52 protein-coding genes and 1 pseudogene (2 of these 53 only partly in view) are annotated in these 56,154 nt (G+C 73.0%); 31 read left to right on the top strand and 22 right to left on the bottom strand.

Features of this window, described 5'->3' with window-relative positions; genetic code table 11:
- The 3 genes from ACGFYP_RS06500 to ACGFYP_RS06490 all read left to right on the top strand — a co-directional run.
- A protein-coding gene (locus ACGFYP_RS06500) for an SDR family NAD(P)-dependent oxidoreductase (RefSeq protein WP_393487069.1) crosses the window boundary here: on the top strand, positions 1-636 show its 3' portion. It extends 123 nt beyond the left edge of the window; the window shows 636 of its 759 coding nt (coding positions 124-759); the start codon falls outside the window, past its left edge; the stop codon is at positions 634-636.
- Between the two features lie 20 nt (positions 637-656).
- Positions 657-1,736, top strand: coding sequence for a threonine aldolase family protein (locus tag ACGFYP_RS06495; protein WP_393487514.1), 1,080 nt, complete (start codon positions 657-659; stop codon positions 1,734-1,736).
- A 184-nt stretch (positions 1,737-1,920) separates the two neighbouring features.
- Entirely contained in the window at positions 1,921-2,613 is a 693-nt protein-coding gene (locus ACGFYP_RS06490) for a B3/4 domain-containing protein (RefSeq protein ID WP_393487067.1), read from the top strand.
- A gap of 182 nt (positions 2,614-2,795) precedes the next feature.
- Here ACGFYP_RS06490 and ACGFYP_RS06485 read toward each other — a convergent pair whose 3' ends face one another.
- Positions 2,796-3,518, bottom strand: coding sequence for a lysophospholipid acyltransferase family protein (locus tag ACGFYP_RS06485; protein ID WP_393487064.1), 723 nt, complete (start codon positions 3,516-3,518; stop codon positions 2,796-2,798).
- Positions 3,519-3,755: 237 nt separating this feature from the next.
- Here ACGFYP_RS06485 and ACGFYP_RS06480 point away from each other — a divergent pair, with 237 nt between their 5' ends.
- From ACGFYP_RS06480 to ACGFYP_RS06455, 6 genes are all read left to right on the top strand, one after another.
- Complete coding sequence (locus tag ACGFYP_RS06480; RefSeq protein ID WP_393487061.1) at positions 3,756-4,088, top strand: TlpA family protein disulfide reductase; 333 nt, start codon at positions 3,756-3,758, stop codon at positions 4,086-4,088.
- Positions 4,089-4,285: 197 nt separating this feature from the next.
- The gene (locus tag ACGFYP_RS06475) at positions 4,286-4,861 is read left to right on the top strand and encodes a flavin reductase family protein (protein WP_393487059.1); all 576 of its coding nucleotides are present in this window, start codon (positions 4,286-4,288) and stop codon (positions 4,859-4,861) included.
- A gap of 188 nt (positions 4,862-5,049) precedes the next feature.
- Positions 5,050-5,835: an electron transfer flavoprotein subunit beta/FixA family protein gene (locus ACGFYP_RS06470; protein ID WP_393487057.1), complete on the top strand. Its 786-nt coding sequence runs from the start codon at positions 5,050-5,052 to the stop codon at positions 5,833-5,835.
- 59 nt (positions 5,836-5,894) lie between these two features.
- The gene (locus ACGFYP_RS06465) at positions 5,895-6,857 is read left to right on the top strand and encodes an electron transfer flavoprotein subunit alpha/FixB family protein (RefSeq protein WP_393487055.1); all 963 of its coding nucleotides are present in this window, start codon (positions 5,895-5,897) and stop codon (positions 6,855-6,857) included.
- Positions 6,858-7,009: 152 nt separating this feature from the next.
- Complete coding sequence (locus ACGFYP_RS06460; RefSeq protein ID WP_393487053.1) at positions 7,010-8,299, top strand: DUF6986 family protein; 1,290 nt, start codon at positions 7,010-7,012, stop codon at positions 8,297-8,299.
- Between the two features lie 92 nt (positions 8,300-8,391).
- Entirely contained in the window at positions 8,392-10,170 is a 1,779-nt protein-coding gene (locus ACGFYP_RS06455; RefSeq protein WP_393487051.1) for a protein kinase, read from the top strand.
- Positions 10,171-10,241: 71 nt separating this feature from the next.
- Here ACGFYP_RS06455 and ACGFYP_RS06450 read toward each other — a convergent pair whose 3' ends face one another.
- Entirely contained in the window at positions 10,242-11,228 is a 987-nt protein-coding gene (locus ACGFYP_RS06450; RefSeq protein ID WP_393487511.1) for a LacI family DNA-binding transcriptional regulator, read from the bottom strand.
- A gap of 180 nt (positions 11,229-11,408) precedes the next feature.
- Between ACGFYP_RS06450 and ACGFYP_RS06445 the strand changes: the two genes are divergently transcribed.
- Positions 11,409-12,338, top strand: a complete 930-nt coding sequence (locus tag ACGFYP_RS06445; protein WP_393487049.1) for an ROK family protein — start codon at positions 11,409-11,411, stop codon at positions 12,336-12,338.
- Positions 12,339-12,563: 225 nt separating this feature from the next.
- On the opposite strand, the gene ACGFYP_RS06440 is transcribed toward ACGFYP_RS06445, so the two are convergent.
- Entirely contained in the window at positions 12,564-12,773 is a 210-nt protein-coding gene (locus ACGFYP_RS06440; protein ID WP_393487047.1) for a hypothetical protein, read from the bottom strand.
- Between the two features lie 169 nt (positions 12,774-12,942).
- Between ACGFYP_RS06440 and ACGFYP_RS06435 the strand changes: the two genes are divergently transcribed.
- Positions 12,943-13,980, top strand: coding sequence for an NUDIX domain-containing protein (locus tag ACGFYP_RS06435; protein ID WP_393487045.1), 1,038 nt, complete (start codon positions 12,943-12,945; stop codon positions 13,978-13,980).
- A 157-nt stretch (positions 13,981-14,137) separates the two neighbouring features.
- On the opposite strand, the gene ACGFYP_RS06430 is transcribed toward ACGFYP_RS06435, so the two are convergent.
- From ACGFYP_RS06430 to ACGFYP_RS06420, 3 genes are all read right to left on the bottom strand, one after another.
- Positions 14,138-14,710 (bottom strand): TetR/AcrR family transcriptional regulator, encoded by a 573-nt coding sequence (locus ACGFYP_RS06430; RefSeq protein ID WP_393487043.1) that lies wholly within the window; start codon positions 14,708-14,710, stop codon positions 14,138-14,140.
- Positions 14,711-14,932: 222 nt separating this feature from the next.
- Entirely contained in the window at positions 14,933-15,613 is a 681-nt protein-coding gene (locus ACGFYP_RS06425; protein ID WP_393487041.1) for an MBL fold metallo-hydrolase, read from the bottom strand.
- A gap of 84 nt (positions 15,614-15,697) precedes the next feature.
- Complete coding sequence (locus ACGFYP_RS06420; protein ID WP_393487039.1) at positions 15,698-17,062, bottom strand: dipeptidase; 1,365 nt, start codon at positions 17,060-17,062, stop codon at positions 15,698-15,700.
- Between the two features lie 157 nt (positions 17,063-17,219).
- Here ACGFYP_RS06420 and ACGFYP_RS06415 point away from each other — a divergent pair.
- A pseudogene (locus tag ACGFYP_RS06415) lies at positions 17,220-18,446 on the top strand (geranylgeranyl reductase family protein); the annotation flags it as partial.
- Positions 18,447-18,780: 334 nt separating this feature from the next.
- On the opposite strand, the gene ACGFYP_RS06410 reads toward ACGFYP_RS06415, so the two are convergent.
- Positions 18,781-19,242, bottom strand: a complete 462-nt coding sequence (locus ACGFYP_RS06410) for a nitroreductase family deazaflavin-dependent oxidoreductase (protein WP_393487036.1) — start codon at positions 19,240-19,242, stop codon at positions 18,781-18,783.
- A 128-nt stretch (positions 19,243-19,370) separates the two neighbouring features.
- Between ACGFYP_RS06410 and ACGFYP_RS06405 the strand changes: the two genes are divergently transcribed.
- The 5 genes from ACGFYP_RS06405 to ACGFYP_RS06385 all read left to right on the top strand — a co-directional run bounded on the left by ACGFYP_RS06405 (position 19,371) and on the right by ACGFYP_RS06385 (position 24,119).
- On the top strand, positions 19,371-20,078 hold the full coding sequence (locus ACGFYP_RS06405) for a TetR/AcrR family transcriptional regulator (protein WP_393487034.1): 708 nt from the start codon (positions 19,371-19,373) through the stop codon (positions 20,076-20,078).
- A gap of 207 nt (positions 20,079-20,285) precedes the next feature.
- Positions 20,286-20,780, top strand: coding sequence for an SAV_915 family protein (locus ACGFYP_RS06400; RefSeq protein WP_393487032.1), 495 nt, complete (start codon positions 20,286-20,288; stop codon positions 20,778-20,780).
- Between the two features lie 9 nt (positions 20,781-20,789).
- Complete coding sequence (gene lysA, locus ACGFYP_RS06395; RefSeq protein WP_393487030.1) at positions 20,790-22,130, top strand: diaminopimelate decarboxylase; 1,341 nt, start codon at positions 20,790-20,792, stop codon at positions 22,128-22,130.
- Positions 22,131-22,218: 88 nt separating this feature from the next.
- Positions 22,219-23,457 (top strand): sensor histidine kinase, encoded by a 1,239-nt coding sequence (locus tag ACGFYP_RS06390; protein WP_393487028.1) that lies wholly within the window; start codon positions 22,219-22,221, stop codon positions 23,455-23,457.
- A complete protein-coding gene (locus ACGFYP_RS06385) occupies positions 23,454-24,119 on the top strand; it encodes a response regulator (protein ID WP_393487026.1) in 666 nt (221 codons plus the stop codon). The genes ACGFYP_RS06390 and ACGFYP_RS06385 overlap by 4 nt, the downstream gene beginning before the upstream one ends.
- 154 nt (positions 24,120-24,273) lie before the next feature.
- Here ACGFYP_RS06385 and ACGFYP_RS06380 read toward each other — a convergent pair whose 3' ends face one another.
- Positions 24,274-25,497, bottom strand: coding sequence for an MFS transporter (locus ACGFYP_RS06380; RefSeq protein ID WP_393487023.1), 1,224 nt, complete (start codon positions 25,495-25,497; stop codon positions 24,274-24,276).
- A gap of 398 nt (positions 25,498-25,895) precedes the next feature.
- On the opposite strand from ACGFYP_RS06380, the gene ACGFYP_RS06375 reads away from it, so the two are divergent.
- Positions 25,896-27,122: an ROK family protein gene (locus tag ACGFYP_RS06375; RefSeq protein ID WP_361963411.1), complete on the top strand. Its 1,227-nt coding sequence runs from the start codon at positions 25,896-25,898 to the stop codon at positions 27,120-27,122.
- Positions 27,123-27,257: 135 nt separating this feature from the next.
- Positions 27,258-28,022 (top strand): methyltransferase, encoded by a 765-nt coding sequence (locus tag ACGFYP_RS06370; protein ID WP_393487019.1) that lies wholly within the window; start codon positions 27,258-27,260, stop codon positions 28,020-28,022.
- Here the strand turns inward: ACGFYP_RS06370 and ACGFYP_RS06365 are convergent.
- Positions 27,995-28,591: a DUF4865 family protein gene (locus ACGFYP_RS06365; protein ID WP_393487017.1), complete on the bottom strand. Its 597-nt coding sequence runs from the start codon at positions 28,589-28,591 to the stop codon at positions 27,995-27,997. The genes ACGFYP_RS06370 and ACGFYP_RS06365 overlap by 28 nt on opposite strands.
- 30 nt (positions 28,592-28,621) lie before the next feature.
- Positions 28,622-29,209 (bottom strand): TetR/AcrR family transcriptional regulator, encoded by a 588-nt coding sequence (locus tag ACGFYP_RS06360; protein ID WP_393487013.1) that lies wholly within the window; start codon positions 29,207-29,209, stop codon positions 28,622-28,624.
- 229 nt (positions 29,210-29,438) lie between these two features.
- Between ACGFYP_RS06360 and ACGFYP_RS06355 the strand changes: the two genes are divergently transcribed.
- The 3 genes from ACGFYP_RS06355 to ACGFYP_RS06345 are packed head-to-tail and all read left to right on the top strand — an operon-like array spanning position 29,439 to position 33,069.
- Entirely contained in the window at positions 29,439-29,720 is a 282-nt protein-coding gene (locus tag ACGFYP_RS06355) for an SHOCT domain-containing protein (protein ID WP_393487010.1), read from the top strand.
- Positions 29,717-30,520 carry an ABC transporter ATP-binding protein gene (locus ACGFYP_RS06350; protein ID WP_393487007.1) on the top strand — a complete coding sequence of 268 codons (804 nt, stop codon included), beginning with the start codon at positions 29,717-29,719 and terminating at the stop codon, positions 30,518-30,520. The genes ACGFYP_RS06355 and ACGFYP_RS06350 overlap by 4 nt, the downstream gene beginning before the upstream one ends.
- A complete protein-coding gene (locus ACGFYP_RS06345; RefSeq protein ID WP_393487004.1) occupies positions 30,517-33,069 on the top strand; it encodes an ABC transporter permease in 2,553 nt (850 codons plus the stop codon). The genes ACGFYP_RS06350 and ACGFYP_RS06345 overlap by 4 nt, the downstream gene beginning before the upstream one ends.
- 121 nt (positions 33,070-33,190) lie before the next feature.
- Here the strand turns inward: ACGFYP_RS06345 and ACGFYP_RS06340 are convergent, their stop codons facing one another.
- The 3 genes from ACGFYP_RS06340 to ACGFYP_RS06330 all read right to left on the bottom strand — a co-directional run bounded on the left by ACGFYP_RS06340 (position 33,191) and on the right by ACGFYP_RS06330 (position 35,423).
- Complete coding sequence (locus tag ACGFYP_RS06340; RefSeq protein ID WP_361963397.1) at positions 33,191-33,730, bottom strand: ATP-binding protein; 540 nt, start codon at positions 33,728-33,730, stop codon at positions 33,191-33,193.
- Positions 33,731-33,901: 171 nt separating this feature from the next.
- Positions 33,902-34,219: a hypothetical protein gene (locus tag ACGFYP_RS06335; protein WP_361963395.1), complete on the bottom strand. Its 318-nt coding sequence runs from the start codon at positions 34,217-34,219 to the stop codon at positions 33,902-33,904.
- A 94-nt stretch (positions 34,220-34,313) separates the two neighbouring features.
- Entirely contained in the window at positions 34,314-35,423 is a 1,110-nt protein-coding gene (locus ACGFYP_RS06330) for a PP2C family protein-serine/threonine phosphatase (protein WP_393487001.1), read from the bottom strand.
- Between the two features lie 192 nt (positions 35,424-35,615).
- Between ACGFYP_RS06330 and ACGFYP_RS06325 the strand changes: the two genes are divergently transcribed.
- Positions 35,616-36,746 (top strand): PLP-dependent cysteine synthase family protein, encoded by a 1,131-nt coding sequence (locus tag ACGFYP_RS06325; RefSeq protein ID WP_393486999.1) that lies wholly within the window; start codon positions 35,616-35,618, stop codon positions 36,744-36,746.
- Here ACGFYP_RS06325 and ACGFYP_RS06320 read toward each other — a convergent pair.
- The 3 genes from ACGFYP_RS06320 to ACGFYP_RS06310 all read right to left on the bottom strand — a co-directional run bounded on the left by ACGFYP_RS06320 (position 36,706) and on the right by ACGFYP_RS06310 (position 38,551).
- Complete coding sequence (locus ACGFYP_RS06320; protein ID WP_393486996.1) at positions 36,706-37,206, bottom strand: SRPBCC family protein; 501 nt, start codon at positions 37,204-37,206, stop codon at positions 36,706-36,708. The genes ACGFYP_RS06325 and ACGFYP_RS06320 overlap by 41 nt on opposite strands.
- A 74-nt stretch (positions 37,207-37,280) precedes the next feature.
- Complete coding sequence (locus tag ACGFYP_RS06315; protein ID WP_393486994.1) at positions 37,281-37,730, bottom strand: SRPBCC family protein; 450 nt, start codon at positions 37,728-37,730, stop codon at positions 37,281-37,283.
- Positions 37,727-38,551 (bottom strand): DeoR/GlpR family DNA-binding transcription regulator, encoded by an 825-nt coding sequence (locus ACGFYP_RS06310; RefSeq protein ID WP_393486991.1) that lies wholly within the window; start codon positions 38,549-38,551, stop codon positions 37,727-37,729. Before ACGFYP_RS06310 ends, ACGFYP_RS06315 begins: the two co-directional genes overlap by 4 nt.
- Positions 38,552-38,700: 149 nt before the next feature.
- On the opposite strand from ACGFYP_RS06310, the gene ACGFYP_RS06305 reads away from it, so the two are divergent.
- Entirely contained in the window at positions 38,701-41,181 is a 2,481-nt protein-coding gene (locus tag ACGFYP_RS06305) for a hypothetical protein (protein WP_393486989.1), read from the top strand.
- Here the strand turns inward: ACGFYP_RS06305 and ACGFYP_RS06300 are convergent.
- The 4 genes from ACGFYP_RS06300 to ACGFYP_RS06285 all read right to left on the bottom strand — a co-directional run bounded on the left by ACGFYP_RS06300 (position 41,151) and on the right by ACGFYP_RS06285 (position 45,688).
- Positions 41,151-43,571 carry a right-handed parallel beta-helix repeat-containing protein gene (locus tag ACGFYP_RS06300; protein ID WP_393486987.1) on the bottom strand — a complete coding sequence of 807 codons (2,421 nt, stop codon included), beginning with the start codon at positions 43,569-43,571 and terminating at the stop codon, positions 41,151-41,153. The genes ACGFYP_RS06305 and ACGFYP_RS06300 overlap by 31 nt on opposite strands.
- An 82-nt stretch (positions 43,572-43,653) precedes the next feature.
- The gene (locus ACGFYP_RS06295) at positions 43,654-44,262 is read right to left on the bottom strand and encodes a hypothetical protein (protein WP_393486985.1); all 609 of its coding nucleotides are present in this window, start codon (positions 44,260-44,262) and stop codon (positions 43,654-43,656) included.
- A 106-nt stretch (positions 44,263-44,368) separates the two neighbouring features.
- Entirely contained in the window at positions 44,369-45,193 is an 825-nt protein-coding gene (locus ACGFYP_RS06290) for an MOSC domain-containing protein (RefSeq protein ID WP_393486983.1), read from the bottom strand.
- A 36-nt stretch (positions 45,194-45,229) separates the two neighbouring features.
- Positions 45,230-45,688 (bottom strand): DUF6643 family protein, encoded by a 459-nt coding sequence (locus ACGFYP_RS06285; RefSeq protein ID WP_393486981.1) that lies wholly within the window; start codon positions 45,686-45,688, stop codon positions 45,230-45,232.
- Positions 45,689-45,952: 264 nt separating this feature from the next.
- Here ACGFYP_RS06285 and ACGFYP_RS06280 point away from each other — a divergent pair, with 264 nt between their 5' ends.
- Positions 45,953-47,242, top strand: coding sequence for a TerD family protein (locus ACGFYP_RS06280; RefSeq protein WP_393487508.1), 1,290 nt, complete (start codon positions 45,953-45,955; stop codon positions 47,240-47,242).
- An 18-nt stretch (positions 47,243-47,260) separates the two neighbouring features.
- On the opposite strand, the gene ACGFYP_RS06275 is transcribed toward ACGFYP_RS06280, so the two are convergent.
- Positions 47,261-48,631, bottom strand: a complete 1,371-nt coding sequence (locus tag ACGFYP_RS06275) for a glycosyltransferase (RefSeq protein ID WP_393486979.1) — start codon at positions 48,629-48,631, stop codon at positions 47,261-47,263.
- A 58-nt stretch (positions 48,632-48,689) separates the two neighbouring features.
- On the opposite strand from ACGFYP_RS06275, the gene ACGFYP_RS06270 reads away from it, so the two are divergent.
- Entirely contained in the window at positions 48,690-49,475 is a 786-nt protein-coding gene (locus tag ACGFYP_RS06270; protein ID WP_361963369.1) for an aspartate/glutamate racemase family protein, read from the top strand.
- Positions 49,476-49,535: 60 nt separating this feature from the next.
- Positions 49,536-50,111: a hypothetical protein gene (locus ACGFYP_RS06265; RefSeq protein WP_393486976.1), complete on the top strand. Its 576-nt coding sequence runs from the start codon at positions 49,536-49,538 to the stop codon at positions 50,109-50,111.
- Positions 50,112-50,253: 142 nt separating this feature from the next.
- Here the strand turns inward: ACGFYP_RS06265 and ACGFYP_RS06260 are convergent, their stop codons facing one another.
- Entirely contained in the window at positions 50,254-51,354 is a 1,101-nt protein-coding gene (locus ACGFYP_RS06260; protein WP_393486974.1) for an O-antigen ligase family protein, read from the bottom strand.
- A 239-nt stretch (positions 51,355-51,593) separates the two neighbouring features.
- Here ACGFYP_RS06260 and lnt point away from each other — a divergent pair, with 239 nt between their 5' ends.
- The 4 genes from lnt to ACGFYP_RS06240 form a co-directional block, all read left to right on the top strand.
- Entirely contained in the window at positions 51,594-53,195 is a 1,602-nt protein-coding gene (gene lnt / locus ACGFYP_RS06255) for an apolipoprotein N-acyltransferase (protein WP_393486972.1), read from the top strand.
- Between the two features lie 65 nt (positions 53,196-53,260).
- Positions 53,261-53,743: an NUDIX domain-containing protein gene (locus ACGFYP_RS06250; protein ID WP_361963361.1), complete on the top strand. Its 483-nt coding sequence runs from the start codon at positions 53,261-53,263 to the stop codon at positions 53,741-53,743.
- Between the two features lie 55 nt (positions 53,744-53,798).
- Entirely contained in the window at positions 53,799-54,761 is a 963-nt protein-coding gene (locus ACGFYP_RS06245; protein ID WP_393486969.1) for a 3-hydroxybutyrate dehydrogenase, read from the top strand.
- Between the two features lie 53 nt (positions 54,762-54,814).
- A protein-coding gene (locus ACGFYP_RS06240) for a helix-turn-helix domain-containing protein (protein ID WP_393486967.1) crosses the window boundary here: on the top strand, positions 54,815-56,154 show its 5' portion. 559 nt of this gene lie beyond the right edge of the window; 1,340 of the gene's 1,899 nt are visible here — the first part of the coding sequence; it begins with the start codon at positions 54,815-54,817; the stop codon falls past the right edge of the window.

The following is a 56,154-nucleotide window of genomic DNA, read 5'->3' as shown; positions in this document are numbered from 1 at the left end:
GCGGACGCCGACCCGGCGCGCCTCGCCGAGGCGGTCGACGCCGCCCGGTACGCCCACGGCGGAGCCACGGTCGTCGGCGACACGGTCGATCTGTTCGACCTCGGCGCCGCACGGGAATGGGCCGACAAGACGGAGAAGGAGTTCGGTCGGATCGACGGCCTCGTCCACCTCGTCGGCGGCTGGCGCGGCAGCGCCTCCTTCGCCGAGACCGACCTCGCCGACTGGACCTTCCTGGAGAAGCTCCTCATCCGTACCGTCCAGTCCACCTCGCTCGCCTTCCACGACCCGCTGCTCCGCAGCGACCGCGGACGCTACGTGCTGATCAGCGCGGCGGGCGCCTCGAAGCCCACGGCCGGCAACGCGGCCTACGCCGCCGCCAAGGCCGCCGCCGAGGCCTGGACGCTCGCCATGGGTGACGACTTCCGCAAGGCGGGGGGCGAGGACGGTCCCAAGACGGCGGCTGCCATCCTGGTGATCAAGGCACTGGTGCACGACGCCATGCGCGCCGAGCGCCCCAATGCGAAGTTCGCGGGCTTCACCGACGTCAAGGATCTGGCCGACGAGATCGCTTCCGTCTGGGAGCGGCCCGCGCAGGAAGTGAATGGACAGCGTCTGTGGCTGACCCCCAAGCCGTGACCCCGGCCCTGGCTCCCACCGTGGCCGGCGCCCTGCCCGCGAAGACCGACGCCCGTCGTCACCACGACCCGTCGGTCCGGGGCTTCGCCAGCGACAACTACGCGGGCGTCCACCCGGAGGTGCTCGCGGCCGTCGCGCTCGCCAACGGCGGTCACCAGATCGCGTACGGCGAGGACGACTACACCGATCACCTCCAGCGGATCATGCACAGCCACTTCGGGCCGAGCGCCGAGGCCTTCCCGGTCTTCAACGGCACCGGGGCGAACGTCACCGCCCTGCAGGCGCTGACCGACCGCTGGGGCGCGGTGATCTGCGCCGAGTCCGCGCACATCAACGTGGACGAGGGCGGTGCCCCGGAGCGGATGGGCGGCCTCAAGCTGCTCACGGTGCCCACCCCGGACGGCAAGCTCACCCCCGAGCTCATCGACCGCCAGGCCTGGGGCTGGGAGGACGAGCACCGCGCGATGCCGCAGGTCGTCTCGATCACCCAGAACACCGAGCTGGGCACGGTCTACACCGTGGACGAGATCCGGGCCATCGTCGAGCACGCCCACGGCAAGGGCATGAAGGTGCACCTCGACGGCGCCCGGATAGCCAACGCCGCCGCCTCCCTGAACGTGCCGATGCGGGCGTTCACCAACGCGGTCGGCGTCGACGTGATCTCGTACGGCGGCACCAAGAACGGCATGATGTTCGGCGAGGCCGTGGTCGTCCTCGACCCGGACGCCGTCAGCCACATGAAGCACCTGCGCAAGCTGTCCATGCAGCTCGCCTCCAAGATGCGGTTCGTGTCGGTGCAGCTGGAGGCGCTGCTCGCCAAGGACCTGTGGCTGCGCAACGCCTCGCACGCCAACGCGATGGCGCAGCGCCTCGCGGCCGGCGTGCGTGAGGTGGACGGGGTGGAGATCCTCTACCCGGTGCAGGCCAACGCCGTCTTCGCGCGGCTTCCGCACGAGGTGAGCACCCGGCTGCAGAAGCGGTTCCGCTTCTACTTCTGGGACGAGGCCGCGGGCGACGTCCGCTGGATGTGCTCCTTCGACACCACGGAGGACGACGTCGACGCCTTCCTCCAGGCGCTGAAGGAGGAGATGGCGCGCTAGCGCCCCTCCCGAGCGATCTCCACAGAGATGCGGCCGGCCGGAAAGTCATCGACTTCCGGCCGGCCGTCTTCGTTGGGCCGTCCTTGTTGGGTTCTCAGCGCCGATCGTGCAGACCGGGAGTTCAGTAGAGTGGACTGTGTAGTGCTGTACGCTGTACTGACCGACCGCTGACGCAAGGACGACCATGCCCCTCACCCTGACCGTCTCCGACGAGGTGCGCGCCCTCGTCCCCGGCTTCACGCATCTCGCCGTCGAGGCCCACGGACTGGTCAACGGACCCAGCGACGAGGCCAGTTCGGCCCTCCTCGACGACGCCACGCGCCGCCTCGCCGGGCGGCTCGCCGGCCAGGCCCCGGACAAGGACCCGCACATCGCGGCCTGGCGCGCCGCGTACACCGCGTTCGGCGCCAAGCCCTCCCGTACCCGCAACTCCGCCGAGGCGCTGGCCAAGCGCGCACTCGCCGACGGCGGGCTGCCCCGGATCAACCGGCTCGTCGACGCCTACAACGCGATCAGCGTCGCGCATCTCGTCCCGGCCGGCGGTGAGGACCTGGACCGCATCAAGGGCGGCATGCGCCTCGTACGGGCCATCGGCGACGAGCCGTTCGTGACCGTGGCGGGCGGCGAGGAGGCCGTCGAGCACCCGGAGCCGGGCGAGATCGTCTGGTGCGACGACGCCGGCGTCACCTGCCGCCGCTGGAACTGGCGCCAGGGGCCGCGCACCCGGATCGACGACGACACCGTGAACGCGATCTTCCTGCTGGAGTCGCTCGCGCCCATGACGCGCGAGGAGCTGCTCGCGGCGGGGGAGGAGCTCGCCGAGTCGCTGGAGAAGCTGAGCCCCGGGGCGCGGATCACCGTCCGCGACCCGGAGTAGGGCTGGCGGCGGTACGGCTCGGAGCGGGACTGCGGGACTGCGGGACTGCGGGCCTACTGGCGTACCGCTCGGGCCGGCGCGGGCGGGATCACGGGCGTACGGCTCGGAGCGGGCCTACTGGCGTACGGCTCGGAGTGACGTTTCCGCGAAGGCCGAGCCGGTGGACGGGACGACCCCCGGCGTCAGCCGGCGTCCTTCACCTCGGCCGCGGTCGGCGCCGTGCCCCCGAGGTGCGCGGGTACCCACCAGGTGTCGGTCGCGTCCTTGGGGCGTACGGGATAGGCGCGCTGCGCGGCCTCCAGGAGCTCCTGGCAACGCTCGCGCAGCCGCCGGGTGATCGCACCCGCGTACTGGTCCGCGGGCGCCTCCAGCGGCTCGCCGACCCGGATCGTCACGGGGATGTGGCTGCGCTTGAAGTTCCGCGGCCGGCCCTTGGTCCAGATGCGCTGCGTGCCCCAGAGCGCCATCGGGATCAGCGGAACCCCGGCCTCCTGCGCGAGCCGCGCGGCACCCGACTTGAAGCTCTTCAGCGTGAAGGACTGCGAGATGGTCGCCTCGGGGAAGACACCGATGATCTCCCCGGCCCGCAGCGACTCCAGCGCGTGCTTGTAGGCGTGCTCGCCCTGCGAACGGTCCACCGGGATGTGCTTCATGCCGCGCATCAGCGGGCCCGACACCTTGTGCCGGAACACCGAGTCCTTGGCCATGAAGCGGACGAGCCGCTTCTGCGGCAGCGCGGCCAGGCCCGTGAAGATGAAGTCCAGATAGCTGATGTGGTTGCTGACGAGCACCGCACCACCGGTCCGCGGGATGTGCTCCGAACCCTGCGTGTCGATCTTGAGGTCCAGCGCCTTGAAGAGAGTCAGGGCGGCACCGATGACCGGCCGATACACGAGTTCTGCCATCTGAGAGGAACCCCTTCTTCTGTGCCTGGGGAGGGTTCTCCCGGCGGAAGTTACGCGGCCGTAGGTTTTCGGCTTTGGGCAGATCGTGCCCCATGTGGGCCGTGCTGACCAGTCCTGACGGCTCCGTACCGAGAGATAATCGTCACGCCCGGTGGCCGTGACGGGAATCGATCGGCGGTCGCGGACGCTGCACGGGGGGTGTGGTGGGTCGACGGGCGGTGAAAGGGAGACGGAGACATGGAGGGACGGTCCGGTATGTCGGGCGGCGACGGACTCGGTGCCGAGGCGGGGGTCGAGCTGGGGGAGAGGGCCACCCTGGTCCAGTTCTCCACGGCCTTCTGTCAGCCCTGCCGCGCCACGCGGCGCACGCTGGCCGAGGTCGCCGGGATGGTCGAGGGCGTGGGCCACGTCGAGATCGACGCCGAGGAGCGCCTCGACCTCGTACGGAAGTACGACATCGTCCGCACCCCCACCGTGCTCGTCCTCGACCGCGTCGGCCGTGTCGTCGTACGGGCCTCGGGCCAGCCCCGGCGCGCGGACGTCATCGCCGCCCTGGGGCGAGCGGTCTGACGCGGTGACACATCTCCCACATGCCGGTACGCGCTTGACTGCACCGACCATGGATCGTCAGGCTGACGACGTGCTTTTTGAACTCCTTCTCCATGGGCGGGTCCACGTCGACCTGGCCCGTCACGCGAGCGCGCGCTGTCCGGGTGTCTGAGAACCTCCGGACCCCCCGCACGTCGCCCTCGCAGAAGGACAACTCCATGACGGTCTCGCCCGACCTCCGCACGATCGGCGCCCCTCGTCAGCCCCTTCCGGCCCGTGAAGCCTCCCCGGCTGCGGCCCGTGAAGCCTCCCAGGCCCGTGAAGCCTCTTCCGGCCTCCTCCGTTCCGTCTTCCGGCGGCACGCGGCCGGTGTAGCGGTCGTCACCGCCCACGGGGACCACCCCGTCGGCTTCACCGCCACATCCCTCACCTCCGTGGCCGCCGAACCGCCGCTGCTCTCCTTCGGCGTGGGCACCTCCAGCTCCAGCTGGCCCGTGGTCTCCGAGGCCGAGTACATAGGCGTCCACGTCCTCGGCGAGCACCAGCGGGAGCTCGCGGAGACCTTCGCCCGCAGCGGCGCCGACCGGTTCGGCGCCCCCACCCGGTGGAGCGTCGGCCCCGAGGGCGTCCCGATCCTGGACGGAGTTCTCGCCTGGCTGGTGTGCCGAGTGGTCGCCCGCGTCCCGGCCGGGGACCATCGGATCGTGATCGCCGAGGCCGTCGCCGGAGACCCTGCCGGAGAGGGGCGTCCGCTCCTCTACCACCAGGGCCGGTTCAACGCTCTGCGTGACTGAGGGTTCCCTAACCCGAGCGTTGGCAAGGTCACATGCCTGAGCGCTTGCTCAGAGGTAACGGACTGGGTGTACTGACGAGTAATATCCTGGTGGGGGTCGGACGCCCCGACCAGGAAACCCGCCCTTCAGGCGCCTATGCTGCGAGCAACAAGGCAGCCCAGTTATGACGATGCAGTAGGAGAGCCGGCGTGAGCTTGAGGATCGTTGTCTGTGTGAAGTACGTGCCCGACGCCACCGGCGACCGGCACTTCGCCGATGACCTGACCGTCGACCGCGAGGACGTCGACGGCCTGCTGTCGGAGCTCGACGAGTACGCGGTCGAGCAGGCGCTGCAGATCGCGGAAGAAGCCGACGACGCCGAGGTCACCGTGCTCACGGTCGGCCCGGAGGACGCCAAGGACGCGCTGCGCAAGGCGCTCTCCATGGGTGCCGACAAGGCCGTCCACGTCGAGGACGAGGACCTGCACGGCTCCGACGTCATGGGTACCTCGCTGGTGCTCGCCAAGGCCATCGAGAAGACCGGCTACGACCTCGTCATCGCCGGTATGGCCTCCACCGACGGCACCATGGGTGTCCTCCCGGCGATCCTGGCCGAGCGTCTGGGCGTCCCGCAGGTCACGCTGCTCTCCGAGGTCTCCGTCGAGGACGGCGTCGTCAAGGGCCGCCGCGACGGAGACACCGCCTCCGAGCAGCTGGAGGCCTCCCTCCCGGCCGTCGTGTCGGTGACGGACCAGTCGGGCGAGGCCCGCTACCCGTCCTTCAAGGGCATCATGGCCGCCAAGAAGAAGCCGGTGGAGTCCCTGGACCTCGACGACCTCGACATCGAGGCAGACGAGGTCGGCCTGGAGGGTTCCTGGACCGCCGTCGACTCCGCCGCCGAGCGTCCGGCCCGCACCGCGGGAACGATCGTCAAGGACGAGGGCGAGGGCGGCAAGCAGCTGGCCGAGTACCTCGCGAGCCAGAAGTTCGTCTAAAGGGCTCGCGCGAGCCGCTGAAGTCCGCCCCCTCTTCGTTCGCAGGAGATTGAACCCCCATGGCTGAGATTCTCGTCTACGTCGACCACGTCGACGGAGCCGTCCGCAAGCCCACCCTGGAGCTGCTGACCCTGGCCCGCCGCCTCGGCGAGCCCGTCGCCGTCGCGCTGGGCCCCGGCGCCGAGGCCACCGCCCCGGCCCTCGCCGAGCACGGCGCCGTCAAGGTCCTCACCGCCGACGCCCCCGAGTTCGCCGAGTACCTCGTCGTCCCGAAGGTCGACGCGCTGCAGGCCGCGTACGAGGCCGTCTCCCCGGCCGCCGTGCTCGTACCGTCCTCCGCCGAGGCCAAGGAGATCGCGGCCCGTCTCGCGGTCCGCATCGGCTCCGGCATCATCACCGACGCCGTGGACCTGGAGGCCGGTGACGAGGGCCCGGTCGCGACGCAGTCCGCGTTCGCCGCCTCCTTCACCACCAAGTCCCGTGTCTCCAAGGGCACCCCGGTCATCACGGTCAAGCCGAACTCGGCTCCCGTCGAGGCCGCCCCCGCCGCCGGTGCCGTCGAGGCGCTCGCCGTCACCTTCTCCGCCCAGGCCACCGGCACCAAGGTCACTTCGCGCACCCCGCGCGAGTCGACCGGTCGCCCGGAGCTGACCGAGGCCGCGATCGTGGTCTCCGGCGGCCGCGGTGTGAACGGCGCCGAGAACTTCGCGATCATCGAGGCGCTCGCCGACTCGCTCGGTGCCGCCGTCGGCGCCTCGCGCGCCGCCGTCGACGCCGGCTGGTACCCGCACTCCAACCAGGTCGGCCAGACCGGCAAGTCGGTCTCGCCGCAGCTGTACATCGCCTCCGGCATCTCCGGTGCGATCCAGCACCGCGCGGGTATGCAGACCTCGAAGACCATCGTCGCCATCAACAAGGACGCCGAGGCCCCGATCTTCGACCTGGTCGACTACGGCGTGGTCGGCGACCTCTTCGACGTCGTCCCGCAGCTGACCGAGGAGATCAAGACCCGTAAGGGCTGACCTGCGGTTCTGTTCGGTCCGGGGGCCGCGTGGTGATGATCACCGCGCGGCCCCCGGCCGTTTCGGACACCCATTGACGCAGGTCCCGGCGGACTACTAACTTCGCTATACGGATTGTTGATTCCGTGAAGCGGAAAACAGGAGGATGTGGGATGGGCCAGCAGGAGAAGGTGTCGACGAGCCTCGCCGGAGCGGTCAGCGAGGGCATCAGCGACTCCCTCGCAGCGGTGGACGCCGAGCTCGACCGGCGCTACCCGGGCGACCCGGGCACCCGCCAGCCCGTCCACACGGTCTACGTCCCCGGCAACGTCTTCGACGCCGGAACCATCCGCTCCTGGGGCGCCCAGGCCCTCGCCGCCCTCGACGAGCACGCCCCCGACGCCTCCTCCTTCGCCGCCGTCCTCGGCCTCTCCGACGACCTCGCCGAGGACGTCTACGGCCGCGTACGGGCCAAGCTGGAGCGCGAGCCGATCGAGGACCTCCGGGTCGACTTCGAGGACGGTTACGCGGGCGACGACGAGGATCAGGACGCCGCCCGCGCGGCCCGGCTGATCTCGGCGGCGTACGAGAACGGCACTGCCGCCCCGTACATGGGCATCCGGATGAAGTGCATGGAGGCCGCCGTACGCGACCGCGGCATCCGCACCACCGACGTCTTCCTCACCGGCCTCCTGGAGAACGGCGGCCTGCCCGACGGGCTCGTACTCACCCTCCCCAAGGTCACCTACCCCGAGCAGGTCTCGGCCTTCGTCCGGCTCCTCGAGGCCTTCGAGAAGGCCCACGGCCTGGACGCGGGACGCCTGGGCTTCGAGATCCAGATCGAGACCAGCCAGTCCATCCTCGCCTCCGACGGCACCGCCGCCGTCGCCCGCATGATCGGCGCCGCCGAGGGCCGCGCGACCGGACTGCACTACGGCACCTTCGACTACAGCGCCTGCCTGGGCGTCTCCGCCGCCTACCAGGCCAGCGACCACCCGGCCGCCGACCACGCCAAGGCGATCATGCAGGTCGCCGCCGCGGGCACGGGCGTACGGGTCTCCGACGGCTCGACCAACGTCCTGCCGGTCGGCTCCACCGAGCACGTGCACGAGGCCTGGCGCCTGCACTACGGCCTCACCCGCCGCGCGCTCGCCCGCGCCTACTACCAGGGCTGGGACATGCACCCGGGCCACATCCCGACCCGGTACGCCGCCGTCTTCGCCTTCTACCGCGAGGGCTTCGAGGCCGCCGCCAAGCGCCTCTCCGCCTACGCCAACCACGCGGGCGGCGACGTCATGGACGAGCCCGCCACCGCCAAGGCGCTCAGCTCCTACCTCCTCCGCGGCATCGACTGCGGCGCCCTCGACACCTTCGAGGTCGACGCCCTCACCGGCCTGACCCGCGCCGACCTGGACCGCTTCGCGGCCCCGCGCCGAGGCGACCTGACGGCGACCGCGCAGTAGCCCCGAGCGTCCCAGGGGCGTCCCGCCGATCTTCCAAGCTCAGGACCGATCGGCGGGCCACGCCCTAGGATTCGCGTGGGGGGTGGGGCGGGATGGAGAACCGTGTGCGGCCGCTCGCGGGCGACGACCCGGTGGAGGTCGGCCCGTACGGGATCAGCGGTCTGCTGGGCAGGGGCGGCATGGGGGCCGTCTACCTCGCGCGTTCGCGGGGCGGCCGGGCGCTCGCCGTCAAGGTGATCAGGCCCGAGCTCGCCGGGGACACGGAGTTCAGACGCCGCTTCGCCCGTGAGGTACGGCTCGCCCGATCGGTGAACGGAGTCTTCACCGCAGGGGTCGTCGACGCCGACCCGGACGGCGACCCTCCGTGGTTGGCCACGGCATACGTCCCGGGGCCCTCCCTCGACGAGGCGGTACGGCGCCACGGCGCCTGGCCGGAGCGGTCGGTACTCGCCCTGGCGGCGGGGCTCGCCGAGGCCCTGGAGGCGATCCACGCCGGCGGCGTGATCCACCGCGACCTGAAGCCGTCCAACATCCTGCTGGCGTCCGACGGCCCGCGCGTCATCGACTTCGGCATCTCGGCCTCCGCCGAGGCGACCTCCGCGCTGACCCGCAGCGGAGTCGTCCTCGGCACCGTGGGCTTCATGGCCCCCGAACAGCTCACCGGGGCCGAGATCACGCCCGCCGTCGACGTCTTCGCCCTCGGGTCGGCCCTCGCGTTCGCCGCCTCCGGCCACGGGCCCTTCGGCGGTACGTCGGCGGGCGGCGGAGACGGGGCGAGCCCCGCGCGCGTGATGTACCGGGTCGCCCACGAGGAGCCCGACCTCGACGGGCTGCCGCCCCGGGTCCGGGAACTCGTCGCCCGTTGCCTGGCCAAGGAGCCGGGCGACCGGCCTTCGGTACGCGAACTCCTCGACGAGCTCGCGCCGGGCGCGGCAGCCGGCGCCGCGTGGCTGCCGGGCGCCGTCGCGGACTCGGTGGTGGACTCCGGCGCGGACTCCGTGCCGGGCGGGTCACAAGGCCCGGTGGACGCGGTGGACCTGGCGGAGGCGGTGCCGCGGCCTGCGGAGGACCCCCGGCAGCCGGACAGCCGGGAGCCGGGGGCGCCGTCCGGCCCGACGCCCACGGTCGTGGACGCGGTGGCTCCGCCCACTCCGACACCTGGCGTCGTGGACGCGGCGGCGCCGACCCGGTCCTCCGTCCGCCCCCGGTCGCCCGAGCCGGCCCCGGCTCCGGCTGCGGCCACCGTCCCCGACAGTCCTGCGGCCCAGCTCGGCAAGCAGCCTTCCGTACGGAAGGGGGCGCGTGGGGGTCCGCTCGCCGCCGCGGTCGCCGCGGCCGTCCTGACGACGGGCGGCCTCACCTGGTACCTGGCCGGGAACCCAGGGGGCGGCGGCGCCAACTCGGCGACGGGGACCCCGACTCCGTCCGCCTCCGTGTCGACCGCGAGCAGCCAACCGGCGTCGCCCCCACCGGTGACGACGAATCCGGTGACGACTTCGCCCACGGCCGCACCGATTCCCGTGGTCGGGAACTGGCGGGGGAGCTACCACTGCACCCAGGGCGTGACCCGGCTCTCGCTGCGGATCACCGCCACCCCCACGGGGGCCCTGGAGGCCGTGTTCTCCTTCTCCGCCCACCCCGACAACCCCGGTGTGCCGAACGGGTCGTTCCGGATGGTCGGCGCGTACGAGGAGACCGGGCGCCGGATGGTCCTGCGCGGCGACCGCTGGATCCAGCACCCGGCCGGGTATCTGATGGCCGACCTCGAAGCACGGGTGCCGCCGGGCGAGCAACCGCTGGCCATGAACGGCGACATCGTGTACGAGGACACGGACTGCACGACCTTCGCGGTCGTGCGCGGCCCCCTGTGACGTACCAGATGGCCCCGACGTACCAGATGGCCCCGACGTACCAGATGTACGCGATGTACTCGACGTACCGGCTACGCGTCCGCGGGCGGGGGGATCTCGCCCGATCCGCGGGGGATCAGTCGGGTGTCCAGGACCACCCGGGCCGGTGGCTCGTCGAAGCCGTCCAGGCGGCGGAAGAGGCGCTCGGCGGCCGTGCGGCCGAGGGCCGCCGCGTCCTGGGCGATCACGGTGATGCCGAGCAGGTCGGCGAGTTCGATGTCGTCGAAGCCCACGAGGGCCACCGGGTGCGCCCGGTCGGCCAGCGCGCGGACCGCCGTGACGGTGACCCGGTTGTTGCCCGCGAAGAGCGCCGTGACCGGCTCCGGGCCGGAGAGCATCGCGGTCAGCGCCTCCCGTACCCGGTCGGGGGCCGTCGGCCCGAGCGACACCCACGACGGATCCACCGCGAGCCCCGCGTCCTCCATCGCCGCCCGGTAGCCGCGCACGCGCTCCGTCGCCGTGTGGATCCGTGGCTGGTCACCGATGAACCCGATCCGGCGGTGCCCGTGGGCGATCAGATGCGCCACCCCGGCGCGCGCGCCCCCGAAGCTGTCCGACAGGACGACGTCCGCGTCGATGCGGCCCGCGGGGCGGTCCACGAAGACGGTGGCGACACCGGCCTTGATCTCCGGTTCGAGGTAACGGTGGTCGGAACCGGCCGGGATGACGATCAGTCCGTCGACCCGCCGGGCGCAGAGCGCGAGCGCCAACTCCTGCTCCCGCTCCGGGTCCTCCGCGCTGGAGCCGTTGATGAGCAGCGCCCCGTGCGCCCGGGCGACCTCCTCGACGGCGCGGCTGAGCGGACCGTAGAACGGGTCGGCGAGGTCCTCGAGGACCAGACCCACGGAAGCCGTACGGCCCTTGCGCAGGACGCGCGCGCTGTCGTTGCGGCGGAAGCCGAGCGAGTCGATGGCCTCCTGCACGCGGCGTTCGGTGTCGGGGGTGACCCCCGGTTCGCCGTTGACGACGCGGGAGACCGTCTTGAGCCCGACGCCGGCCAAGGCGGCGACGTCCTTCATCGTGGGCCGATTGCCGTAACGGTGCTCGGGGCGGCGGGCGGTGTCGGCCACAGTCTGCGAATCTCCTCGGTCTCGGCTCTGTCTCGTCCGAGCATAGGCCCTGGACAACGTTGTCAGGGCAGGGGAGACTGTACGTCACAGCGATCTACCGCTCTCGTCCTCTCTGGAGACCCCGCGCACATGCAGACTGACCTCGTTGCCGCCCTGGACTTCGGCGGCACCAAGATCGCCGGTGCGCTGGTGGACGGCGCCGGCGACATTCTCGTACGGGCCCAGCGGCCCACTCCCGCGCGGGAGGACGGCGAGACGGTGATGCGTGCGGTCGAGGCGGTCCTCGCGGAGCTGGCGGACTCGCCCCTGTGGGCTTCGGCGCGCGTGGTCGGCATCGGCAGCGCGGGCCCCGTGGACGCCTCGGCCGGTACGGTCAGCCCGGTCAACGTCCCCGGCTGGCGCGGCTTCCCGCTGGTGGAGCGGGTCCAGCGGGCGGTCGACGGACGACCCGTCACGCTCGTCGGTGACGGCGTCGCGATGACGGCCGCCGAGCACTGGCAGGGCGCGGCCCGGGGCCACGACAACGCGCTCTGTCTCGTCGTCTCGACGGGCGTCGGCGGCGGTCTGGTGCTCGACGGACGCGTTCACCCCGGCCCCACCGGCAACGCGGGCCACATCGGTCACATCAGCGTGGACCTGGACGGCGAGCTGTGCGCCTGCGGCGGGCGGGGCTGCGTCGAACGCATCGCCAGCGGCCCGCAGATCGCCCGCCGCGCCCTCGACGGCGGCTGGCGGCCGGGCCCCGACGGCGACACGTCTGCGGCGGCCGTCGCGGCGGCGGCGCGGGCGGGTGACCCGGTCGCCGTGGCCTCGTACGAACGCGCCGCGCGGGCGCTCGCGGCCGGGATCGCGGCCACCGCGACCCTGGTCGAGGTCGACATCGCCGTCGTGGGCGGGGGAGTCGCGGGCGCGGGGGACGTACTCTTCGAGCCGCTCCGGCGCAGCCTGCGGGAGTACGCCACGCTGTCGTTCGTCCGGGACCTCACCGTCGTCCCGGCACTCACCGGCACGGACGCGAGCCTCCTCGGCGCGGCGGCGGCGGCCCGAGAGGCGGCCTGACGCGGATCGGCGGCCGGCGGGACGACCTGACGTCCGGATCCCCGGCCGGACCGACGGCTGACACTGATCGGCCGCCCGCGTGACGATCTGACCCTCGATCCGCCGCCCGAGAGCGGGCCTGACGCCGATCGGCCGCCTGCGCGGCGGGACTTCGTCGGTAGGAGCCCCGGGAGTCCCTCCCGCCGTTGGATCCCACCGTCAGGTCCCCACTATCAGGTCCCCACGTCAGATCATCACGACCATCCCCCTGGTCCTGCCGGCGGCCGCCGTCTCCGGCGTCCGTTGTCGCACAACCACCAGGAACGCGTCGGACTCCAGGTCCATCACGACCTCCGCCGGGAGTCCCTCGTCCCGGCGCGCGCTCGCGAACTCCTCGGCGGGCCAACTGCCCCGTGGCCCTCCCGCGGGGAACCTCTGCAATACCGTACGGCTCATCTCCGCACCCCCTTGCCTCGCCGGTCCAACGACGGTCCGTACCGAAGTGTCACGCACCGGCCCGCACGGGCGTTCGCGCGGTGGGCCGCCGAACCCCGGGTTGTCGCCGGGGGTTTCCATGGCAGGGTGTTGCGGGCAAGCCACTTGGGGCTACCGAAGAGGGGGAATCGTGATCGTCTGGATCAACGGTGCGTTCGGCGCGGGCAAGACCAGCACCGCGCGTGAGCTGGTCGATCTGATCCCGAACAGCACGCTGTACGACCCCGAGCTCACCGGCGGCTTCCTCGACCTGCTGCTGCCGCAGAAGCGGCGGGACGAGGTCGACGACTTCCAGGACCTGCCGATGTGGCGCCGGATGGTGGTCGACACCGCCGCCGCGCTGCTCGCCGAGGTCGGCGGCGTCCTCGTCGTCCCCATGACGCTGATCCGGCAGGAGTACCGGGACGAGATCTTCGGCGGTCTCGCCGCGCGCCGGATCGAGGTACGACATGTGGTGCTCGCCCCTGATGAAACGATCCTGCGGGCCCGGCTCGACAGCCGCGCGGCCGGCGAGGACGATCCGGAGGGCGCCGAGCGCGCCCGCCAGTGGTGCCACGCCCGGATCGAGCCGTTCCGCCACGCGCTCGGCTGGCTCGCCGCCGATGCCTACACCCTCGACAACTCGGCGCTGACGCCCGCCGAGACCGCCGAAGCCGTCGCCGAGGCCGTCCACGCGGGCCTCGCCGCCCCCTGCGGCATCGTCCAGACGCCGGAACCCACCGGCGAGACGTTGGCGGCCGGGGTCCTGCTCTTCGACGAGCAGGACCGCTTCCTGCTCGTCGACCCCACGTACAAGCCGGGCTGGGAGTTCCCCGGCGGGGTCGTCGAACCCGGCGAGCCGCCCGCCCGCGCGGGCATGCGCGAGGTGGCCGAGGAGATAGGCATAGAGCTCGACGTTGTTCCCCGGCTGCTCCTGGTCGACTGGGAACGCCCCCAGCCCCCCGGTTACGGCGGCCTCCGCCTGCTCTTCGACGGCGGTCGACTCCCCTCGGCGGAGGCGGACCGGCTCGTGCTGCCCGGCGCCGAACTGCGCGGCTGGCGCTTCGTCACCGAGGACGAGGCCGCCGAAATGCTCCCCCCGGTCCGCTACCGCCGCCTCCGCTGGGCGCTCCGCGCCCGCGAACGCGGCACGGTCCTCAACCTGGAAGCCGGCGTCCCTGTCGGCTGACCCGACCCCGCTCCGGCCCGGTCGCCCGACCTCGATCCCGGTCCGGTCGCCTGATCCCGGCCCCGGTCCCGGCCCGGTCAGCCGATCCCGCCCCCGTCCCGGTCGGCGGCCGCCTCTCGCCTCCGCCCGCCCGCGATCACTCGCCGCCCGCCCCGGATCACTCGCCGTACGAGCGGACGAGGCGGGCGAGCTGGCGGCCCACCGTGTGCAGGGGCTCCTCGCTGCGGCTGACCTGTGCGGTGACCTCGGCGCCTTCCAGTGCGGCGATGACGGTGGTGGCCAGCTCCCGGGCGTCCTCGGTGGTGAAGCCGCAGCGCAGCAGCTTGTCGCTGACCAGCCGCTCCCACTCGCGGAGCGCGACCGCGCACGCCTGCTGGATCTCCGAGTCGGTTCCGAGCGTCTCCAGGGCCGCGGCCGTGATCGGGCAGCCGTCGGTCCAGCCCGACTCGCGCAACCCTTCGGCGAGTTGCCGGGCGCAGGACAGCATGGCCTCCGCCGGGTCGTCGGTGCTCTCCAGCGCCTCCCGCAGGAGCGTCGCGAACTCCTCGCTGCCGTGTTTGATCGCGGCCACGGCGACGGTCTCCTTGCCGCCCGGGAAGAAGTGGTAGACGGAGCCGAGGGTGGCCTGCGCCTCCTGGGCGATCTGCTTGATGCCCGTGCCCACGTAACCCTGTCGCTGCAGGAGGCGTGACGCGGCGACGACGATCCGGTCCCGTGTGTTGGTCTGCATGCCGCCAGCGTATCCGTCGATTGGGTAGAGCGTTCGTTCTGGAGACGGGATGCGTCGCGCCCCGAGCAGGCACGGCCCGGCCGCCCCCTTCCGCCGCCCCAGGGGCGCCGGCCACCCCGCCGACGGCTCTCCGCCCCGGCAGGGCAGACGAAGGAAGGAGCCCGGGCGTGAACGGTCACGCGCGCTCGTCCCGGCGGGCGACCGCCGGGACCCACCCATGAACTAGGCGACCGCCGCCGCCAGTTGACGTGCCGTGTCGTGGGTGACCGGGTCGCCGTGGCCGCAGCACAGGATCGAGGGCTTCAGGTCGGCCAGGCGGCGCATCGACTCCATGGCCAGGTCGCGGTCCACGTGGAAGACGCCGAAGGTCACCCCCTGCACCGAGGCGACCGTGTCGCCGGTGAACAGGACGCCGTGTTCCGGCAGATGGAGCGCGATCGAACCGGGCGTGTGGCCCGGGGTGTGGACCACGATCGCGCCGTCGCCGAAGTCCAGCTCCTCGCCGTCCTCCAGCTCACGGTCGACCCGAGTGTGCGGCGCGTCCGGGACGGTCAAGCCGTGTTCGTACAGCGGGAGTTCCCAGTCGAGCAGGTCCGGTTCGGGGACCGGTGCCTCGCCCCGGATCACCGGGGCGTCCAGGCGGTGGGCCAGGATCTGCGCGCCGAAGCGGTCGGCCAGCTCCTGCGCGGAGCCCACGTGGTCGCGATGGCAGTGGGTGAGCACGATCCGGCGGATACGGGCGGGGTCCAGGCCCACGCCCCGTACCGCCGTCTCGATCTCGTCCGCCGAGTCCACCCAGCCGGCGTCGATGAGGGTCAACTCCTCCCCGTCCCGCCACAGATAGGCCTGGCCGATGGAGAAGTGCAGCATGTGCAGTCGTGGGGTGATCTCGCTGAGTTGCATACGGCGAACCTACGTTTCCACGCGGGTCCGCCGTACCGTTCTACGCTCTCGGCGAGCTTCGCCCAACGCTGAACGCCCGGAGGCTCAACCCTGCTTCGAGCGGGCGTAGTTCAGCAGGAAGTGCGCCTCCGCCACCGCGAGCCGCTCCAGCTCCTCGGGCGACACCGACTCGTTCACCGCGTGGATCTGCGCCTCCGGCTCGCTCAGGCCGATCAGCAGGATCTCCGCCTCGGGGTAGAGCGAACCCAGTGTGTTGCAGAGCGGGATCGAGCCGCCCATGCCGGAGGTCTGCATCTCCTGACCGGGGTACGCGACCCGCATCGCCTCCGCCATCGAGACGTACGCCGGGCTGGACACGTCCGCCCGGAAGGCCTGGCCCTGGCCGACCTGCTCGAACGACACCCGCGCGTTCCACGGCACACGCTTCTCGATGTGCGCGTACAGCAGCTTCGTCGCCTCGGTGGCGTCCTGGCCAGGCGGCACCCGCAGGCTGATCTGCGCCCGCGCCGTCGACGGGATCGACGGCGTCGCACCGGCCACCGGGTGGCAGTCGATGCCGATGACGGTGACGGCCGGACGGGCCCAGAGACGGTCGGCCACCGTGCCGTTGCCCGGCAGCCCGACGCCCGCCAGGACCTTCGCGTCCGCGCGGAAGTCGTCCTCCGGGTACTGCAGGCCCTCCCACACGGCGTCCGTCGGCAGACCGTCGATGACCGTCGAGCCGTCCTCGGCGCGCAGCGTGTCCAGGACCCGGATCAGCGCGGCCAGCGCGTCGGGCGCGGCGCCGCCGAACATGCCGGAGTGCAGGTTGCCTGCGAGGGTGTCGATCTGGACCCGGATCATCGTCATGCCGCGCAGGGTCGCGGTGACCGTCGGCAGACCGAGCCGGAAGTTGCCCGTGTCGCCGATCACGATGGCGTCCGAGGTCAGCAACTCGGGGTGCGCCTCGGCGTACCGCTCGAGGCCGCCCGTGCCCTGCTCCTCCGAACCCTCCACGATCATCTTGACCGTGACGGGCACCCCGCCGTTCGCCTTCAGGGCGCGCAGGGCGAGCAGGTGCATGATGAACCCGCCCTTGCAGTCCGCGGCGCCACGCCCGTACCAGCGTCCGTCGCGCTCCGTCAGCTCGAACGGCGGCGTGAGCCACGCCGACTCGTCCAGCTTCGGCTGCACGTCGTAGTGCGCGTAGAGGAGGACGGTCGGGGCGCCGACCGGGCCGGGCAGCACACCGTAGACCGACTGCGAACCGTCGGGAGTGTCGAGCAGCGCCACGTCCTGGAAGGCCTCGGCGCGCAGCGCGTCGGCCACCCAGTTCGCCGCCCCCTCGCACTCGCTCCGGGGAGCCACCGCCTCGTCCGCCACCGATTCGAAGGCCACGAGCTCCGTGAGCTCCGTCTTGGCACGGGGCATCAGGCCGGCGACGGTCTCGGCGATCGGATTCGCGGTCATGGGCACGCTCCTGGTGGGTGCGACGTTGTGAGGATGTCGCCGTCTGTGGGTTGTACGGCGGACGTAGCGCCGATCCTACGGCGCCGGGTCCCGAGGGCCGCGCCGTAGGATGCCCGGAGAGCTTGGATCATCGTCGGATCAGGAGCAGAAGCACATCGTGAGCAGCGAGAACGCAGACGCCGAAGAGGTACGCGCGGAAGAGTCGCAGGACGCCGCGACGGTCTGGGACGTGGTCGTCGTCGGGGCCGGTCCCGCCGGCGCCTCGGCGGCCTACGCGGCCGCGGTCGCCGGCCGTCGGGTGCTGCTCCTGGAGAAGGCCGAGCTGCCCCGGTACAAGACGTGCGGCGGCGGCATCATCGGCCCCTCGCGGGACGCGCTGCCACCCGGCTTCGAACTGCCCCTGCAGGACCGGGTGCACGCCGTCACCTTCTCCCTCAACGGACGCTTCGCGCGGACGCGCCGCTCGCGCCGCATGCTCTTCGGCCTCATCAACCGGCCCGAGTTCGACGCGGGGCTCGTCGAGCAGGCGCAGAAGGCGGGTGCCGACCTGCGCACCGGCGTCACCGTCTCCCGGGTCGAGCAGCACGGCCCCGCCGTGCCCGACCGGCGCACGGTCGCCGTCGTCCTCGCGGACGGCGAGACGATCCTCGCCCGGGCGGTCGTCGGCGCCGACGGCAGCGCGGGCCGGATAGGGGCTCATGTCGGCGTGAAGCTCGACCAGGTGGACCTCGGCCTGGAGGCGGAGATCCCGGTTCCGGCGTCGGTGGCCGAGGACTGGAAGGGACGGGTCCTCATCGACTGGGGCCCGATGCCCGGCAGCTACGGCTGGGTCTTCCCCAAGGGCGACACGCTCACCGTCGGCGTCATCTCGGCGCGCGGCGAGGGCGCGGCCACGAAGCGCTATCTGGAGGACTTCATCGCCCGCCTCGGGCTCGCGGGCTTCGAGCCGGCCGTCTCCTCCGGGCATCTGACCCGGTGTCGGAGCGACGACTCGCCGCTCTCGCGCGGCCGGGTCCTGGTGTGCGGCGACGCGGCGGGTCTCCTGGAGCCGTGGACGCGGGAGGGCATCTCCTTCGCACTGCGCTCGGGGCGGCTCGCGGGGGAGTGGGCGGTACGGATCGCCGAGTCGAACGACGCCGTCGACGCGCGCCGCCAGGCGCTGAACTACGCCTTCGCCATCAAGGCGGGCCTCGGCGTGGAGATGGCGGTCGGGCGGCGGATGCTCGCGCTGTTCGAGCGCCGGCCGGGGCTGCTGCACGCCGCGCTCACGGGTCTCCGCCCGGCCTGGAACGCGTTCGCGGACATCACCCGCGGGTCGAGCTCGCTGGCCGGCCTGGTCCGCTCGAACGGGGTGGCGAGGCGCGCCCTCGACGTCCTCGACCGCCGGATGGCGCCGACCGGAGGAACGACGCTCCGGGGCGTTGCTGCCCAGTCGGCGGAGCCGGCGGAGTCGGTTGAGTCGGCCGAGTCGGCTGAGCTGGCGGGGACGGTCGAGGTGGCGGCGACGGCCGAGCTGGCGGAGACGGTTGTGCCGGTGGCGGACGCGCCGGAGGTGGCGGACGTACGGGACGTACGGGACGCGTCGGAGGTGGCGGACGCGGCCGGGGTGCCGGAGTCGTCCGGTCCGGCCTCCTCGGGTCCGTCGGACGTGCCGACCTCGTCCGACGCGCCGGATGTGCCGGACGCACCGGACGTGCCGGACGTGCCGGGTTCCGGGCTCACGCGGTCGGAGTGATCCGGAAGACCGGGTGCTTGGGGGCGATCGCGCGCAGCTCCGCGTCCGTGGAGTCCGGGCCGACCCCACCGAAGAAGACGCCGACCTCCGCCTTCCAGCGCTTGAGATAGGCGCGCAGGAGGGTGGGCTTCTCGTCGTCGCTCAACTCGACGGCGGTGAACGGCTGCACCTGCTTGCCGAGGTGCAGCTCACCGCCGCCGGCCGCCCGCATGTTGTGGGTCCACTGGACGTGGCCGCGCGGCGCCACCAGGTACTGCGCGCCGTCCAGCGTCAGCAGGTTGACGGGGGTGCGGCGCCACTCGCCGCTCTTGCGGCCGCGCACCGCGAGGACGCGGGAGCCCCAGACGCTGAGACCCCGGCGGGTGAGCCATGCGACCGTCCGGTTCAGGACATTCACGGTGAACCAGCCGGGCTTCATGACGTGGGCGTTGGGCTGAGCGGACATGGGATCCTCCCGAAGCAAACTGTGAGCACTGCTCTCGCTTGAGATCAGTGTGCACGGATCGGCGATCCAAAGCAAGAGCGGTGCTCTCGTTTTAGTGCGGTGCTCCGAAAAGTGGCAGACTGCTCTCCATGACCAGCGTCCAAGGAGCCCGCGCCCGCGCCCGTATCGAGATCACCGCCGCCATCAAGGACGAGGCCCGCGCCCAGCTCGCCGCCGAAGGCGCCGCCAAGCTCTCCCTGCGCGCCGTCGCCCGCGAGGTCGGCATGGTGTCGTCCGCGCTCTACCGCTACTTCCCCAGCCGTGACGACCTCCTCACCGCCCTCATCGTCGACGCCTACGACGCGGTCGGTGCCACCGCCGAGCAGGCCCTCGCCGACTCCCGCGCCGTCACCGCCCCGAACGACCACCTCGCCCGCTGGACCGCCGTCTGCCGTGCCGTCCGCGCCTGGGCCGTCGAACACCCCCACGAGTACGCCCTCATCTACGGTTCCCCGGTCCCCGGCTACTCCGCCCCGAAGGACACCATCGGGCCCGCCTCCCGCGTCGCCCTGGTCCTGATCGGCATCGCCCGCGAGGCCTTCACCAGCGACGGCATCGCCCCGCCGCCCGTCCCCGCCGCCATGCGTCCCGAGGCGGAACGGATGGCCGCCGATTTCGCCCGCGATCTGCCGCCCGCCCTCGCCGTCGCCATGGTCACCGCCTGGTCGCAGCTCTTCGGGCTCGTGTCCTTCGAGGTGTTCGGCCAGTTCAACCGGGTCGTCGAGGACCGGGAGACGTTCTTCACCGAGGCCGCCGCCCGCCTCGGCCGCGACATCGGCCTCCTGCCCCGCCCGTAGCCTCTCCAGCCGCGCCGGATCCGGCCATGCGTGCGTGCAGGCCGCGCGCACGCCCCCGTCATGAGTGCGTTACGGGTGGCGGCTTCACCGTCAAGTACGCGTCAGGGAGCCCGCAGGGACCCCCGCGGGCGGGCATAGCGTCACAGGAGCACGCACGGCCGACCGGGCCGGGCGTGCCCAGAGACACCATGTCGCGAGGGGAATGCCATGTCCGACACCCTGTACGCCGAGGACCCGGAGCCTTCCGAACGGATCCCGGCCGGACCGCTCTTCGTCCCTGTCCGGTCGGGTCCCGCGGGCTGCTCCGCCCGCGTCTTCCGTACGCCCCTGGGCTGCCGTACCGCCGTCGGCTTCACCACACGGGCCAAGCTCTCCGCCACCCTCGGCGCCGACCACGCCTCCATCAGGCTCTCCGAGCCCGCGCTGCGCGCCCTCACCGCGCCCCTGGGCGTCACCGCCCTCACCATCGACCCCCCGTTCTCCGCCCCGGCCCCGGCCCCGTCGCCCTCGGCCGCACCAGCCCCCGCACCAGCCCCCGCACCAGCCCCCGCACCGGCCCCTGCCCCCGCACCCGCACCGGCCTTCGCCCCCGCACCCGCACCCGCACCCGCGCACTCGGACCGCGACCCCCGGCGCGGCGGTCTCCTGCGCGTGGCGGTCGCCGGGGCCGTCGTGTCCTGCGTCAACCTGCTGATCGGCTGAGAGGGCGTCATGACCATGTCTCTGGAGGGCCGTACCACGGAGGTCCACGAGCCCGAGGGCCTGTCGATCTGGCCCCGCTCCACCCGTGCCGAGCGCGGCGGTGACCTGAGCGTCGGCGGAGCCTCGCTCACCGAGACCGCCGAACGCTTCGGAACCCCCTTGTACGTCCTGGACGAGCAGGAGGTACGGGACCGCTGCCGCGCGTACCGCACCGCGTTCCCCGAGGCCGACGTCCTCTACGCGGCCAAGGCCTTCCTCTGCCGAGGCCTCATCCACTGGGTGCGCGAGGAGGGCCTCGGTCTCGACGTCTGTTCCGCCGGTGAGCTGACCCTCGCGGTCACCAGCGGCTTCCCGCCCGAGCGCATCGTCCTCCACGGCAACGCCAAGAGCCCGGAGGACCTCGCGGCGGCCGTCCGCCTCGGCGTCGGGCGCGTCGTCCTCGACAGCCCTTCGGAGATCGCGCGCCTCGCCGCCCTCGTACCCCCGGGCGACCGACAGAAGGTCCTGGTGCGGGTCGTCCCGGGCGTCGCGGCCGGCGGGCACGCGAGCATCCGTACCGGTACGGAGGACCAGAAGTTCGGCCTCTCCATCGCCGACGGCTCCGCGCAGCACGCGATCGCCCGGGTGCTCGGCCAGCCGCGCCTCGAACTCGTCGGGCTGCACTGCCACATCGGCTCGCAGATCACCGAGGTCCGGCCGTACGTCGCCGCCGTGCGCCGCATGATCGGACTGATGTCCCGGATCAAGGAACAACACGGTGTGGAACTGCCCCAGTTGAACATCGGTGGCGGACACGGCATCGCCTACCGGCCGGGTGAGCGGAGCCTCGACGTGTCGGTCCTCGCCGGCCGCGTCCGCGCCGAACTGGAGGAAGGCTGCGGGAGGGCGCGGCTGTCCGTACCCCGGCTCACGATCGAGCCGGGGCGGGCGATCGTCGGACCGGCCGGCATCTGCCTCTACCGGGTCCTCGCCGTCAAGCGCACCGGTACGCACACCTTCGTCGCCGTCGACGGAGGCATGAGCGACAACCCCAGGCCCGCGCTCTACGGGGTGCGCTACGCTCCCCGGCTCATCGGCCGCCACTCGACGGCCGCGCCCCGCTTCGTCACCGTCGTCGGCCGGCACTGCGAGGCCGGTGACGTACTCGCGCAGGACGTGCCGCTCCCCGAGGACGTCCACCCCGGCGACCTGCTCGCCGTGCCGGTCGCCGGGGCGTACCACCTCTCCATGGCCTCCGGCTACAACCTGGTCGGCCGGCCCCCGGTCATCGCCGTGGCCGACGGCGCCGCGCGCACGCTCGTACGCCGGGAGTCGCTGGAGGACATCAGCATCCGGGACATCGGTGTGTAGGGGCCGATGGCGTACTCCCGGGGGAGTACGCACGATCACCACGCCCGGCTGACGCTCCCGCCGCCCGACCGCGTCTAGCGTGGCGGACATGGACGAACAGCGCAGAGACGGGTACGGCGGTCCGCCCTGGGCGCGTGGCGCGACGGGCGGACCGCCGTGGCCGCTGCGCTGGGCCGACCGCGAGCCCGGCGACGGACTGCCCTGGCGGTCCACCCTGCTGCTCGCCGTCTTCGTCATGATCGGCTCGGGCTTCGCGGCCAGGAACCAGCCGGACCGCGAGTCGCTCGACCTCCTCGGCCGCTCCCTGCTGCTTCTCGGCTCCGCGCTCCTCCTGCTGCGGCACCGCCACCCGGTCCCCGTGGTCTTCGGCACCGCCGCCGTCACCCTCGTCTACTTCGGCGCCGGGTACGCCTACGGCCCCGTGTTCCTGCTGGTCGCCGTCGCCTGCTTCGCGGCCGTCGTGCACGGTCACCGGCGAGCCGCCTGGTGGGCGCTCGGCCTGCTGTGGGCGGGGCACCTGCTGATCGCCCACTGGCTCTACCGCCACCTGCCCCCGGCCGGCGACTCCGCCGCGCCCTGGGGCCAGGAGATCCCCGTCTTCGCCTTCGTCGTCGCGATCCTCGCCGCCTCCGAACTGGTCCGGGTCCGCCGCGAGCAGTGGGCCGCCCAGCGGGCCGAGCGCGCCGCCGCCGAGCGGCGCCGCGCCGACGAGGAGCGGCTGCGGATCGCCCGCGAACTGCACGACGTCCTCGCCCACTCGATCTCCGTCATCAACGTCCAGGCGGGCGTCGGCCTCGCGCTCCTCGACACCGACCCCGAGCAGGCCCGCACCGCGCTGACCACCATCAAGGCGGCGAGCAAGGAGGCGCTCGGGGAGGTCCGGCAGGTGCTCGCCACCCTGCGCGCCCCGGGCGAGGCCCCGCGCACCCCCGCGCCAGGCCTCGACCGGCTCCCGGAGCTCGTCGAACAGGCGGCGTCCGCGGGCCTCACCGTCAGCACGTCGACGGAGGGGAAGCCCGTACCGCTCCCGCCCGGCACCGACCTCGCGGCCTTCCGGATCGTCCAGGAGGCGCTGACCAACGTGGTCCGCCACTCCGGGTCCCGTACCGCCCGGGTCGTGATCGGCCACCTCCCCGGCCGCCTGGAACTCCGCGTCGACGACGAAGGACCGGCGACCGGCGGCGACGCGGGCGGCAGCGGCAACGGACTCGCCGGGATGCGTGAGCGTGCCACCGCGCTCGGTGGCACGATCGAGGCGGGCACCCGCCCGGACGGCGGTTTCCGGGTGCGTGCCGTCCTTCCCGTCCGTCCGAAGGAGACACCGTGATCCGTGTGCTGCTCGCCGACGACCAGTCGCTCGTACGGGCGGGCTTCCGCGCGCTCCTGGACGCCCAGCCGGACATCGAGGTCGCCGGCGAGGCCGCCGACGGCGAGGAGGCGGCGGTCAAGGCCCACGAACTGCGCCCGGACGTCGTCCTCATGGACATCCGGATGCCGCGCCTCGACGGCCTCGCCGCCACGCGCAGGATCAGCGCCGACCCCGGTCTCGGCGAGGTGAAGGTGGTCATGCTGACGACGTTCGAGCTCGACGAGTACGTCTTCGAGGCGATCCGCTCCGGCGCCTCGGGCTTCCTCGTGAAGGACACCGAACCGGAGGAGCTGGTACGGGCCGTACGCGCCGTCGTCCACGGCGACGCCCTGCTCTCGCCGGGCGTCACACGACGGCTCATCGAGGAGTTCGCGGCCCGCTCCAAGCCCCCGGCCGCCGTGAGCGGCCTGGACGAACTGACCGAGCGGGAACGGGAGGTGATGGCCCTGGTCGGCATCGGCCTGTCGAACGAGGAGATCGCCCGCCGCCTGGTCGTCAGCCCGCTGACCGCCAAGACCCATGTGAGCCGCACCATGGTCAAGCTCGCCGCCCGCGACCGCGCCCAACTGGTCGTCCTGGCCTACGAATCGGGCCTGGTACGCCCGGGCTGGCTGGGCTGACGGCACGTACGTCCGTCCCCGAGGCCACTTCGCCCTGGGCACGGCTGACAGGGATGGCGGCTCGTCCGAGCCGCCATCCGTCGGCATGATCTTCGTACGGCCGGCCCGTCCGGGCGCCCGCCGCGCCGCCCGGGAGGGCTGGTCGGCAGCGGCCTCAGTCTGCCGTCGGGGCCTGTGCGTTCCGGGCCGCGTACCCGATCACGGCGGCGCCCGCCGCGAGGACGGCGACGGTGGTCAGGGCGACGGGCAGGGAGAACCAGTCGGCGAGGAAGCCGATGGACGGCGGGCCGAGCAGCATGCCGCCGTAGCCGAGGGTGGAGGCGGTGGCCACCCCGCTCGGACCGGCGAGGGCGCCCGCGCGGGCCACGGCGACGGGGAAGATGTTGGCCAGGCCGAGGCCGGTCACGGCGAAGCCGAGCAGGGCGGCCCAGACGCTCGGGGCGAGCGCGCCGAGCAGCATCCCGGCGGCCGCCGTCGCGCCGCCCGCGACGAGGGTGCGGGTCTGGCCGAGCCGTTCGAGGAGAACGGTGCCGGACAACCGCCCGGCGGTCATCGTGAGCGCGAAGAGCGAGTAGCCGGCGGCCGCGATGCCGGGGTGCGCGTGGAGGTCCTGCTCCAGGTGGAGCGCGCCCCAGTCGGCCAGGGCGCCTTCGCCGTACGCGGTGCAGAGCGCGATCACCCCGAAGACGACGACGAGCCCGCGCGCACCGGCCTTGCCCCGGGGCCGGTCGCCGCTCGCGGCAGGGGCCGCCTCCGGCGGGGCGGGGGAGGGACGCCGGAGCAGTACGGGACCGACGGCAGCCGTCAGGAGAAGGCCGACGACCGTCAGACCGAGGAGGTGCGCGGTGGGCGACACGCTCCCGGCGACGAGCCCGCCGAGCCCCGCGCCGAGCATCCCGCCGAGGCTGAACGCCGCGTGGAAGGAGGGCATCACGGGCCGGCGCAGCGCGGCCACCAGGTCGACGGCGGCGCTGTTCATGGCCACGTTGATGCCGCCGTACGCCGCGCCGAAGACGAGCAGCACGAGGCCGAGCGCGAGCGGGGAGCGGGTGAGGGCGGGCAGGGCGATGAAGAGCGAGAGCAGCACGGCGGTGGCGACGGTGACGGCATGGCTGCCGTGGCGCCGGCAGAGCCGCCCGGTGAGGGTCATGGTGACGACCGCGCCGGCCGACACCCCGAGGAGCGCGAGCCCGAGGTCGCTGGCGGAGGCACCGGTCTGCTGCTTGATGGCGGGGATCCGGACCACCCAGCCGGCGAAGAGGAAGCCGTCGAGGGCGAAGAAGAGGGTCAGGGCGGAGCGGAGGCGGGACAGGGAGGGAGCGGTGTCTCCGCCAGGGCCCCCCGGAACGGCCGTCCGTACTTTGTTTAGTAGCGGCACAAACTCAGGATAGGGGCGATGCGGTCCCGATTTCAACCGCCGCTCGGGCTCGGTGCGGGGTGAGCTTCGGCTCAGCGGTACGCGGGCGAGCTGCCGTCGTCGGTACGAAGGTGAGCTGCCGGCGTCGGTACGAGCTTCGGCTCAGCCGTACGCGGGCGAGGTGCGGTCGTCGGTGCGAGCTTCGGTTCAAGGGGGTGAGGGGGGCTGCGGTCGGCGGTACGCGGCGAGCTCCGGTCAGCGGTATGGGCTTCGGCTCAGCCGTACGCGGCGACCTCCCGTCAGCCGTACGAGCTCCGGCTCCTCGATGCGCGGCGACGGAGCGCCGTGCGCACCCGGCGGCCGGCCGATCTCGGCCCGCGCAGACCGCGCCACCGCCCGATCATGGGAGACTCGCCCCCATGAACGGCAAGGCGACCACGACCAAAACACGGCTGGACAGGGGGCGCGGCGCGCTCGGGCCCGCGCTGGAACTGGTGCACACGGGCCGGGCACCGACCCGTGCGGTGCTCACCGCCGAACTGGGCGTCACCCGCGCCACCGCCGGCGCCGTCGCCGCCGAACTCGAAGCGCTCGGCCTGATCCGCGTCGACTCCAACCCCGGTGCCGCCGCAGGCTCCCAGGGCCGTCCCTCGCACCGCCTCGCCGTCGACGAGAAGGGCCCCGTCGCCCTCGCCGCGCAGGTCCACGCCGACGGCTTCCGTGCCGCGCTCGTCGGCCTCGGCGGCTCGATCGTCGCCACCGCGCCCGGCTGCGTCACCGTCTCCGCCGACCCCGCCCAGGTCCTCGGCGCCGTCGTGGACGCCGGCGCCGCCCTGCTCCACGCCAGCGGCCGCCGCTGCGTGGGAGCCGGGCTCGCCGCCCCCTCGGCGGTCGCCGAACCCGAGGGCACCGCCCTCAATCCGCTCCACCTCGCCTGGCCCGCCGGTGCGCCGGTACGGGAGATCTTCGCCGAACGCGTCCGTGCCGCGGGCATCGAGGGCCCCGCCTTCACCGGCAACGACGTCAACCTCGCAGCCCTCGCCGAACACCGTCACGGTGCCGGCCGGGGAGCCAAGGACCTGCTGTGCGTGGCCACCGGCCACCGGGGTGTCGGCGGCGCCCTCGTCCTCGACGGGCGCCTGCACACCGGCAGTTCGGGCCTCGCCCTGGAGGTCGGGCACCTCACGGTCAACCCCGAGGGCCGCCCGTGCCACTGCGGCAGCCGAGGCTGCCTCGACGTCGAGACCGACCCGCTCGCCTTCCTCACCGTGGCGGGCCGAGACCCGGGCCCGGAGGTGTCGCTGCTGCAGCAGTCGCGCGACCTGCTCCGCAACAGCCCCGACGATCCCGGGGTGCGGGTCGCCACGGAGGAGCTGATCGACCGACTGGGCCTCGGCCTCGCCGGACTGGTGAACATCCTCAACCCGGACCGGATCATCCTCGGCGGACTCCACCGCGAACTGCTCGACGCCGACCCCGACCGGCTCCGCGCCGTCGTCGCGGACCGCAGTCTCTGGGGGCGCAGCGGCGGAGTGCCGATCCTCGCGTGCACGCTCGACCACAACAGCCTGGTGGGCGCGGCGGAACTGGCCTGGCAGCCGGTCCTCGACGACCCGCTTGCCGCCCTGGGCCGCGCGGCGGCCTGACCTTCGGGGGAGTGGGGAGGGCGGGAGCCCGCGAGCCGTGCTCCCGCCGCCGGCCCTCGGCGCGCCGCCCCCGGATCTCGATCGGATCGCCAAATGGCTCGGCACGGCGCCCAAGGGGAACTAGCGTTCCACCTCATGACCGATTCTGATCTTCCTCCGCGCCTCGGTGCCCTCACCTTCCACGGGCCGCTCTCCGAGGCCCGCGCCGCCCGTATGATCCGGCGGATCGCCGAGAACGAGCCCGCCACCGTGCTCGACATCGGCTGCGGTTGGGGTGAGTTGCTGCTCCGCGTCCTGGAGGCCGCACCCGGTGCGACCGGTGTCGGCCTCGACATCAACGCCGAGGACCTGGCCCGGGGCCGGGACCTCGCCAAGGAGCGCGGGCTCGACGAGCGCGTCGCGTTCGTGGAGGAGTCGGCGCTCGGCACCACGCGCGGGCCGGTCGACGCGGTTCTCTGCCTCGGTTCCAGCCAGGCGCTGTGCGACCCCGACCAGCCCCACGACCCCGCCGCCGCCCTGCGCGAACTGCGCCGCCTTGTCCGGCCCGGCGGCCGGGTCGTCCTCGGGGAGGGGTTCTGGGAGCACGCCCCGACGGACGAGGAGCTCGCCGGCATGTGGCCCGGCGCGCACGCGGGCGACCACCTCCGCCTCGGAGAGCTCGTGGACCTCGCGATCGAGGCCGGCTTCCGGCCCGCGTGGATCGAGACGGGGACGCGCGAGGAGTGGGAGGAGTTCGAGTCCGGCTACCGCCACGAGACCGAACTCTGGCTCGCCGCCCACCCCGACCACCCGCTCGCCGCCGAGACCCGCGAGCGCGTCGACCGCCAGCGGTCGACCTGGCTGAACGGCTACCGCAACGTCCTCAACATGGGTTATCTGACCCTCGTTCCGGTCGGCTGATTCAGCAGCTCCCGCTCCGGCGCGGACACGTGCAGCACCTGGAACCGGTCGCCCGCGTCGTCGGGGATCCGCGCACCCTCCGCCCAGAGGGTGAAGAACAGCAGCTCCCAGTGGCGGGGATCGATCGCGAGCGCGCTCGCGACGACGCCGTCACGCCAGGACTCGTGCCCGTGCTCCATGATCGCTTCCGACACCGCGTGGCCCGGCGGGATGTCCTCCGGCACCGGGGACGTCCGCCGGGTCGCGGTCGTCGGCGCGACGGTGGCCGCCGGACCCTCCTCGTACCGGAGGCCCGTCCAGTGCTGCACCACCGGTCGGCCGAAGTCGTTCACGATCCCCCGGAAACCGGGGCCCCAGAGGAAGGAGTTCATGCCTTCCGGGGTGTTCCAGAGGTAGAACGGCGCGTACTGGTTCATCGGCGATCCGTCCGCGCGCTCCCGCATCAGGTACGCCTTGAGGCCGAGCCCGGGGAAGTCGTCGAGCAGGTGCCCCTTGGTCGCGACCCGCTTGCGGATGATCTCCATGTCGTAGTCGGCGGGGAGGGTGATCTCGTACTGCATGGCGTGCATCGGGAGGTCTCCGCTTCTCGTGAGGGGCGCTCAGGCGGTACGGGACGACAGCTGGGCCAGCAGGCCGAGCAGGCCGCGGACGGCGGTGTCGAACGCGGCGGGGGAGCCCGAGGCGCGGGCCAGGACGTAGCCGCCCTGTACCGTCGCCACGATCGTGGCCGCCAGCTCGGCCGGATCCGGCGGACCCGCCAACTCGCCGCTGTCCAGGCCCTCCTGGAGGATCTCCGCGAGCCGGCCGCGCAGCCGGTCGAGGGTCTCCTCGACCGGGGCGCGCAGCTCCTCGCTCGCCATGACGTCCGGGTCCATCGTCAGCCGGCCGACCGGACAGCCGCGCAACACCTCGCGCTCGCGCAGCAGATACGCCTCCACGCGCGCGTACGCCGATCCTCCGCCGCCCAGGGACGCGTCGGCCGTCGCCCACATCTCCTCGGCCGTGCGGCGGATCGCGGCAAGGGCAAGATCCGGCTTCCCGGCGAAGTGGTGGTACATGCTGCCCTGCCCGGCTCCGGCCGCCTGCTGGATCGCCTTGGGGCTCGTCCCCACGTAGCCGCGCTCCCAGAGCAGCTCCCGGGTGGCTTCGATCAGTCGCTCGGACGTCGTCATGAGGCGATTGTACATACCAGTAGGTACAGCGCTGCTTCAGAGGCAGTGCCGATAAGAGGCAGTGCCGGTCGGTGTGGCGCGTCGGGCGCAGCCGGCGGGGCACCTCCGTACTCCCCACGTCGTACGGACGAAGCCGCTGGCCGTACGACGACCCGGACCCCCTCCGCGAGCGAGTCTCGAAGCATCGACAGCCGCGACAGCCGCGACCGACGCGACGCGACACGCATACGAGGAGCTGAGCGACATGAACACCCTCGCCCACGCCGGCCCCGGCCCCTGGGTCCTGTTCTTCCCGCTCGTCTGGGCGGCCGTGATCCTGACCGTGATCACCGTGCTGCGCCGCACCGGATGGCGCGGCAGGCGAGGCTCCGGTCCCCGCCCCGCCTACGACGAGCAGTCCCCGATCGCCCTGCTCGGCCACCGCTTCGCGGCCGGCGAGATCGACGAGGACGAGTACTGGCGTCGGCTGACGGTCCTGGAGGAGCAGTTCGGCCGTACCGCGGGACCCAAGGGGCGTGCGGCATGACGAGCACCGCCCCCGACACCGTCGCGCGCACCGCCCGCGCCGCCGCCCGGGTCGTGGACGCCGTCAAGGTCTACGGCGGCGGAGACACCGAGGTCAGGGCCCTGGACGGGGTGAGCGTCGACTTCCCGGTCGGCCGCTTCACCGCGATCATGGGCCCCTCGGGGTCCGGCAAGTCCACGCTCATGCACTGCGCCGCCGGCCTCGACACGCTCACCTCCGGCTCCGCGATCATCGGCGACACGGACCTCTCCACGCTCGACGACCGGCGGCTCACCCTGCTGCGCCGCGAACGGATCGGCTTCGTCTTCCAGGCGTACAACCTGCTGCCCACTCTCACTGTTGCCGAGAACATCACCCTGCCCCTGGACCTCGCCGGTACCGTCCCCGACCAGGACCGGTTCGACGCTCTCGTCGACACGGTCGGCCTCCGCGACCGGCTCCACCACCGGCCGAGCCAGCTCTCCGGCGGCCAACAGCAGCGCGTGGCCGTCGCGCGGGCCTTCGCAGGCACCCCCGACGTCGTCTTCGCCGACGAGCCGACCGGGAACCTCGACTCGCGCTCCGGCGAGGAGGTGCTGCGGCTGCTCGGCCGGACCGTCCGGCAGACCGGCCGTACGGTCGTCATGGTCACCCACGACCCGGTCGCCGCCGCCCACGCCGACGAGGTGGTCTTCCTCGCCGACGGTCGGCTCGTCGACCGCATGGCCCGGCCGACCGCCGAACGCGTCCTCGACCGCATGAAGGCCTTCGACGACCGGTCGCGGACCTCGGACCGGGCCCGAGGGGTGGTGCCGTCATGAACGCCTCCGTGAAGCTCAGCCTGTCCGGGCTCCGCGCCCACAAGCGGCGCTTCGTCGGCACGCTCACCGCGATCCTGCTCGGGGTCGCCTTCCTGACCGGCACCCTCGTCATGGGCGACACCCTGAGGACGAGCTTCGACTCGCTCTTCGGCAACGCCACCAGCGGCACGGACGCCGTGGTGCGCAGTACGAGCGTGGTCACCGTCGAGGGGGAGAGTCAGGGGACCCGCAGCTCCGTCGCGGCCTCCCTCGCCGACGAGATCGCCGAGGTGCCCGGTGTCGCGGCGGCCGTCCCCCGGATCGAGGGCGCGGGTCAGCTCGTCGGCGCCGACGGCGAGCCCATCGGCGGCCAGGGCCCGCCCACCCTCGCCGGATATTGGATCCAGGATCCAGAACTCAATCCGTACGCCCTGGCCGAAGGCCGCGCACCCGAGCGGTCCGGCGAGGTCGTCGTGAACCGCGGCGCAGCGACGACGGGCGATCTGGCCCTCGGCGACACCACGGTGCTCCGCACCCCCGACCCGGTGAAGGTCACCGTCGTCGGCCTCGCCACCTTCGGTGGGGAGGACGGCATGGCCCAGGTGACGTACACCGGCATGACCCGCGCCGACGCCGAGAGGTACCTGAACCCGAAGCCGGGCGAGGCGTCGAGCATCCTCGTCCGCGCGGGTCCGGGCACCTCGCAGGACGAACTCGTCGCCGCGCTCGCACCCGTACTCCCCGCGGGCACCGAGGCGATCACCGGAGAGCGGTCGGCGCAGGAGAACACCGACATGATCTCCGGTCAGTTCCTCACCCTCTTCACCACCTTCCTGCTGGTGTTCAGCGGAGTGGCGCTGCTCGTCTCCGTGTTCTCCATCCACAACACCTTCGCCATCGTGGTCGCCCAGCGGACCCGCGAGAACGCCCTCCTGCGGGCGCTCGGCGCCTCCCGCCGTCAGATCGTCGGCTCGACGCTCGTCGAGGCCGTGGCCGTCGGCCTGGTCGCCTCCGCGGCGGGCCTCCTCGGCGGCATCGGCGTGGCGGCCGGTCTCCAGGCGCTCTTCCCGGCGATCGGCTTCCCCTTCCCCGAAGGGGAACTGGTGATCAGCGGCCTGTCCATGGCACTGCCCTTCGCCGTCGGCCTCCTGGTCTGCGTCGGCTCCGCCCTGCTGCCAGCCGTGAAGGCGGGACGGACCGCGCCGCTCGCCGCGCTCCGCGAGACCGCCGTGGACGACTCGGGTGCCTCACGCGCCCGTGCGGCGGCCGGGACGGGTCTCCTGCTCGCAGCCGTCGCCGTCGTGCTCACCGGCGTCCTCGCGGCGCCGTCGCTGTGGCTGGCCTCCGCCGGCGCGGTGCTCGCGCTCGCCGCGTTCGTCGTCCTCGGCCCGGTGGCTTCCTCGTACGCCGTACGGATCCTCGGCGGGCCGCTGCGCGGGGCCAACCGGGGGCTGGCGCGCCGTAACGCGCTGCGCAGTCCGAGGCGGACGGCGGCGACCGCCACCGCGCTGATGATCGGCGTCGCCGTCGTCTCGCTCTTCACGGTCTTCGGCGCCTCCCTGAAGGCCACCATGGACCAGACGGTCTCGCGCTCGTTCGCCGGCGACGTGGCCGTCAGCACGCCTGCCTTCGGCGCCGGAGGCAGCGGGCTCAGCCCGCGGCTCGCACCGGCGCTCACGGCGCTGCCCGAGGTGGAGACGGCCGTCGGCCTCGGCCAGGGGGTCGCGGAGATCGACGGCGAGGGGCGGGCCCTGACCGTCACCGATCCGGCCGCGCTCGCCCGGGCCTTCGACCTCGGCGGCGTCCAGGGCTCGCTGGACGGACTCGGGACCGACGGCATCGCCGTCGCCGACACCGAGGCGGACAAGTCCGGCCTGAGGCCGGGCAGCACGACCGAACTGGCCTTCACCGACGGCAGCCGGCACACCTTCACCGTCAAGGCCGTCTACGCACAGTCCGAACTGGCCGGGGACTACGTCATCACCCGAGAGGCCTGGGCCCCGCACCGCGCCCAGGACTCCGACCGGCTCGTCGCCGTCGGCTTCGAGGACGGCGTCTCCGAACAGGCGGGCAAGGCGGCGGTGGCGGACGTCGCCGCCGAGTACGGCAACCCGGAGGTGCAGACGCGCGACGAGTACGCCGAGTCCTCGGCGGGCGGCATCGACATGATGCTCACCCTCGTCTACGCGCTGCTCGCCCTCGCCGTCCTCATCGCGCTGCTCGGGATCGCGAACACGCTGACCCTCGCGGTCCACGAGCGCACCCGTGAACTCGGGCTGCTGCGCGCGGTCGGCCAGACCCGGGCCCAGCTGAAGGCCATGGTCCGCTGGGAGTCAGTCCTCGTCGCGGCCTTCGGCACGGTCGGAGGTCTCGCGCTCGGCGGATTCCTCGGCTGGGTCCTGGTCAAGGCGTCCGACGGAGCGAGCGACAGCGCGTTCGCCTTCGCCGTCCCGCCGCTCCAGCTCACGGTCGTCGCCCTGGTCGGCCTCGCGGCGGGCGCCGTGGCGGCCTGGCGCCCGGCGCGCAGGGCGGCCCGCCTGGACGTGCTGCGGGCGATCGCGACGGAGTGACGCGGGCGCCGGATCCTGGATATCGGATCACGGACATTGGATATCGGATATCGGATCCAAGATCCATGATCCGATATCCAATGTCCGATCTCCGATGTCCTATGGAGCCCGCTCGGCCCGCTCAGCCCGCCAGGGCCGGGCGGGCGACATGGGCGCCGTGGAAGCGGGAGTGGCCGACGAAGGGACCGTCGGTGGTCGCGCCGTACACGGCGTGCGCGTACGACGGGACGGCTACGGCGGGCATGGGCGCGGAGAGGGTGAACCAGATGACCTTCCCCGCGTCGTGCGGGCGGATGCCCCAGCTCTCGCTGACGGCCTCGATGATGGCCAGACCGCGGCCCGAGGTGGCGAACTCGTCGATGTCGTCGGGGTGCCCGCACCCCGCGCGGCCGTCGACGTTCGGTATCCGCGGATCGTGGTCGTGGACCGAGACGGTGAGACGGTCGAGCAGCAGCTCGATCTCGACGGTGCACATCTTGTCCGGCTGTGCGTGCCGGTGAACATTGGTCAGCAGCTCGGTGACACCGAGCGCCGCATGGTCGATCAAGGCATCGAGACGCCAGTAGCGCAGATGCGCCGAAACGATTCTGCGGACCTGACCGATCCGCGACGGCAGGGCCTGGAGCTCCACCGTGCAGTGCCTGCTTGGCTCGCTGATCACGGCTGCGACTCCCCGAAGTTGAGGTCCGGAAGAAGACGAAGATTCGGATCTGTCATGCGTACAGCAGGGCGATGGCTGGATCACAGCGTCACCGCCGGTAAACCCTCGGTGAGGTGGTTCCAGGGTGAACCAGTGGTGACCGGCCCGCAACTCGCGGCGACCTGTCGCAGGTCAACGGCCCTTGGTGGCCCGCTTCAGGGCTTCGAGAAAGCCCCCGGGGCCGGACGCCCGGTCCTTCGGCCCCCGCGCGGGTCCGTCCATGGTCAGGCGGTACCGCGTCCCGTTCACCGTCGCGACCGTCTCGTCCGGCTTCGCGAACCAGGGCCTGCCGGCCCGGACCGAGGTCACGGGGGCGCTGTCGATCTCGCGGCCGTAACTGGTCAGGAGGGACAGTCGGCCGTCCTCGATACGGACCTCGCCCGCACGCGTCAATGAGCGCGGCCAGCGCTCGATCCGTACGCCCTTGGCCGTGAACTGCGGCTCCGTCATCTCGCTCCGCCCCCTTCGCGTCGGTTGTCCCGTCCAGTGTGCCGGGCGGACCGCGGCCGCACCAGAGGCCCTTGTGGCGAGTGTCGCGGGACGCTCACCGGGGCTCCGTGCCGCCGGTCTCACCCAGGCGTACGGCGAGGGCGGCGATGTCGTCGTCGAGCCGGCCTCGGCTGTAGTGCAGGAGGTCGCGGTGGAGGGCCGTGAGGAGTTCGCGGGGCGGTGTCGGGGGCTGTCGGCGCATCCACCCCGCCAGCGGGAAGAACTCGCCGTTGCGGGCGCGGGTCTCGGCGATCCCGTCGGTGTAGAGGAGCAGGAGGTCGCCGGGGGTGAAGTCGAAGGTGTCGACGGTGTAGTGATCGCCGATCAGCCCCGCGAGGCTGAGCAGCGGCGAAGGGCTGGCGGGCTCGAGGAGACGGAGTTCGTCACGGTTCAGGAGCAGGGGCGGGGGGTGTCCGCAGTTGAGGATGTCGATACGTCTGCCCTCGCGCGGGATCTCGACGAGAAGGGCGGTGGCGAAGCGCTCCATCGGCCCTTCGGGGGGAAAGGCGGCGTTGTAGCGGGTGCTGCTGGCGTCCAGCCGGCGCGCGACGACGACCAGGTCGGGCTCGTCGTAGGCGGCCTCCCGGAAGGCGTTGACGATCGCCGCGGCCGCCCCGACCGCGGGCAGGCCCTTTCCCCGTACGTCACCGATGAGCAGCCTGACCCCGTAGGGCGTGTCGACCACCTCGTAGAAGTCCCCGCCGATGCGGGCCTCCGCCGCGGCCGCGAGGTACAGCGACTCGATCTCGACGTTCCGGAAGCGGCGGGGCATGGGGCTCAGGACCACCTGCTGCGCCGCGTCGGCGACGAGCCGTACCTGGAAGAGGGTGCGCTCCCGCTGGAGCCGGACGTGGCTTCCGTACGCGGCGGCCACGGTGACCGCGATGATCCCCGCGGCCGTCCACCACGTTCCCAGGTCGGGGAAGACGAGGCTGAGGCCGATCATCAGCAGGAGGCAGACCGTCCCGAGCAGGACGGTGGGCAGGACCGGCCACATGGAGGCGGCCAGAGCCGGTGCCGCGGGCAGGAGGCGGCTGAAGGCCATCTCCGGCGGAGTGGCGTAGGCCAGGCTGGCGATCACGACGGTCAGAATGACCGGCGACAGCCGTACAAGCCTCCCCCGGCCGTAGCGCCGACGGAGCCGCGGCCGTGCAGACTCGATCACGCTCCCCAGGATATCCGGGCAAGAGGGACATAGCGCTCTGGCGAGCGGAGCCGGTCGCCCGCCCCTCCCCGCGAGGGCGTGCGCGGCCCCGTCCAAGGGACTCCTATGGACCCCCAAAGCGAACGTTTGTGCAGGTGAGGGAGTTATCGTCGGCAGTGGGGGACAAGCTGGGCCGGACGAGGAGAAGGACGAATGAGCACCACGGAGAACACGGCGCGAGCCGCGGCCGCGACCGTCGACGTCGACCGGAGCGACCCGGCGTACCGCGCCTGGCTGAAGGAGGCGGTCCGCAAGGTGCAGGCGGACGCCAACCGCTCGGCCGACACCCACCTGCTGCGCTTCCCGCTCCCCGAGTCCTGGGGGATCGACCTCTACCTCAAGGACGAGTCGACCCACCCCACCGGCAGCCTCAAGCACCGCCTCGCCCGCTCCCTCTTCCTCTACGGCCTCTGCAACGGCTGGATCCGGCCGGGCAAGCCCGTGATCGAGGCCTCCAGCGGTTCGACGGCCGTCTCCGAGGCGTACTTCGCGAAGCTGATCGGCGTCCCGTTCATCGCCGTGATGCCCCGCACCACGAGCGCGGAGAAGTGTCGGCTGATCGAGTTCCACGGCGGGCAGTGTCACTTCGTCGACGACTCCGGCGCGATCTACGAGGAGTCCGCGGCCCTCGCCGAGCGGACCGGCGGGCACTACATGGACCAGTTCACCTACGCGGAGCGGGCCACCGACTGGCGGGGCAACAACAACATCGCCGAATCGATGTACCAGCAGCTGAGGTTGGAGCGCTACCCCGAGCCCGCGTGGATCGTCGCCACCGCCGGTACCGGTGGTACGTCCGCGACGATCGCCCGCTACGTCCACTACATGCAGCACGACACCCGTATCTGCGTCGCCGACCCCGAGAACTCCTGCTTCTTCGACGGCTGGACCAACAACGACCCGGGCGCGACCGCCGACTGCGGCTCGCGCATCGAGGGCATCGGCCGCCCCCGGATGGAACCCAGCTTCGTGCCCGGCGCCATCGACCGGATGATGAAGGTCCCGGACGCCGCGAGCGTCGCCGCCGTCCGCGCCCTGGAGGCCGCGATCGGCCGCAAGGCGGGCGGCTCCACCGGTACGGGCCTGTGGAGCGCGCTGAAGATCGTCGCCGAGATGGTCGAACAGGGCCGCACCGGCAGTGTCGTGACCCTGATCTGCGACCCGGGCGACCGCTACCTGGACAAGTACTACTCCGACACCTGGCTGGCGGAGCAGGGCCTCGACATCGCGCCCTACGCCGCCGCTATCGACCGCCTCCTGGCGACGGGTGTCTGGCCGGAGTGAGCCGCCGGTCGAGCCGGCGCATCGCGTCGCGGAAGGACCTGCCCACGCCGGGACGGGCCAGGCGCACCGCGAGCCGGCACGGCGCGCCGCCGTCGACCGCCATCGTCCAGCGGACCCGGGTCCCCGTTCCCGTGGGGGAGAGGGCCCAGTCCTCGACGAGGGCGCTGACGCCCGGCGCGTTGGTCTCGTCGACGCGGTACGCGTAGCGGGTGTCGGGGTCGTGGGCGAGGATCGTCTCCTGGAACACGACCCCACCGCGCAGCCGGACCGTGCGACCCGCGCCGTCGCCGGTCGGGGTCGCGGAGGTGACCGCGGTGAACCAGGAGGGCATGGAGCCCAGTTCCACCGCCAGCGACCGGAACACGGCCGACGGCGGAGCCGCCAACTCGGCGGAGAACGCCAGTCGTACGGGTGCGCTCGTGGCGAAGTCGAGCTCCACGAGCCTGAGTCGGCGAGCCATGGACCGTCCCTCCCGAGGCGTGGACGCGAGGACCGCCCACCCTAGCTGACGAACCGTCAGTTGCCCAGGGGTCGTCAGGACGGCAGGAGCAGTCCGTCCATCGCCCGGCCGAACAACCGCCGCCCGGCCAGGGCCAGTACGGGATCGAGCGCACCCGGCACCCCGCGCACCCGCAGCTCCTCCACCCACACCGCACGGGTGCCGCCGCCCTGAGCCGCGTACACCTCGATCACGGCATGGCCGAGCACCACGCGCCCACGCTTCTCAAGCCGACACCGCCCCGGCTGTCCCGGCTGCCCCGGCGTGGGCGGCTCCCAGACGACCACCTCCATCGGGTCGTCCACGGCGAACCGCCCGATCCCGGTCCGAGCCACGAACCGGGTCCCCACCCGCGTCGGCCCGGGGGAGAGCATGCGGGACCGGGTGAGCGGCACCAGGCGGCCGTGCGCGGTGAAGTCGGTGAGCCGCCGCCACACCTCCTCGACCGGCAACCCCGAACGGCGCTCGACGCGGAAGAGGCTCACTCCTCCTCGCCCGCCACCACCAGACCCGGCAGATGTTCCGCCATCTCCTCACGGGTCTGCGGCGACAGACCCGCGTCCGTCACCACGGTGTCCACCTCGTCGAGCCGACCGAACGAACCCAGCCCCACCGTCCCCCACTTGGTGTGGTCCGCGACCACCACCACGCGACGGGCCGAACGCATCAATCGCCGGTTCGTCTCCGCCTCCGCCAGATTCGGCGTCGAGAGCCCCGCCTCCACCGAGATCCCGTGCACCCCGAGGAACAGCACGTCGAAGTGGAGCGAGCGGATCGCCTGATCGGCCACAGGACCCACCAGCGCGTCCGACGGCGTCCGCACCCCGCCCGTCAGCACCACCGTCGCCGCCCCCGGCCGCCCCTCGCGCGCCGCACCGGCCTGCTGGGCCGTGTGGAAGACATCGGCGACCCGCACCGAATTGGTCACCACCGTCAGATCCGGTACGTCCACGAGATGACCGGCCAGCGCGAACGTCGTCGTACCGCCCGACAGCGCGATCGCCGAACCCGGCGCCACCATCCGCGCCGCCGTCCGGGCGATCTCCTCCTTCGCGCCCAGTTCCAGCGCCGACTTCGCCTCGAAACCCGGCTCGTGCGAACTCGTCTCGGCCACCGGTACGGCACCGCCGTGCACCTTCGCGACGACACCCTGGCGCGCCAGGACGTCCAGGTCCCGGCGGATGGTCATGTCCGAGACGTTGAGCCGTCGCGTCAGCTCGTTGACCCGTACACCTCCGCGCCGTCGCACCTCGTCCAGAATGAGGGCGCGCCGCTGCTCCGCGAGGAGATTCTGATGGTCGCTCACCACCGGGGCCGGTCCTTCCGAAGGGAACTGGGGGAATGGAGGGCGGATTCCGTGAGAGACCCTGCACCTGCGCACGGCCTTCCGCGATCCTGATGTCCTACCTGTCTGCCTGCCGTCGAATCCTCCCACCCAGAGAGTGAGGCACCGAAGTGCCCCCTGCCTCTCGCGCCCCCAAGAGCGGCGGCGCGGCGCTCGAACTCCTCGTCCACGGTGTCGGCGGAGCCACCCCGCAGGACATGCTGGACGATCCGCGCACGGTACGGATCACCGGCGACACCACCGCCGCCATGCACCGGCGCGTCGACGACGCCGACGCGGAGGACCATCCCGAGCGCTACGCCGAACGACCGGTCCCGGAGGCGTACGTCTGGTCCAACCTCACCTCCGGCAACGGCGCCCGCGCCCTGTGGCTGCTGCTCCTGCCGTTCATGGTCGCCAACCTCGCCCACTGGATGCGCCCGCCGGCCAAGGGGCACCCGCGACTGGTCCGGCTGTACGGGACGGTGGTGCGGCTCGTGGCCCTCACCCTCACCGTGCTGCTCACCGCCGCCGCCTGCGAGGTCGCTCTCGACCTCACGGCCTGGCAGTGCGCCGGCTCGGCCGCCTGCGCGGAGGACCGCTCCTGGCTCGGCTTCCTCTCGGCCGAGCGCGGCGGCTGGTGGTCCCAGCCGGGCCGCCGGCTCGCGCTCGCCGCCGTCGTCCCGGCCGCGCTGGTCGGCCTGCTCTGGTACCTCTCCAACCGGACGTGGAGCGCGTACGAGGCCCAACGCCCGCCCACCGGCTACGACGAGAACGCACCTGAACCCCCGGCCGAGAAGGCGCCCGAGCCCCCGGACCGGCACGCGAAGACCGGGGACGCGGCCCCGCACACGACCGAGAACGCGACGGCGGAGTCGGCCCCGGACCCGCCCGAGGGCCCGGCCGACTCCGCCGTCGAGGTCCGTCCCGCACTCGGGCGCCCCGGGTTCTGGTACGGCAGGCGGCTCGTCGCCCGGCTGCGCGCCGCGCACACCGCCGCCGGATTCCTGACCGTAGCCGCCGCTCTCACCGGGGCCGCCGCCCGGCACGACAGGGAGGCCCAGAGCGCCCTGCTCGACCTCCTCGCCCGGTCCCTCCAGTCGGCCTACATCGTCCTCGGTGCCGTCGTCCTCTGGGTCGTCTGCCGCCGGGGCCGCAGCGAGAAGCGCCTCGACCTGCGCCTCGAACGGGCCCTCGTCTCCTGGCTGCCCGCCTCCTCCCTGATCCTCCTCGCCCTCGCCGTCCTGCACACCGGCTGGTCCCGCCCCGACTGGCACTCCGCCGGAACGCTCCCCGGCAACGCCACCTTCGGCGTCCTGACGCTCGCCCAGGGCGGACTCGTCGTGGCACTCGGCGTGGTCGCCGTCCTGCTCCACCGCCCCGGCGGCGACGCCCGCACCGCGCTCCACGGCCTCGGCGGCCCCGCCGTCGCGATGCTCGCCTGCGCGCTGGGCGGCGTGATGTCGGGCGGCGTCGCCCAGCGCGTCGCCGACTGGCTCGACGGGCCCGCGACGCCCGGCATGGGCGCGGGCTCGGCCATCGCCCCACCCGTGCTGCTCAGCTGGCAGGCGTCCGTCATCCCGGTCCTGCTCCTCATGCTGCTCGGCCCGGCCGCGGTCCTCGCCGTACGGACCGCCCGCGCCGCCCGCCGCCTCGGACCCGTCGTCGAGGCCGACTACGGTACGGAGGAGCCGGATCCGGTGCGTACCGGACGGATCGCCGCGGCGCGCGCGACCGCGTCCCTCACCGATGCCGCCCCCGCGCTCGTCGGTACCGTCTCGGGCGCCACCCTGCTGCTCGGCGCCGGTTCCGTGGCCGGTGCCTGGGCCAGCGGCAACGTCCCGGGCCGGGCCTTCGGCGGCGCCCACCCGGCGATCGCCTCCGCCGCCGAAACCGCCCAGTCCCTCGGCTCCTGGATGATCGGCTTCGGCTTCCTGCTCTTCGTCACCTGGGGCCGCCGCGCCTACAAGGACGCCTCGGCCCGCCGTACGATCGGCATCCTCTGGGACGTCGGTACGTTCTGGCCGCGCGCCGCGCACCCCTTCGCCCCGCCCTGCTACGCCGAACGGGCCGTGCCCGACCTCACCTGGCGCATGAGCTCATGGACCCGGCACACCGGCGGCCGGCTCGTCATCTCCGGCCACTCCCAGGGCAGTGTGCTCGCCGCGGCCGCCGTCTGGCAGCTGCCGCCCGCCACCCGCGGCCGCGTCGCGCTGCTGACGTACGGCTCTCCGCTGGAGCGGCTCTACGGGCGTTGGTTCCCGGCCTACTTCGGGCCAGGACCGCTGCGCGCCCTCCACCGCACGATCCACTGCTGGAGCAACCTCCACCGCCCGACCGACCCGATAGGCGGGCCCGTCCGGGTGCCCGCCGCCGGGGACAAGCCGGCCGTGGACCGCGCCGCGCTGCTCGACCCGGTCGTCTACGGCCGTACCCCCGAACACCCGCTGCCCGAACCGGTCCTGGGCCACTCCGACTACCAGGCCGACCCGGCCTTCGCCGCCGAACGGTCCGTACTCCTCGACCGGTTGCCTCCCACCCTGCCCCGTCCTCGCGACGGAGCCGCCGACAGGCCCACGGATCAAGGGAGTTCGGGCAGGTCCTCCGGATAGAGCAGCGTCAGGTCGTCCGTGCTCGCGTCGGCGAGCACGGCGACCCGGCCGGCGTGCCGCTCCACCATCGACTCGAACGTCTGCCGGGCCGTACGGCCGTTGCCGAACGCGGGGCCCTTGGGCAGCTCCGTGAAGTACTTCCGCAGCGCCTCGTCCGTGCCTTCGGCCAGCCGGTACTCGTGTTCCTCCGCCTGCTGCTCCACGATCCGCAACAGCTCGTCCGGCACGTAGTCGCTGAAACTGATGGTCCGTGAGAACCGTGACGCCACACCGGGGTTGACGGTCAGGAACCGCTCCATCTCGTGCGTGTACCCGGCGACGATCACCACCACCGCGTCCCGGTGGTCCTCCATCAGCTTCACCAGCGTGTCGATCGCCTCCCGACCGAAGTCGCGCCCCGAGTCCTCAGGCGACAGCGCGTACGCCTCGTCCACGAACAACACCCCGCCGCGCGCCCGGTCGAAGGCCTCCTGCGTACGGATCGCCGTCGAGCCGATGTGCTCGCCCACCAGGTCGACCCGGGAGACCTCCACCAGATGGCCGCGCTCCAGGACCCCGAGCGACGCCAGGATCTCGCCGTACAGCCGGGCCACCGTCGTCTTTCCCGTGCCCGGGTTGCCGGTGAAGACCAGATGGCGGCGGACCGATGCCGCCTTCAGCCCCGCCTCCTGCCGTCTGCGGCCGACCTCGATCATGTTGGTGAGCGTCCGCACCTCGTGCTTCACGCTCTCCAGGCCCACAAGACCGTCCAGTTCACCGAGGACGTCCGTCGAGGAGCGCGCCGTCACCACGGCCTCGGGTGCGGGCTCCGGCACGGGCGCGGCGGCGACGGGGGAGCGCGGCGCAGGCACCGTACCGAGCAGACCCGCCGTCGCCGTCGCCGTCAGGACCGTCCCCGTGTCGGCTCCCGGCGTACGACGCACCCCGCTCTCGTCGCTCGTGCAGTCCTCCGCGACCGGCCCGTCCTCCGCGAACTCGTACCCGCCGCGCGCGCACCGCTCCGTACGGCACTTGCGCAGGGTGGTGCGGCAGCCGTCCATCACATGGAAGCCGTAGCCGCCGCTCCCGGTCACCCGGCAGCCGTGGAAGGAGCCCCGCCCCTCCGCCGAGACGTAGAACCCTGCCTCGGCCGGCGAGGTGACCGTGCACCGCTCGATCGTCGGATCGGCGCCCTTGGTGACGATCACCCCGGTCTGCACGGCGTCGATCGTGCACCCGCCGAGCGTCCCGCCGCTGCCGTGGTCCCGGAACCAGGCGCCGGTCGACGCCTCCCGGATCCGGCAGTCGTCGAGCTGCGCCGTCGCCCCGTCGCTCACCGAGACCGCCGTGTTCCGCACCTGCGAGAGATCGCTGTCGACGACGTCCACCCGCGAGCCCCGGTCGAGCACGAACAGCGCGTCCGGCACGTCGTGCACCCGGCACGCGTCGAGGACGGCTGTCGCCCCGTCGCTGATCCAGACCGCCGGATAGTCCCCCGTACTGTCGTGGATCTCGCACTGGTTGGCGTCGACCCGCGTGCCCGGGTCCCACACCGAGAGCCCGTTGCGGCCGAAGCGGCGCACGGTCGAGCGGGTCAGCGTCAGTACCGAACGGGAGCGCAGGTCGACCGCGTTCTCGGGGATGTCGTGGATGTCGCAGTCGGAGAGCGTGAGGACCGCGTCCGTGTCGAGCGTGATGCCGTCGGCCGAGGTTCGGTGGACGGAGGAGTCCGTCAGATGAGCGGTCGCGCGGGCCGCGATCTGCAGACCGGTGCCCTTGATCTCGTACACCTCGCAGCCGACGCCCTCCAGACCGCTGCCCTCGCCCGTGACGCTGATCCCGGCCCCGGAGGCGTGGTGCACCCGGCAGCGCTCCAGACGCGGATGCGCACCGCCTCGCACCGAGACACCGGACTGGCCCGCCGCGACGATCTCGCACTCCTCGAACACCCCGCCCGCACCGTCGAGTACGGCGATGCCGACGCCCGCCGGGTTGTCGACGGTGCAGCGCCTGACCGTGGGGCGGGCCGCGCCGCGCACCTCGAGGCCGGCGGCCGAACGCGTCACGATCCGCAGATCGAGCAGCTCGGGCGTCCCGTCCTCGACGAGCAGCGCGGGCGCGGCGGAGTCCTGCCCCTCCACGTGCAGGTCCTGCACGGTCGCCGACGCCCGTACGGTCAGCGGTACGCCGTCCACGGGCGCGATCCGGACCGAACCGACCCCGCCTTCGGGGCCGCGCAGGGTGACGGCGCGTTGGATGACGAGGTTCTCCCGGTAGGTCCCGGGTGCGACGGTGAGGACGTCGCCGTCCCCGGCGGCTTCCAGAGCCGCGGCGAGGGAGGCGTACTCACCCGTGCGGCGCCGCCACCGCGAAGTGCCGGTGTGCGTCACCTGGACCGTGCCCTGTGCCATGGGTGTGCTCTGCCCCCGCCTCATGCGTCGCCGCTGATCCGATGCCCCACCGTAGCGCGCGCGGGGGTGCCGGGTTGACGGGTCAGCTGCCCGCGCCCGTACGGCCCCAGTCGGGACCGGCCTTGGCCCACGCGCGGTCGAGTCGCTGGTACCGCCGGTGTACGAGTCGGCGTACGACCAGTCTCCTGACGGCCTCCACGAAGACTCCCGCCAGGCTCGCCGCGAGCAGCCCGATCACCAGCGCGTGCGCGTGGGCGGTCTCCGGTCGCATCGGCGCCTGGACCGGCCGTCCGCCGCGGTCGGTCCACAGCCGGAAGGTGTCGCCCGGATCGGAGAGCTCCCGCCGGGTCGCCACCGTGCCCGTACGGGACGTGCCGTCCGGCGCCGACCAGCGCGCGACGACGGAACGACGGGCCGGCTGATCGCCCGCGGACTCGGGGCTCTGCAGTCCGGGGGCCGGGGCGTCGGAGAGCCGGATCACCCGGGCCGTCGTGGGCAGCCGCTGGAGGCTCTGGGCCCGGACCGCGCGCTGGAGGGAGGCGTCGGTCGCGGCGCCCGCGATCCAGCCGACCGCGGGGACGGCGAGGGCGAGCAGTACGGCCGCCGTGAGCGCGACCCACGCCTCGATCAGGTCGGTGCTCCGGCGCAGGGGATTGTGCCGCCAGCGCCAGACTCCGGTGGCTGCGCGCACGCGCTCACACCCCCTCGTCGTCCGTGGTTCTCCCAACGAGTCTGCCCCGGGGGCGGGTTCCCCGCCTGTCGGGAGGGGAAGTGTGACGCGATCGCGGATCGTCCCGTCAGTCGAGGATCTTGACCTCGTCGCCGACGCGGATGGTGCCGGGGTGCTCAGGGACCAGGTTCTGGCCGAAGATCAGCCGGGTGCCCTGCTTGCGGTGCCGGGCCAGCGTGCGCAGGGGTTCCTTGCCGCGGGCGGCCGTGGACTGGTCGGTCGTGGTCACGACGCAGCGGCCGCAGGCCCTGGCGACCCGGAACGTCACCTCGCCGATGGTGAGCCGTGTCCAGCCGTCCTCGGCCCAGGGCGCGGTCCCCTCGACGACCACGTTCGGCCGGAACCGGTTCATCGGCAGCGGGCCCTCGTGGGCGTGGTCCCCCTGGGCGATCAGCGCGTTGAGGGCGTCGAGGGAGGAGGCGGAGGTGACCAGGAGCGGATAGGCGTCCGCAAAGCTCACCGTCTCGCCCGGCAGCGCGTACTGCGGATCGATGGGTCGCCGACGTGCCGGGTCGTCCATGTGGACGAGCCGGGACTCCGTCTCCAGGAACGCGCTCAACCAGGCGTCGGCCGCCGGGCCGGCCGGGACCGCCTCCACGGGGGTGTCGAAGACCTCCACCCGGATCGTGGTCGACGGCCGCGGTTCCTCGACCGGCAGCGTGGGGTGGCCGGCGGCGGACAGCATGATGCCGCCGCCCGGCAGTGATTCGGCCGATGCCAGCGCCATCCGTGGATGACGGCGCTGGGTCACGACCTTGCCCGACGCGTCCACCACGGCCCAACGGCGGTCACCGGCCAGTCCCCATGGCTGGACCTCCGCCTCGGCGAGAGCGTGTCCGCGCAGCGCCTTCACCGGGTGGACATGAACGGAGCGCAGACGAGGATTCGGCATGCCGACATCCTGCCAGTCGCTCCGCGTTCGACTCTGTCAGTACCCCTGGCCCTGGTACGGGCGGTTGTAGGGGTCCTGGTACTGCACGGGGGCCGGGGCGGGCCTGGCGGCCGGGCGCATCGCCTCGTAGCCGGCGGGCGCCGGACGCTGCGGCTGATGACCACCGGGGTAGCCGCGCGGCGCGGCGGGCTGCTGCGGGATGTACGGCGCCGGAGCGTGCTGCAGCGGCACGGGGGCCATCTGCTGCGCGGGCTGCGGATAGCCGTACGAGCCGCCGCCGTAGGAGGGGGCGGGGCTCGGTGCCGCCGGGAGGGCGGGCAGCGCCGCGGGCAACGCCGGCAGGTAGCTGTTGCCGGTGTCGTACGCGGCAGGCACTCGGATCGGGGCGATCTGAGGCGTGCCCCGCTCCGCGACCAGGGAGTCGTAGATCGGGGTGTCGGGGAACGACGGCGCGGTGTAGTAACCGCCTCCGTAGGTGGAGCGGGGGGAGGTCATGGCCATAAGTTAAGCCCACGATGTGCTGGTTGGGGAGCCCGATAAGAGGGTTGTTTGACGGGTTCTGAGTGACCGTCGATCCATAATGCGATCGAACGTGACAAAAACGGTCGCGCTCCGGGCCGCCGATAGGTCGCCGATCTTGAAAAGGCGAGCTGGGGAGGGGGTTACCCGCGGGTCTCCCTCGTCTGCGTGGCGTGTCCGGTATTGGGTTGACGTAAAGAAATCTTGATACGCGGAGCGACGCTGGGGGCGAGCATGTTCATGCTTAAAGGGGCCAATGTTCCGGTGGGGGCGCGCAGTGTGCGCGTGGAATTGGGTTGGCGTTCAGGCGTCGGAGTGCCGGATGTCGACGCCTCGGCACTACTCCTCGTGTCGGGAAAAGTGCGCTCCGACGCGGACTTCGTTTTCTACAACCAACCGGCGCACGCCTCGGGGGCGGTACGGCACGAGGGCAAGTCCGGCCCCGACGCCCCCGGCGGGCCCGTCACCGACGTCGTCTCCGTCGACCTCGCGCGCGTGGAGCCCGAGGTCGAGCGGATCGTCCTCGCCGCCTCCGCCGACGGCGGCGACTTCGGGCACGTGCCCGGACTCTTCGTCCGCGTGATCGACGCCGAAGGCGGCGCGGAACTGGCCCGCTACGAGAGCACCGACGCGACCGTCGAGACCGCCTTCGTCCTCGGGGACCTCTACCGACGGGACGGCGGCTGGAAGTTCCGAGCGGTGGGCCAGGGGTACGACTCCGGCCTCGCGGGCCTCGCGACGGACTACGGCATCACGGTCGACGAGCCGGGGGTCGATGAGCCGGGAGCGGTCGGGCCAGGGGCGGTCCAGCCCGTCGCTGCGGAGCCTGGCGGAGCGGTCGCCGCCGGGCCGCCCGTGCGGCTCACCAAGGTCACCCTCACGAAGGAATCCCCGACGGTCTCCCTCACCAAGGGCGCCGGCGCGACCGGTGGCGTGATGCGGGTGAACCTCAACTGGGAGACGCGTACGGAGAAGGAGGGGCAGGCGGTCGGACCGCGGGCCGGATTCTGGGGCCTGGGCCGCCGCCGCGAGACCGCTTCCCCGCATGCCTCCGGTGGCCTCGACCTCGACCTCTGCGTCCTCTACGAACTGGCCGACGGCTCCAAGGGCGTGGTGCAGGCGCTCCAGGGCTTCGGCTCGCTGACCGAACCGCCGTATGTCCAGCTCGACGCGGACGACCGCACCGGCGCCCGCGCCGAGGGCGAGAACCTCACCATCAACCTCGACCGTGCCGACGAGTTCCGCCGACTCCTGGTGTTCGTCGTCATCTACGCGGGCGCGAGCGACTTCGCCGACCTGCACGCGACGGTGACCCTGAAGCCGCACGACGGCGCGCCGATCGAGTTCTCCCTCGACGAGTGCACCGTGCCGGCCCGCACCTGCGCGCTCGCTCTCCTCACCCAGGAGGACGGCGACCTGACCGTACGGCGCGAGGCCCGCTTCCTCGTCAACGAGCCCGGCATCTCCATGCAGCAGACCGCCGACGAGGCGTACGGCTGGGGCCTCAACTGGACCCCAGCCGTCAAGTGAGTCGACCGCGGTCGGTGGTCACCGGTCGGGCGCGGCTTCGGAACGGGTGTCGGGTCGCCGGTCCGGGCGGGCGTAGGTCCGCCCCTTCCAGGCGGCGCCCCGGCCCCGGTAGTGCTGCACGGCCGAGTCCACCGTCATGAGGAGGTAGAGCAGCGCGGTGAAGGGGAGGGTGGGGGCGAGCCAGAGCGGCTGCCGGTAGTAGCGGAGCATCGGCACGTACGTCCCCGCCATCACCGCCCACGCGAGACCGCCCGCCCAGCCGGCGACCGCGTCCCCGCCGAACAGCCCGGCTGCAAGCCCCACCGGCGGAGCGAGGTAGACGACGGCGAGCCCGGTGACCGTCCCCGCCAGGACGAGCGGGTTGTGCCGGAGCTGGGCGTACGCGCTGCGCGAGACCATCCGCCACAGGTCGGCGAGGTGCGGGTACGGGCGGACGGAGTCCACGCGGTCGGCGAGGCCGAGCCAGATCCGCCCGCCGACCCGGCGCACCGCCCGGGCGAGCGACACGTCGTCGATCACCGCCTGCCGGATCGACTCCGGCACGCCCGCCCGCGCGGCAGTCTCCGTCCGCAGCAGCACACAGCCGCCGGCGGCGGCGGTCGCCCGGGGGCGCCGGCGCCGGTTGATCCAGCGGAAGGGGTAGAGCTGGGAGAAGAAGTAGACGAAGGCGGGTACGACCAGCCGCTCCCAGCCGCTGGCGACCCGCAGGCGCGCCATCTGGGACACCAGGTCCAGCTCGTTCCCGACCGCGGCGGCCACGAGCAGCCGCAGGCTGTCGGGCTCGTGCGCGATGTCGGCGTCGGTCAGGAGGAGGAACTCGGGGCCGGGGGGCGCGGTGCCGGGAGGTGCGGTGCCGGAGGGCGCGATGCCGGAGGGCGCGGTGCCGGGGGAGTGCGCGTCGCGGGACCCGACGCCGGGGGCATCCGGGCCGTCCGGCCCGGACGGGCCGTCCTGCGCCCAAGGCTCACGGACGTCGAGTTCCCGGCCACGCGCGCGTGCGAGGGCGATGCCGTGCCGGAGGGCCCACAGCTTGCCCGTCCAGCCCGGCTCGGGCTCCCCGGGGGACGTGACCGTCAGCGGCAGCCCGCCGTACCGCGCGGCCAGTTCACCGGCCAGCTTCCCGGTGCCGTCCGTACTGCCGTCGTCGACGAGCAGGATCTCCGCCTCACCCGGATAGTCCTGGACGAGCAGCGACGGCAGGCTCAGCGGCAGCACCTCGGCCTCGTCCCGTGCCGGTACGACGACGGCGACCCGCGGCCACACCGCCGGTTCCACGCGCGCGTGGCCGGTCGGCAGGCGTTGATCGGTGCGCCAGAAGAACCCCTGACCCAGCAGCAGCCACGCCCAGGCGGCGAGCGAACCCAAGGCGATCCACGCAACAGCGCTCATTTGCCGCAGTCTGCCCCAGATCGGCTGAGGCGCAAGGGTGGTCGGCTAGGGTGACCGGGTGAAGATCGCGCTCATGGACTCCGGAATCGGCCTGCTCCCGGCAGCAGTCGCGGTTCGCCGACTGCGGCCGGACGCGGATCTGGTCCTCTCCAGTGACCCCGACGGCATGCCCTGGGGCCCGCGTACCCCCGAGGACCTCACCGAGCGCGCGCTCGCCGTCGCCCGTGCCGCCGCCGAACTGGAGCCGGACGCGCTGATCGTCGGCTGCAACACCGCCAGCGTGCACGCCCTGCCCGCGCTGCGCGCCGCGCTGGAACCCCGTATCCCGGTCATCGGTACCGTCCCGGCGATCAAGCCGGCCGCCTCGGGCGGCGGCAAGGTCGCCATCTGGGCGACGCCTGCCACGACCGGCAGCCCGTACCAGCGCGGACTGATCCGGGACTTCGCCGACGGCGCCGAGGTCACCGAGGTGCCCTGCCCCGGGCTCGCCGACGCGGTGGAGCACGCGGACGCCGACGCCGTGGAGCGGGCCGTCGCCGCGGCCGCCGCGCTCACCCCGCGCGACGTACGGGCCCTGGTCCTCGGCTGCACGCACTACGAGCTGGTGGAGGAACGTATCCGCGCGGCCGTGCGGTCCGCCGACCTTCCGCCCGTGGTTTTCCACGGCTCTGCCGGGGCAGTCGCGGCTCAGGCGCTGCGCCGCATCGGTGCCGAGCCCGCGCCCGACGCCACCCCGTCCGGCGGCCTCACCGTCCTGCTCAGCGGCCGGACCGGGGAGCTGCCGCCCGCAGCCCTGGGGTACGCAGAGGGCCGACTGCTCAGGGCCGCGGCCGCCGCGCACTGACGTGTCGCGGCCGCCGTCCATGAGGCGCCGCATGAGCGGAACGTGAGTAGGCTGCTACGCATGAGGGACGAGCCCCGTCACCCCCGGCATCCCCGCCCCCTGGGCACGGACGCACCCGTGCCCGAGGTGTGGACGGGCCGCGCCACCAACCGTCTGCAGTGGGTCGCGGCGGTCGCAGGTGCGGGCTTCATGGGCCTCGGCATCACCCTGGCGGTCGACTCGCCGTGGACGTCCGGCATCGCCCCGCTGCTGATGGCCGTGATCGGCTGTATGGCGGCGGGCCTGCTGGTGCTGTTCGGCACGCTCGCCTTCGTCCACGTCGAGGTGAAGGTGGACGAGCAGGCCATGGAGGTTCGCTGCGGTCACATCGGCGTACCCCGCCGCCGGATCCTGCTCTCCCAGGTGGTCGGCGCCGACTACATCGCGAGGGTCACCCCGCACGAGTGGGGCGGCTGGGGCTACCGCTGGCGCCCCGAGAAGGGCAAGGCGGTCATCGTCCGCCGGGGCGAGGCGCTGCTGCTGCGGCTGAACGACGGCCGTACGTTCACGGTCACCGTCGACGACGCCGAGTCCGGCGTACGCGTCATCCGCGAGCGCCTCCGCCCGGCCACCCCTACGGGTACTACGGGCGTCTGAGGACCTGGCCTCCGGGCGACGGTGACGGGTGTCCAAGGCTCAGCCAGCCAGCCAGCCAGCCAGCCGGTCAGCCGGTCAGCCAGTCCGTCCGTAGTCCTTCAGCCCGTCCGTCAGTGCGTCCGTCCGTCAGTGCGTCCGTCCGTCAGTCCGTCCTGGCCAGGTCGGCTTCGTCCATGAGGCCCGTGGCCGATCCGTCCGCCGTGCCCGCGCCCCCGCCCGTGCTCCCGCCCGCGCCTGCCGTCGCCAGGCCAGCGAGCAGGCCCGCGCAGGCGGTCACCGGCGTGAAGCTCAGCGCGTTGCCGACCGCGGCCAGGGCGGCCAGCGCCGTCAGGGACGCGCCCGCCGTGAGCACGACCGCCGTCGGGCGGGGCGAGGACCGGAGACCCCACAGCAGCCAGCCGTAGGCCGCACCCAGCAGGACCACCCCCGGAACCCCCTGCTCCGCCGCCTGTTGGAGCGCCGCCGAATGCGGTTTGCCGTCCGCGGCGAACGTCTCCCGGGCCGTCGGGCTCAGCGCGCCGAACCGGTCCGGGCCGACCCCGAGCACCGGGTTCTCCTTCGTGAGCGCGACCGCGTCCTGCCACAGCAGCACCCGGTGCCGGGTCACCTGGCCCTCCAGGGAGACCGCGAGCCCCTCCGGCAGCCGCTCCTCCGCCACGGCCCACGAGGCCCCCACCACCAGCCCCGCCGCCAGGGCGAGCCCCACGAGACCGAGGATCCTGCGCCGCATCCGTACCGCCGCCAGTGAGCAGAGCAGGACACCGGTCGACGCGAAGAACCCCACCACCGAGCCCAACGCCAGTGCCGCCACGGCCACGGCCAGGGCGAGGAGGCGGGAGAGGAGCCGGCCTTGCCGCGAACCGGCGGCCGACGCCGCGCAGCAGGCCGCCCCGGCGGCGAGCACGAGCAGCGCCGCGGCCGCTCCCGTATGACCGGTCGGTACGGAGCCGACGGGTGTGGCTCCCGGGATCCCTGGCCCGGAGGCCAGCGCGAGGCCGAGCGCGGCGAGGGCCGCCACGACAGCGGCGGCCACCGGGAGCAGCGAGCCGGAAATCCGGCCGCAGGCGTATCCGGCGGTGAGCGCGAGCACGGCGAGGAGGACCCCCTCGGGGCGCGCCTCCCGTCCGGCCGCGCTGATGAGCGACCACAGGACACAGGCGCCGAGGACCAGTACCCCGGCCACGTCCGCGGCCCGGCTGCCGCGCTCGCGCACGACGGCCACCCGCGCCGCAGATGCAGCCATCCCCGTCGACCCCCGCTCCGTCTGGCCGACACCGTAACGGCGCGGCCGCGATTTGGGGAGCGGATGAGCAGAAACGTTGTGGCAGAGGTGAAGGAAGGGTGACGGGGGGCTCGATCCTGTCGTGTGGACGAGGACCGCGAGCCCGGCATGATCCACATGATCCAGACGAATGGCCCTGGCCCTCGCGCCGTCGCCGCCCTGCTCGGGGAGCCACAGGTCGGCGCCGTAGACTCCGCAACGTGAGCACCACCATCACCCCCGTCGACGCCTCCGGCCCCGCCGCCGCCCCCGAGCCCGGTCCGGCCGGCCTTCGACGCCTCGTACGGCCCGGCGCGGCCGTGCTGTCCGGGGCCCTGCTCTTCCTGAGCTTCCCGCCCCGGCCGCTGTGGTGGCTCGCGCTGCCGGCCTTCGCGCTGCTCGGCTGGGTCGTGCGCGGCCGCCGGCTGCGCGCGGGCTTCGGCCTCGGCTACCTCGCCGGTCTCGGCTTCCTGCTGCCGCTCCTGATCTGGACCGGCTCCGAGGTCGGCCGCTTCCCGTGGATCGCGCTGTCGGCCGTCGAGGCGCTGTTCGTCGCCGCCGCCGGCCTCGGCATCGCGGCCGTCTCACGGCTCCCCGCCTGGCCGGTGTTCGCCGCGGCGGTGTGGATCCTCGCCGAGGCGGCACGCGCGCGTGTCCCGTTCGGCGGCTTCCCCTGGGGCAAGATCGCCTTCGGTCAGGCCGACGGCGTCTTCCTGCCGCTGGCCGCCGTCGGCGGCACCCCGGTGCTCGGCTTCGCCGTCGCCCTCTGCGGCTTCGGACTGTACGAGGTGATCCGGCAGGTCCGCGCCTACCGCGCCACCGGCACCGTCCCGCGCGGCCCGCTCGCGGCCGCCGCCCTCGCCGTCCTCGTCCCGGTCACCGGCGCGCTCGCCGCCCTGCCGCTCGTCGACGACGCCGCAGAGGACGGCACGGCGACGGTCGCCGCCGTGCAGGGAAACGTTCCGCGCCTCGGTCTCGACTTCAACGCGCAGCGGCGCGCGGTCCTCGACAACCACGTCGCGCGCACCGAGGAGCTGGCAGAGGCGGTGGCGCGGAAGAAGGAGCCGCAGCCCGACTTCGTCCTCTGGCCGGAGAACTCCTCCGACATCGACCCGTACGCCAATCCCGACGCGGCGGACGCCATCGACCGGGCCGTGAAGAAGATCGGCGTGCCGACCGTGATCGGCGCCGTCATCTCCCCGCCCACCGGCAAGCTGCGCAACACGCTCATCGAGTGGGATCCGGAGAAGGGCCCGGTCACCACCTACGACAAGCGCCACGTCCAGCCCTTCGGCGAGTACATCCCGATGCGGTCCTTCGTCCGCGTCTTCAACAGCAACGTGGACCGGGTCAGCCGCGACTTCGGCCCCGGCGACAAGATCGGCGTCTTCGATCTCGCCGGTACCAAGGTCGGCCTCGCCACCTGCTACGAAGCCGCGTTCGACTGGGCGGTGCGCGACACCGTCACCCACGGCGCGCAGCTGATCACGGTGCCCAGCAACAACGCCACCTTCGGCCGCAGCGAGATGACGTACCAGCAGCTCGCGATGTCGCGGGTCCGGGCGGTCGAGCACAGCCGTGCCGTCGTCGTCCCGGTCACCAGCGGCGTCAGCGCCATCATCGCGCCGGACGGCCGGATCGTGGAGCGGTCGGAGATGTTCACCCCGGACGTCCTGGTCGAGAAGGTGCCGCTGCGCTCCTCGTTGACCCCCGCGACGCGCATGGGCACGCTGCCCGAGGCGCTCCTGGTGGCAGTGGCGGCCGCCGGTCTCGGCTGGTCGGTGCTGCGGTCCGTACGGGCGCGCCGGAGCCGCGAGGCCTGAGCCTCCGGCCTGGCGGCGGCGCCGTGGCCCGCGGTGCTTGATCCACCGGGGCATAGGGTCGAGCCATGGGTACACCTGACTTCATCCGTGAGATCCGGGCCAGCGCCGGCCACCAGCTGCTCTTCCTGCCGGGCGTGAGTGCCGTCGTCTTCGACGACCGCGGTCGGGTGCTGCTCGGCCGACGCGCGGACAACGGTCTCTGGGCCATCGTCGGCGGCATCGTCGAACCCGGCGAGCAGCCGGCCGTCTGCGCGGTCCGCGAGGTGTACGAGGAGACCGCCGTGCGCTGCGAGCCCGAGCGCGTCGTGCTCGTCCAGACCCTGCGCAGGCCGATCGTCTACCCCAACGGCGACACATGCCAGTTCATGGACGTCACCTTCCGCTGCCGTGCGGTCGGCGGCGAGGCCCGGGTCAACGACGAGGAGTCGACGGAGGTCGGCTGGTTCGACGTGGACGACCTGCCGCAGATGAAGCGGTTCTCGCACTTCCGGATCGAGCAGGCGCTCCTCGACGAACCCACATGGTTCGACCCCATGCCCAGCAGCTGAAGTATGGCTTCAGCACACATCGGTTGAGGGTGGGGCGCTTCATACAGTGCGGAGTATGAGCGCCCCCACCACATCAGGTCCCGTACCGGCGCAGGTACCGGCACCACCCGTCCAGCCTCCCGCTGCCGACCACGCTCCCGGTGTCGCCCAGGCCCCCGGTTCGGCACAGGCCTCCGGTGTCGCGCAGGCCCCCGGTTCGGCACAGGCCTCCGGTGTCGCCCAGGCTCCCGGTGCGGTCGCCGCGCCCGGTTCCGTCCTGCTCGACCTCACCGGCCGCACCGCGCTCGTCACCGGCGCGGCCGGCGGCATCGGCCGGGCCTGCGCGCTCCGGCTCGCCGCGGCGGGGGCCACGGTCAGAGCCGTCGACCGGGCCGCCGACGGACTGGCGGCGCTCGCCGAGGCCGCGGACGGACTGCCGGGGGCCGTCGAGCCGCAGACCCTGGACCTGACCGACCTCGACGCCGCCGAGCAGGCGGCGGCGGGCGCCGACATCCTCGTCAACAACGCCGGACTGCAGCTCGTCCGCCCCATCGAGGAGTTCCCGCCGGACGTCTTCCACACGGTCCTGACCGTGATGCTGGAGGCCCCGTTCCGGCTGATCAGGGGGGCCCTGCCCCACATGTACGCCCAGGGCTGGGGCCGGATCGTCAATGTCTCCTCCGTCCACGGACTGCGGGCCTCGGCCTTCAAGTCCGCCTATGTGGCCGCCAAACACGGTCTCGAAGGGCTCTCCAAGACCGCCGCGCTCGAAGGCGCCCCGCACGGTGTCACCTCCAACTGCGTCAATCCCGGCTATGTGCGGACGCCCCTGGTCGAGCGGCAGATCGCCGACCAGGCCGCGGCCCACGGCATCCCACCGGAGCGGGTCCTGACCGACGTCCTCCTCAAGGACTCGGCGCTCAAGCGCCTCATCGAACCCGAGGACGTCGCGGAGGCGGTCCTCTACCTCTGCACTCCGCAGGCCTCCTTCATCACCGGTGCCTCCCTCACGCTCGACGGCGGCTGGACCGCGCACTGACGGTTGTCCACAGGGCTGGTGCTCCCACCCGTACGGCAGGTATCCCTGTGTCCATGTCGCAAGAACCGGTCTCCTACCTGGAGCTCCTCGCCCGAGGCGCCGCGGCGGAGGCGTACGACCGGCCCGTGCTGCTCGCCCGTGCGAGCGGCGCGGGCCCCGAGGCGTTGGCCGAGCTGGAGCGCGCCAAGCAGCTCGCGCTGCGCGTCCGCGCCGAGCTGGAGGGGAGAAGGCGCCGCGAGGCGGAGCTCTCGGCCCTCTTCGAGACCGCCCACGACCTCGCGGGCCTGCGCGACCTCGACGCGGTGCTCCGCGCCATCGTCCAGCGCGCCCGCTCCCTGCTCGGCACCGAGGTCGCCTACCTCAGCCTCAACGACCCGGCCGCGGGCGACACGTACATGCGCGTCACCGAAGGCTCGGTCTCGGCCCACTTCCAGCAGCTCAGACTCGGCATGGGGGAGGGCCTCGGCGGACTCGTCGCCCAGACCGCCCGCCCGTACGTCACCGAGAACTACTTCGACGACGCCCGCTTCCAGCACACCCGCACCATCGACTCGGCCGTCGGCGACGAGGGGCTCGTCGCCATCCTCGGCGTCCCGCTGACCCTGGGCAGCCAGGTCATCGGTGTGCTCTTCGCCGCCGACCGGCGCGCCCGGGTCTTCGGCCGGGAGCAGGTCGCGCTGCTCGGCTCCTTCGCCGCGCACGCGGCCGTGGCCATCGACACCGCCAACCTGCTCGGCGAGACCCGCTCGGCCCTGGCCGAGCTGGAGCGGGCCAACGACATCATCAGGGAACACAGCGGTGTCCTGGAGCGGGCCTCCGAGGTCCACGACCGGCTCACCGAACTGGTGGTGCGCGGCGGAGGGGTCCACGACGTGGCGGACGCCGTCTCCGAGGTCCTCGGCGGGCGGGTCGAGTTCATCGAGGACTTCCCGGACGGCCGCGCCTCCGCCCGGCTCGCCGACGGCCGAGCGCTGCGCGAGGGCGACCGCTGGGTGGCGGCCGTCGCGGCCGGCGGCGAGACCTTCGGCGCGCTCGCCCTGCACGGGCAGCCCGACCTCGACCCCGTCGACCAGCGCACCCTGGAGCGGGCCGCGCTGGTGACCTCCCTGCTGCTGCTCGCCCGCCGCTCGGCCGGAGAGGCCGAACAGCGCGTACGGGGCGAACTGCTTGACGACCTCCTCGACGCCCCGGATCGCGACCGCCGCCTGCTGCGCGAGCGCGCCGCCCGGCTCCGTACGGACGTCGACGCGCCCCATGTGGTGCTCGCCGCCCGGATCGACCGCGCGGGCGCCGGGGGAGAGGCCGACACCGGCGTACGGGAGAGCGCGGACCGCCAGCGCCTCTGGTCGGCCGCCTCCCACCTGGCCGCCACCCGGCAGGGCCTGGCCTCCGC

The organism is Streptomyces sp. NPDC048370, from assembly GCF_043200825.1.
GTDB lineage: Bacteria > Actinomycetota > Actinomycetes > Streptomycetales > Streptomycetaceae > Streptomyces.
This window is presented reverse-complemented; position numbering and strand designations above follow the sequence as displayed.

Bases quoted from the DNA above. Each gene is read 5' to 3' on its own strand.
- ACGFYP_RS06285 (WP_393486981.1), bottom strand. From the start codon at position 45,688: ATGACCTCCCCCCGCTCCACCTACGGAGGCGGTTACTACACCGCGCCG.
- ACGFYP_RS06440 (WP_393487047.1), bottom strand. From the start codon at position 12,773: ATGAGCCGTACGGTATTGCAGAGGTTCCCCGCGGGAGGGCCACGGGGC.
- ACGFYP_RS06260 (WP_393486974.1), bottom strand. From the start codon at position 51,354: ATGGCTGCATCTGCGGCGCGGGTGGCCGTCGTGCGCGAGCGCGGCAGC.
- ACGFYP_RS06460 (WP_393487053.1), top strand. From the start codon at position 7,010: ATGGGCCAGCAGGAGAAGGTGTCGACGAGCCTCGCCGGAGCGGTCAGC.
- ACGFYP_RS06345 (WP_393487004.1), top strand. From the start codon at position 30,517: ATGAACGCCTCCGTGAAGCTCAGCCTGTCCGGGCTCCGCGCCCACAAG.
- ACGFYP_RS06370 (WP_393487019.1), top strand. From the start codon at position 27,258: ATGACCGATTCTGATCTTCCTCCGCGCCTCGGTGCCCTCACCTTCCAC.
- ACGFYP_RS06430 (WP_393487043.1), bottom strand. From the start codon at position 14,710: ATGCAGACCAACACACGGGACCGGATCGTCGTCGCCGCGTCACGCCTC.
- ACGFYP_RS06265 (WP_393486976.1), top strand. From the start codon at position 49,536: ATGAGGGACGAGCCCCGTCACCCCCGGCATCCCCGCCCCCTGGGCACG.
- ACGFYP_RS06465 (WP_393487055.1), top strand. From the start codon at position 5,895: ATGGCTGAGATTCTCGTCTACGTCGACCACGTCGACGGAGCCGTCCGC.
- ACGFYP_RS06425 (WP_393487041.1), bottom strand. From the start codon at position 15,613: ATGCAACTCAGCGAGATCACCCCACGACTGCACATGCTGCACTTCTCC.
- lysA (WP_393487030.1), top strand. From the start codon at position 20,790: ATGACCATGTCTCTGGAGGGCCGTACCACGGAGGTCCACGAGCCCGAG.
- ACGFYP_RS06400 (WP_393487032.1), top strand. From the start codon at position 20,286: ATGTCCGACACCCTGTACGCCGAGGACCCGGAGCCTTCCGAACGGATC.
- ACGFYP_RS06350 (WP_393487007.1), top strand. From the start codon at position 29,717: ATGACGAGCACCGCCCCCGACACCGTCGCGCGCACCGCCCGCGCCGCC.
- ACGFYP_RS06410 (WP_393487036.1), bottom strand. From the start codon at position 19,242: ATGTCCGCTCAGCCCAACGCCCACGTCATGAAGCCCGGCTGGTTCACC.
- ACGFYP_RS06390 (WP_393487028.1), top strand. From the start codon at position 22,219: ATGGACGAACAGCGCAGAGACGGGTACGGCGGTCCGCCCTGGGCGCGT.
- ACGFYP_RS06355 (WP_393487010.1), top strand. From the start codon at position 29,439: ATGAACACCCTCGCCCACGCCGGCCCCGGCCCCTGGGTCCTGTTCTTC.
- ACGFYP_RS06280 (WP_393487508.1), top strand. From the start codon at position 45,953: ATGCTTAAAGGGGCCAATGTTCCGGTGGGGGCGCGCAGTGTGCGCGTG.
- ACGFYP_RS06420 (WP_393487039.1), bottom strand. From the start codon at position 17,062: ATGACCGCGAATCCGATCGCCGAGACCGTCGCCGGCCTGATGCCCCGT.
- ACGFYP_RS06275 (WP_393486979.1), bottom strand. From the start codon at position 48,631: ATGAGCGCTGTTGCGTGGATCGCCTTGGGTTCGCTCGCCGCCTGGGCG.
- ACGFYP_RS06325 (WP_393486999.1), top strand. From the start codon at position 35,616: ATGAGCACCACGGAGAACACGGCGCGAGCCGCGGCCGCGACCGTCGAC.
- ACGFYP_RS06450 (WP_393487511.1), bottom strand. From the start codon at position 11,228: ATGAAGGACGTCGCCGCCTTGGCCGGCGTCGGGCTCAAGACGGTCTCC.
- ACGFYP_RS06490 (WP_393487067.1), top strand. From the start codon at position 1,921: ATGCCCCTCACCCTGACCGTCTCCGACGAGGTGCGCGCCCTCGTCCCC.
- ACGFYP_RS06300 (WP_393486987.1), bottom strand. From the start codon at position 43,571: ATGGCACAGGGCACGGTCCAGGTGACGCACACCGGCACTTCGCGGTGG.
- ACGFYP_RS06375 (WP_361963411.1), top strand. From the start codon at position 25,896: ATGAACGGCAAGGCGACCACGACCAAAACACGGCTGGACAGGGGGCGC.
- ACGFYP_RS06480 (WP_393487061.1), top strand. From the start codon at position 3,756: ATGGAGGGACGGTCCGGTATGTCGGGCGGCGACGGACTCGGTGCCGAG.
- ACGFYP_RS06250 (WP_361963361.1), top strand. From the start codon at position 53,261: ATGGGTACACCTGACTTCATCCGTGAGATCCGGGCCAGCGCCGGCCAC.
- ACGFYP_RS06245 (WP_393486969.1), top strand. From the start codon at position 53,799: ATGAGCGCCCCCACCACATCAGGTCCCGTACCGGCGCAGGTACCGGCA.
- ACGFYP_RS06485 (WP_393487064.1), bottom strand. From the start codon at position 3,518: ATGGCAGAACTCGTGTATCGGCCGGTCATCGGTGCCGCCCTGACTCTC.
- ACGFYP_RS06320 (WP_393486996.1), bottom strand. From the start codon at position 37,206: ATGGCTCGCCGACTCAGGCTCGTGGAGCTCGACTTCGCCACGAGCGCA.
- ACGFYP_RS06365 (WP_393487017.1), bottom strand. From the start codon at position 28,591: ATGCACGCCATGCAGTACGAGATCACCCTCCCCGCCGACTACGACATG.
- ACGFYP_RS06475 (WP_393487059.1), top strand. From the start codon at position 4,286: ATGACGGTCTCGCCCGACCTCCGCACGATCGGCGCCCCTCGTCAGCCC.
- ACGFYP_RS06455 (WP_393487051.1), top strand. From the start codon at position 8,392: ATGGAGAACCGTGTGCGGCCGCTCGCGGGCGACGACCCGGTGGAGGTC.
- ACGFYP_RS06405 (WP_393487034.1), top strand. From the start codon at position 19,371: ATGACCAGCGTCCAAGGAGCCCGCGCCCGCGCCCGTATCGAGATCACC.
- ACGFYP_RS06445 (WP_393487049.1), top strand. From the start codon at position 11,409: ATGCAGACTGACCTCGTTGCCGCCCTGGACTTCGGCGGCACCAAGATC.
- ACGFYP_RS06360 (WP_393487013.1), bottom strand. From the start codon at position 29,209: ATGTACAATCGCCTCATGACGACGTCCGAGCGACTGATCGAAGCCACC.
- ACGFYP_RS06290 (WP_393486983.1), bottom strand. From the start codon at position 45,193: ATGCCGAATCCTCGTCTGCGCTCCGTTCATGTCCACCCGGTGAAGGCG.
- ACGFYP_RS06335 (WP_361963395.1), bottom strand. From the start codon at position 34,219: ATGACGGAGCCGCAGTTCACGGCCAAGGGCGTACGGATCGAGCGCTGG.